At 66.6% G+C, this 57,671-nt stretch carries 47 protein-coding genes and 2 pseudogenes (1 of these 49 running past the window's edge); 30 read left to right on the plus strand and 19 right to left on the minus strand.

Annotation, left to right across the window (positions count from 1 at the left end; all coding sequences use genetic code 11):
• The 5 genes and pseudogenes from KUG39_RS07705 to KUG39_RS07725 form a co-directional block, all read left to right on the plus strand.
• Positions 1-223 (plus strand): annotated as a pseudogene (locus KUG39_RS07705) (photosystem II q(b) protein); the annotation flags it as partial.
• 153 nt (positions 224-376) lie between these two features.
• Complete coding sequence (locus KUG39_RS07710; RefSeq protein WP_216914112.1) at positions 377-1,390, plus strand: metal ABC transporter substrate-binding protein; 1,014 nt, start codon at positions 377-379, stop codon at positions 1,388-1,390.
• 4 nt (positions 1,391-1,394) lie between these two features.
• Positions 1,395-2,192 (plus strand): metal ABC transporter ATP-binding protein, encoded by a 798-nt coding sequence (locus tag KUG39_RS07715; RefSeq protein WP_216914114.1) that lies wholly within the window; start codon positions 1,395-1,397, stop codon positions 2,190-2,192.
• Positions 2,189-3,061 carry a metal ABC transporter permease gene (locus KUG39_RS07720; RefSeq protein WP_216914116.1) on the plus strand — a complete coding sequence of 291 codons (873 nt, stop codon included), beginning with the start codon at positions 2,189-2,191 and terminating at the stop codon, positions 3,059-3,061. Before KUG39_RS07715 ends, KUG39_RS07720 begins: the two co-directional genes overlap by 4 nt.
• Entirely contained in the window at positions 3,058-4,248 is a 1,191-nt protein-coding gene (locus tag KUG39_RS07725; RefSeq protein WP_216914118.1) for a DUF4336 domain-containing protein, read from the plus strand. Before KUG39_RS07720 ends, KUG39_RS07725 begins: the two co-directional genes overlap by 4 nt.
• A 22-nt stretch (positions 4,249-4,270) precedes the next feature.
• Here KUG39_RS07725 and KUG39_RS07730 read toward each other — a convergent pair whose 3' ends face one another.
• On the minus strand, positions 4,271-4,630 hold the full coding sequence (locus KUG39_RS07730; protein WP_094585938.1) for a DUF760 domain-containing protein: 360 nt from the start codon (positions 4,628-4,630) through the stop codon (positions 4,271-4,273).
• A 49-nt stretch (positions 4,631-4,679) separates the two neighbouring features.
• Complete coding sequence (lepB, locus tag KUG39_RS07735; protein WP_286193022.1) at positions 4,680-5,294, minus strand: signal peptidase I; 615 nt, start codon at positions 5,292-5,294, stop codon at positions 4,680-4,682.
• Positions 5,295-5,348: 54 nt separating this feature from the next.
• Between lepB and menD the strand changes: the two genes are divergently transcribed.
• The 3 genes from menD to KUG39_RS07750 are packed head-to-tail and all read left to right on the plus strand — an operon-like array spanning position 5,349 to position 9,070.
• Positions 5,349-7,190: a 2-succinyl-5-enolpyruvyl-6-hydroxy-3-cyclohexene-1-carboxylic-acid synthase gene (menD, locus tag KUG39_RS07740; RefSeq protein WP_216914119.1), complete on the plus strand. Its 1,842-nt coding sequence runs from the start codon at positions 5,349-5,351 to the stop codon at positions 7,188-7,190.
• Entirely contained in the window at positions 7,187-8,041 is an 855-nt protein-coding gene (gene menB, locus KUG39_RS07745) for a 1,4-dihydroxy-2-naphthoyl-CoA synthase (protein WP_216914121.1), read from the plus strand. The genes menD and menB overlap by 4 nt, the downstream gene beginning before the upstream one ends.
• Before the next feature lie 60 nt (positions 8,042-8,101).
• Complete coding sequence (locus KUG39_RS07750) at positions 8,102-9,070, plus strand: sensor domain-containing diguanylate cyclase (RefSeq protein WP_216914123.1); 969 nt, start codon at positions 8,102-8,104, stop codon at positions 9,068-9,070.
• 15 nt (positions 9,071-9,085) lie between these two features.
• Here KUG39_RS07750 and KUG39_RS07755 read toward each other — a convergent pair whose 3' ends face one another.
• From KUG39_RS07755 to KUG39_RS07765, 4 genes and pseudogenes are all read right to left on the minus strand, one after another.
• Complete coding sequence (locus KUG39_RS07755) at positions 9,086-10,897, minus strand: ATP-binding protein (protein WP_216914125.1); 1,812 nt, start codon at positions 10,895-10,897, stop codon at positions 9,086-9,088.
• 100 nt (positions 10,898-10,997) lie between these two features.
• A complete protein-coding gene (locus tag KUG39_RS07760; RefSeq protein ID WP_216914127.1) occupies positions 10,998-12,302 on the minus strand; it encodes an ATP-binding protein in 1,305 nt (434 codons plus the stop codon).
• 36 nt (positions 12,303-12,338) lie between these two features.
• A pseudogene (locus KUG39_RS17590) lies at positions 12,339-12,614 on the minus strand (PAS domain-containing protein); the annotation flags it as partial.
• A 7-nt stretch (positions 12,615-12,621) separates the two neighbouring features.
• Positions 12,622-13,002 (minus strand): PAS domain S-box protein, encoded by a 381-nt coding sequence (locus tag KUG39_RS07765; protein WP_502988642.1) that lies wholly within the window; start codon positions 13,000-13,002, stop codon positions 12,622-12,624.
• A 147-nt stretch (positions 13,003-13,149) separates the two neighbouring features.
• Here KUG39_RS07765 and KUG39_RS07770 point away from each other — a divergent pair, with 147 nt between their 5' ends.
• Positions 13,150-13,512, plus strand: a complete 363-nt coding sequence (locus tag KUG39_RS07770; RefSeq protein WP_216914129.1) for an STAS domain-containing protein — start codon at positions 13,150-13,152, stop codon at positions 13,510-13,512.
• A gap of 5 nt (positions 13,513-13,517) precedes the next feature.
• Here KUG39_RS07770 and KUG39_RS07775 read toward each other — a convergent pair whose 3' ends face one another.
• From KUG39_RS07775 to KUG39_RS07795, 5 genes are all read right to left on the minus strand, one after another.
• Complete coding sequence (locus KUG39_RS07775; protein ID WP_216914131.1) at positions 13,518-14,690, minus strand: PP2C family protein-serine/threonine phosphatase; 1,173 nt, start codon at positions 14,688-14,690, stop codon at positions 13,518-13,520.
• Positions 14,691-14,700: 10 nt separating this feature from the next.
• The gene (locus KUG39_RS07780) at positions 14,701-17,232 is read right to left on the minus strand and encodes an ATP-binding protein (RefSeq protein ID WP_216914133.1); all 2,532 of its coding nucleotides are present in this window, start codon (positions 17,230-17,232) and stop codon (positions 14,701-14,703) included.
• A gap of 16 nt (positions 17,233-17,248) precedes the next feature.
• Complete coding sequence (locus KUG39_RS07785) at positions 17,249-17,842, minus strand: heme NO-binding domain-containing protein (RefSeq protein ID WP_190609282.1); 594 nt, start codon at positions 17,840-17,842, stop codon at positions 17,249-17,251.
• A gap of 53 nt (positions 17,843-17,895) precedes the next feature.
• The gene (locus tag KUG39_RS07790; RefSeq protein ID WP_233133977.1) at positions 17,896-18,957 is read right to left on the minus strand and encodes a polysaccharide pyruvyl transferase family protein; all 1,062 of its coding nucleotides are present in this window, start codon (positions 18,955-18,957) and stop codon (positions 17,896-17,898) included.
• Positions 18,958-19,235: 278 nt separating this feature from the next.
• Positions 19,236-20,126 (minus strand): glycosyltransferase family 8 protein, encoded by an 891-nt coding sequence (locus KUG39_RS07795; RefSeq protein ID WP_216914135.1) that lies wholly within the window; start codon positions 20,124-20,126, stop codon positions 19,236-19,238.
• Between the two features lie 543 nt (positions 20,127-20,669).
• Between KUG39_RS07795 and KUG39_RS07800 the strand changes: the two genes are divergently transcribed.
• The 11 genes from KUG39_RS07800 to KUG39_RS07850 all read left to right on the plus strand — a co-directional run bounded on the left by KUG39_RS07800 (position 20,670) and on the right by KUG39_RS07850 (position 31,665).
• On the plus strand, positions 20,670-21,944 hold the full coding sequence (locus KUG39_RS07800) for a polysaccharide biosynthesis/export family protein (protein ID WP_286193024.1): 1,275 nt from the start codon (positions 20,670-20,672) through the stop codon (positions 21,942-21,944).
• A gap of 6 nt (positions 21,945-21,950) precedes the next feature.
• Positions 21,951-23,462 (plus strand): GumC family protein, encoded by a 1,512-nt coding sequence (locus tag KUG39_RS07805; protein WP_216914137.1) that lies wholly within the window; start codon positions 21,951-21,953, stop codon positions 23,460-23,462.
• A 76-nt stretch (positions 23,463-23,538) separates the two neighbouring features.
• Positions 23,539-24,807: an O-antigen ligase domain-containing protein gene (locus KUG39_RS07810; RefSeq protein ID WP_353617639.1), complete on the plus strand. Its 1,269-nt coding sequence runs from the start codon at positions 23,539-23,541 to the stop codon at positions 24,805-24,807.
• A gap of 80 nt (positions 24,808-24,887) precedes the next feature.
• Complete coding sequence (locus KUG39_RS07815) at positions 24,888-26,168, plus strand: lipopolysaccharide biosynthesis protein (RefSeq protein WP_094585950.1); 1,281 nt, start codon at positions 24,888-24,890, stop codon at positions 26,166-26,168.
• Positions 26,169-26,305: 137 nt separating this feature from the next.
• Entirely contained in the window at positions 26,306-27,151 is an 846-nt protein-coding gene (locus tag KUG39_RS07820; RefSeq protein ID WP_216914141.1) for a glycosyltransferase, read from the plus strand.
• 83 nt (positions 27,152-27,234) lie between these two features.
• Positions 27,235-28,170 carry a glycosyltransferase family 2 protein gene (locus tag KUG39_RS07825; protein ID WP_353617353.1) on the plus strand — a complete coding sequence of 312 codons (936 nt, stop codon included), beginning with the start codon at positions 27,235-27,237 and terminating at the stop codon, positions 28,168-28,170.
• A gap of 40 nt (positions 28,171-28,210) precedes the next feature.
• Complete coding sequence (locus KUG39_RS07830; protein ID WP_216914145.1) at positions 28,211-29,242, plus strand: glycosyltransferase family 2 protein; 1,032 nt, start codon at positions 28,211-28,213, stop codon at positions 29,240-29,242.
• The gene (gene pssD, locus KUG39_RS07835) at positions 29,239-29,694 is read left to right on the plus strand and encodes a PssD/Cps14F family polysaccharide biosynthesis glycosyltransferase (protein ID WP_216914147.1); all 456 of its coding nucleotides are present in this window, start codon (positions 29,239-29,241) and stop codon (positions 29,692-29,694) included. The genes KUG39_RS07830 and pssD overlap by 4 nt, the downstream gene beginning before the upstream one ends.
• A complete protein-coding gene (locus KUG39_RS07840) occupies positions 29,691-30,170 on the plus strand; it encodes a glycosyltransferase (protein ID WP_216914149.1) in 480 nt (159 codons plus the stop codon). Before pssD ends, KUG39_RS07840 begins: the two co-directional genes overlap by 4 nt.
• Before the next feature lie 38 nt (positions 30,171-30,208).
• A complete protein-coding gene (locus KUG39_RS07845) occupies positions 30,209-31,168 on the plus strand; it encodes a sugar transferase (protein WP_353617127.1) in 960 nt (319 codons plus the stop codon).
• A complete protein-coding gene (locus tag KUG39_RS07850) occupies positions 31,165-31,665 on the plus strand; it encodes an ATP-binding protein (protein WP_216914151.1) in 501 nt (166 codons plus the stop codon). Before KUG39_RS07845 ends, KUG39_RS07850 begins: the two co-directional genes overlap by 4 nt.
• Here the strand turns inward: KUG39_RS07850 and KUG39_RS07855 are convergent.
• Positions 31,631-32,056: a hypothetical protein gene (locus KUG39_RS07855; protein ID WP_216914153.1), complete on the minus strand. Its 426-nt coding sequence runs from the start codon at positions 32,054-32,056 to the stop codon at positions 31,631-31,633. The genes KUG39_RS07850 and KUG39_RS07855 overlap by 35 nt on opposite strands.
• A gap of 210 nt (positions 32,057-32,266) precedes the next feature.
• Between KUG39_RS07855 and KUG39_RS07860 the strand changes: the two genes are divergently transcribed.
• The 6 genes from KUG39_RS07860 (at position 32,267) to KUG39_RS07885 (ending at position 38,106) form a co-directional block, all read left to right on the plus strand.
• Positions 32,267-32,854: a L,D-transpeptidase gene (locus tag KUG39_RS07860; RefSeq protein WP_353617354.1), complete on the plus strand. Its 588-nt coding sequence runs from the start codon at positions 32,267-32,269 to the stop codon at positions 32,852-32,854.
• A 74-nt stretch (positions 32,855-32,928) separates the two neighbouring features.
• Complete coding sequence (gene glgA / locus KUG39_RS07865) at positions 32,929-34,473, plus strand: glycogen synthase GlgA (protein ID WP_216914155.1); 1,545 nt, start codon at positions 32,929-32,931, stop codon at positions 34,471-34,473.
• A gap of 24 nt (positions 34,474-34,497) precedes the next feature.
• A complete protein-coding gene (locus KUG39_RS07870) occupies positions 34,498-35,187 on the plus strand; it encodes a hypothetical protein (protein ID WP_216914157.1) in 690 nt (229 codons plus the stop codon).
• Complete coding sequence (locus tag KUG39_RS07875) at positions 35,187-36,608, plus strand: UDP-N-acetylmuramoyl-tripeptide--D-alanyl-D-alanine ligase (RefSeq protein WP_216914159.1); 1,422 nt, start codon at positions 35,187-35,189, stop codon at positions 36,606-36,608. The genes KUG39_RS07870 and KUG39_RS07875 overlap by 1 nt, the downstream gene beginning before the upstream one ends.
• A gap of 77 nt (positions 36,609-36,685) precedes the next feature.
• Positions 36,686-37,051, plus strand: a complete 366-nt coding sequence (locus KUG39_RS07880) for a YbjQ family protein (protein ID WP_094586033.1) — start codon at positions 36,686-36,688, stop codon at positions 37,049-37,051.
• A gap of 71 nt (positions 37,052-37,122) precedes the next feature.
• On the plus strand, positions 37,123-38,106 hold the full coding sequence (locus KUG39_RS07885; protein ID WP_216914161.1) for an META domain-containing protein: 984 nt from the start codon (positions 37,123-37,125) through the stop codon (positions 38,104-38,106).
• Positions 38,107-38,128: 22 nt separating this feature from the next.
• Here KUG39_RS07885 and pyrC read toward each other — a convergent pair whose 3' ends face one another.
• The 5 genes from pyrC to def all read right to left on the minus strand — a co-directional run bounded on the left by pyrC (position 38,129) and on the right by def (position 50,304).
• Positions 38,129-39,190 carry a dihydroorotase gene (gene pyrC, locus KUG39_RS07890; protein WP_216914163.1) on the minus strand — a complete coding sequence of 354 codons (1,062 nt, stop codon included), beginning with the start codon at positions 39,188-39,190 and terminating at the stop codon, positions 38,129-38,131.
• A gap of 38 nt (positions 39,191-39,228) precedes the next feature.
• The gene (locus KUG39_RS07895; RefSeq protein WP_094586035.1) at positions 39,229-39,774 is read right to left on the minus strand and encodes a YqhA family protein; all 546 of its coding nucleotides are present in this window, start codon (positions 39,772-39,774) and stop codon (positions 39,229-39,231) included.
• Positions 39,775-39,854: 80 nt separating this feature from the next.
• Entirely contained in the window at positions 39,855-41,444 is a 1,590-nt protein-coding gene (locus tag KUG39_RS07900; protein WP_216914165.1) for an NCS2 family permease, read from the minus strand.
• A gap of 58 nt (positions 41,445-41,502) precedes the next feature.
• On the minus strand, positions 41,503-49,626 hold the full coding sequence (locus tag KUG39_RS07905) for a choice-of-anchor L domain-containing protein (protein WP_216914167.1): 8,124 nt from the start codon (positions 49,624-49,626) through the stop codon (positions 41,503-41,505).
• Positions 49,627-49,773: 147 nt separating this feature from the next.
• A complete protein-coding gene (def, locus tag KUG39_RS07910; RefSeq protein WP_216914169.1) occupies positions 49,774-50,304 on the minus strand; it encodes a peptide deformylase in 531 nt (176 codons plus the stop codon).
• A gap of 85 nt (positions 50,305-50,389) precedes the next feature.
• Here def and KUG39_RS07915 point away from each other — a divergent pair, with 85 nt between their 5' ends.
• Genes KUG39_RS07915 through KUG39_RS07925 form a run of 3 tightly spaced genes read left to right on the plus strand, consistent with a single transcriptional unit; the run spans position 50,390 to position 52,956 of the window.
• The gene (locus KUG39_RS07915; protein ID WP_216914171.1) at positions 50,390-51,262 is read left to right on the plus strand and encodes a formyl transferase; all 873 of its coding nucleotides are present in this window, start codon (positions 50,390-50,392) and stop codon (positions 51,260-51,262) included.
• A complete protein-coding gene (locus KUG39_RS07920) occupies positions 51,259-52,266 on the plus strand; it encodes a polysaccharide deacetylase family protein (RefSeq protein ID WP_216914173.1) in 1,008 nt (335 codons plus the stop codon). Before KUG39_RS07915 ends, KUG39_RS07920 begins: the two co-directional genes overlap by 4 nt.
• A 24-nt stretch (positions 52,267-52,290) precedes the next feature.
• A complete protein-coding gene (locus tag KUG39_RS07925) occupies positions 52,291-52,956 on the plus strand; it encodes a DedA family protein (protein WP_216914175.1) in 666 nt (221 codons plus the stop codon).
• Here the strand turns inward: KUG39_RS07925 and KUG39_RS07930 are convergent.
• Both KUG39_RS07930 and KUG39_RS07935 read right to left on the minus strand, forming a co-directional pair.
• Complete coding sequence (locus KUG39_RS07930) at positions 52,953-54,773, minus strand: SLC13 family permease (RefSeq protein WP_190609262.1); 1,821 nt, start codon at positions 54,771-54,773, stop codon at positions 52,953-52,955. The two genes, KUG39_RS07925 and KUG39_RS07930, sit on opposite strands and share 4 nt — an antisense overlap.
• 8 nt (positions 54,774-54,781) lie before the next feature.
• Entirely contained in the window at positions 54,782-56,662 is a 1,881-nt protein-coding gene (locus KUG39_RS07935; RefSeq protein WP_216914177.1) for an APC family permease, read from the minus strand.
• 106 nt (positions 56,663-56,768) lie between these two features.
• On the opposite strand from KUG39_RS07935, the gene KUG39_RS07940 reads away from it, so the two are divergent.
• On the plus strand, positions 56,769-57,671 hold the 5' portion of the coding sequence (locus KUG39_RS07940) for a cation:proton antiporter (RefSeq protein WP_216914179.1). It continues 309 nt past the right edge of the window; the window shows 903 of its 1,212 coding nt (coding positions 1-903); the start codon lies at positions 56,769-56,771; its stop codon lies off the right edge, out of view.

Raw genomic sequence — 57,671 nt, forward strand, 5'->3', positions numbered from 1 at the left:
CGCCCTGGGCGTGAGCACGATGGCCTTCAACCTGAACGGCTTCAACTTCAACCAGTCCATCCTTGATGGCCAGGGCCGGGTGATCAACACCTGGGCCGACGTGCTCAACCGTGCCGGCCTCGGCATGGAAGTGATGCACGAGCGCAACGCCCACAACTTCCCCCTCGATCTGGCCACCGTGCAGTCCGTTCCCGTGGCCCTGCAGGCCCCGGCGATCGGCTGATCCCCTCGACAGCCGCGCTCCGATCCACCCCCCAGCCCCCTCTGTCCCCTGCGGACGCCGAGGGGGCTTTTCCTTGGCGGCCATCCGGCCGTGGCTGGGCCGCGGCGGCGGCCAGAATGTTCACTCCAAGCTTTCTGTTCGCCAGCGGCCGCCATGCCCCAGCACCGCCGTGACGGCCAGGGCCACCCCGAAGGCCCCCGGTTCCGCCTGAAGCAGGCCCTGGTGGCCGCCGCCCTGGTGGTTCCGCTGCTGGCCGGCGGCTGCGCCCCCGGGCCCGAGGCCGGCGGCAAGGCCCCCGGCACCGGAGACACCGCCGGGGCCAGCGGCAGCGCAGGGGCGAAGGACGGGCGCCCCCTGGTGCTCACCACCTTCACGATCCTGGCGGACATGGCCCGCCAGGTGGCCGGCGAGCGGGTGCGGGTGGAATCGATCACCCGGCTGGGGGCCGAGATCCACGGCTACGAGCCCACCCCCAGCGATCTCAAGCGGGCCTCGGGGGCCCAGATGGTGCTGGAGAACGGCTTCGGGCTGGAACGCTGGGCCCAGCGCTTCTACGCCGGCCTCCCCGAGGTGCCCCACGTGACCCTCACCGAGGGCATCACGCCCCTGCCGATCGCCGGCGACGCCTACCAGGGCAAGCCCAACCCCCACGCCTGGATGTCCCCCCGGCTGGCCAAGGTCTATGTGGAGAACATCCGCCGCGCCCTGACCCGCCTCGACCCCGCCGGGGCCGCCACCTTCCAGCGCAATGCCAAGCGCTACAGCGCCGAGCTGGACGCCCTCGACCGGGACCTGCGGACCTCCCTGGCCCGGATCCCCCCCGGCCAGCGGGTGCTGGCCACCTGTGAGGGGGCCTTCTCCTACCTCGCCCGCGACTACGGCCTCACCGAGGCCTACCTGTGGCCTGTCAACGCCGAATCCCAGGTCACCCCCCAGCGCATGGCCCGCCTGATCGCCCTGGTGAAGGAGCGCCGGGTGCCGGCGGTGTTCTGCGAGAGCACGGTCAGCGCCGAGCCCCAGAAGCAGGTGGCGAAGCAGTCGGGGGCCCGCTTCGGCGGCGTGTTCCACGTGGATTCGCTCTCCCTGCCGGACGGCCCGGCCCCCAATCTTCTGGAGCTGCAGCGTCATAACGTGGAGACCCTGCAAGCGGGTCTGGCGGGGAGCTGAACCGATGCCCTCTCGCCCCACCCCCTTCGCCGGCAGCGAGCGCATCGCCGTCCGCAACCTCTGCGTCGATTACCACGGGGTGGTGGCCGTCCATGACGCCTCCCTGCATCTCGATGCCGGCACCATCTGCGCCCTGGTGGGGATGAACGGGGCCGGCAAATCCACCCTGTTCAAGGCCCTGATGGGCTTTGTGCGCCCCTCGGCCGGCAGCATCGCCATCAACGGCCAGCCCCTGCGGCAGGCACGCCGGGCCCGGGCGGTGGCCTACGTCCCCCAGACCGAGAGCGTCGACTGGAACTTCCCGGTCAACGTCCATGAGGTGGTGATGATGGGCCGCTACGGCAGCATGAATCTGCTGCGCATCCCCCGCCCGATCGACCGGGAGGCGGTGAAGGAGGCGCTGGAGCGGGTGGACCTGTGGCCGCTGCGCCACCGCCAGATCGGCGCCCTCTCCGGTGGCCAGCGCAAACGGGCCTTCCTGGCACGAGCCCTGGCCCAGGGCGCCTCGGTGATGCTGCTGGATGAGCCCTTCAACGGCGTCGACATCCGCACCGAGAAGCTGATGATCAAGCTGTTCGAGCAGTTCCGGCGCGAGGGGCGCACCCTGATGATCTCCACCCACGACCTGGCCCACGTCACCAGCTTCTGCGACCAGGTGGTGCTGATCAACAAGACCGTGCTCGCCTACGGCGAAACCTCCTCGGTGTTCACCAGCGAGAACCTGGCCCTCACCTTCGGCGGCCTGCGGCTGGAGGGCGACCCGACCGCGGCCGTCGAGCCCGAGCCGCCGCAGGCGCCATGACGGCCGTGCTCACCTGGCTGATCGAACCGCTCCAGCAGGAGTTCATGGTGCGGGCCTTGCTGGTCAGCATGCTCGTCTCCTGTGTCTGCGGCCTGCTCTCCTGCTACATGACGCTCAAGGGCTGGGCCCTGATGGGGGATGCGGTGTCCCATGCGGTGATGCCGGGCGTGGTGATCGCCTACGCCCTGAACCTGCCCTTCGCGGTGGGGGCCTTCGTCTTCGGGGTCGGCTCGGTGGCCCTGATCGGCTACATCAAGCAGATGACCCGGATCAAGGAGGACACGGTGATCGGGCTGGTGTTCACCGGCTTCTTCGCCCTCGGCCTGACGCTGATCTCCAAGGTGCGAAGCAGCATCGACCTCTCCCACATCCTGTTCGGCAACGTGCTGGGCATCAGCTCCTCCGACATCCTCCAGACGGTGGTGATCAGCGTGCTGGTGCTCTCGGTGCTGCTGGTGCTGCGCAAGGACTTTCTGCTGTTCTGCTTCGATCCCACCCACGCCCGCTCCATCGGCCTTCACACCGGCGTGCTGCACTACCTGCTGCTGTCGATGCTGTCCCTGGCGGCCGTGGCGGGCCTGCAGACGGTGGGCATCATCCTCGTGGTGGCGATGCTGGTCACACCGGGGGCCACCGCCTACCTGCTCACCGACCGCTTCGACCGCATGGTGTGGCTCTCGATCCTCTCGGCGGTGATTTCCAGCGTGGCCGGCATCTACTGGAGCTACTGGATGGATGCCTCCACCGCTGGCTGCATCGTGCTGGTGCAGACGCTGCTGTTCCTGCTGTGCTTCCTGCTGGCGCCGCGCCATGGCCTGCTGGCCCAGCGGCGCCGCTCGCCGCGGGCCTCCCGCTTCCCATCCGCGTGAGCGCGTCCGTCAGCGGCGCCGCCCCGGTCTCGCCCGCGGACCAGCGCTGGCCCTGGTGGCCGCTGCTGCCCCTCTACCCCTACGGCCGCCGCCGCACCCTGGTGCGGGAGCTGGTGGCCGGACGGCTCTGGAGCTTCGAGCAGCTGCAGGGGGTCTGGTACGTGGCGGTGCCGATCCGCATGCTGGTGCTGCGGGTGCGGGAGGGGCTGCTGCTCTATGCCCCGGTGGCCCCCACCGCCGAGGTGCGCTCCCATCTGCGGGACCTGGAGGAGCGCCACGGCCCGGTGTGCACCATCGTGCTGCCCACCGCTTCAGGGCTGGAGCACAAGCTGCCGGTGCCGGCCATGGCCCGGGCTTTCCCCCAAGCCCAGGTATGGGTCACGCCGCGGCAGTGGAGTTTCCCCCTGGCGCTGCCGCCCGCCTGGCTGGGGTTCCCCGCCGCCCGCACCCGGGTGCTGCTCAGCGACGGGGTACCCCACGGCGACCAGCTCGACTGGTTGCCCCTGGGCCCCCTGGACCTGGGGCTGGGCACCTTCCTGGAGATCGCCTGCTTCGATCGGGCCAGCGGCAGCCTGCTGCTCACCGATGCCCTGGTGGCGATTCCGCCGGAGCCGCCGGCGGTGTTCGATCTCGATCCCACACCGCTGCTGTTCCATGCCCGCGAGCGGGGGGATGAGCCGCTGCAGGACGATCCCGAGCGACGCCGCCGGGGCTGGTGGCGGCTGGTGCTGTTCGCCACCTACCTGCGCCCCAGGCCCCTGGAGGTGCCGCCCCTGGGCGAGGTGCTGCGCCGCTGTCTGGCACCGGGGTGCCGCGACGCCCGGGCCCACTTCGGCTTCTATCCCTTCCGCTGGCTGCCCGGCTGGCAGACCGACTTCCAGGCCCTGGCGCCGGGGGGCCGCAGCACCCTGCAGGTGGCGGCTGTGCTGGAGCGGCTGGTGTTCCCGCGCCAGCGGGCCGCCCTGGTGGCCTGGATCCGGCTTCTGGCGGGCCTGGAGGACCTGCGCTGGGTGGTTCCGGCCCACCATGACGCCCCCGTGGCCAGTTCGCCCCAGGAGCTGGCGGCCCTGGCCGATCGGATCGAAGCGGACGACTGGGCCCCCGATCAGGGAGCCTGGGAAACCCTGGCCGGCATCGACAACACCCTGGTGCGGCTGGGGCTGGTGCCGGGGGAAGGGGAGCGCTGAGGCCTGGAGGGGGCGCTGAGGGCTAGAGCTCGAGTTCGCCGGGGTCTGCGTCGAGGCCCCCCTCGAAGCCACCGCTGCCGAGCATGGCCGACTCCAGCTCCATGCGCTGCTCCATCTGGCGCAGGAAGTAACCGGTCATCATCGCCGAGGCCAGCAGGCCCGCGAGGTTGTCGCGGCTGGCCTGGATCTTCACCTCGAACTGCTCACCGGGAAGCATGCCCAGCAGGCCCTGGACGTTGTGGCGGATGATGTCCTGGATGTCGCCGGTGGCCGAGCGCGCCACCCTCTGGAGCACATCAGGGGACTGTTCCTGCAGGTACTGAATCAGCGAATTGTCGCTGATCGCCTCGTTGTCGGCGGTCAGGAACTCCGGGTTGAACATGTGCCCTCCGGTGTGCGCTGTAACACGACGTGCACCCTAACGCAGTCTTTCAAGCGGCTTCCCCAGCGTCGGGAGTGGAGAACCCAACCGGACCGAACCGGGCCAGGGGCCAGTAGCGCCAGATGGCGGTGCCGATCAGGTCGCTCTCCGGCAGGGGGCCCCAGAGGTGGGAATCCAGGCTGGCATTGCGATTATCCCCCAGCACCAGCACCTGCCCAGGCGGAACCACGAAGGGCTCCAGGGCGTAGTCCATCGGCTCCCGGGCCCAGTCCGGCTCGGCGGGGATGCCGTTGCGCCAGAGGCGGCCCCCCTTCACCTCCACCCGATCGCCGGCCACCGCCACCACCCGCTTGATCAGGGCCGCGCCGGGGTCGTAGCCCGCCTGCTGCAGGGCGGCCGGCGGATGGAAGACGACGATGCGGCCCGTCCGCACCCCCGAGCCGAAGCGGGGGCTCAGCTTCTCCACCAGGACCCGGTCCTGGAGCTGCAGGGTGGGCAGCATCGAGCCCGACGGGATCCAGCGGGGCTCCACCACCGTCCAGCGCAGCAGCAGGGCCACCAGCACCCACAGCAGCAGCCGGAACAGCTGCTGCAGCAGGCCCCTTGCCGCACCCTGGGGGGCGGAAGGCGGCGTGGGCGGGGCGATGGCAGGGCCGCTGCCCATGGGGAAACCGTCCGTGAGGATGATTCCCCCATCCTGAACACCGGAGCGTCCCCCTTGGCCGGGTCCGCCACATCACTGGCCAATGTGCAGGCGGCTGTGGCGCTCCTCAACGCGCTGCGCCGGGGCGGCCTGGCCCACGGGGTGCTCTGCCCCGGCAGCCGTTCGGCCCCCCTGGCGGTGGCGGCCGCCCTGCTGGAGCCCGGGGGCCTGCAACTGCACACCGCCATCGACGAGCGTTCCGCCGCCTTCTTCGCCCTCGGCCTGGGCCGGGCCAGCGGCCAGCCAGCGGCCGTGATCACGACCTCGGGCAGCGCCGTGGCCAACCTGCTGCCCGCCGCCGTGGAGGCCGACTTCGGCTCGATCCCCCTGCTGCTGCTCACGGCCGACCGACCGGCGCGGCTCAAGGGCTGCGGCGCCAACCAGAGCGTCAACCAGGAGGTGTTCCTGGTGGGCAGCTGCCGCTGGCTGGGCGAGGGCGACCCGGAGGGGCTGGCCGCCATGGCCCCCCCGGAACTGGACGCCCTGGCCCGCCAGGCGCTGGCCGCCGCCCGGGGCGATGGGGCCGGCCGCTGCGCCGGCCCGGTGCACCTCAACCTGCCCTTCGACGAACCCCTGCATGCGGACGGCACGGATCTGACCCGGCTGGCCGCCGCACTGGCCGAAGCGCTGCCGCCGCCCCCGTCCCAGGCCGCTGGCGCCGCAGCCGCTGCGGGCGAGTCGGCGTCCCCCGTACATCAGGACGCCGCGGGCACGGGCCTGGACCCGGACCGCCCCGGTGTCGTGGTGGCCGGCCCCTGGCGCGGGGCCCCGGCGGCCTGGCCGGCCCACGTGGAGGCCCTGCGGCGCTGGCAGCGGCGCAGCGGCTGGCCGGTGCTGGCCGATGCCCTCTCGGGCCTGCGGGGCCTGCCGGATCTGGAGACGGTGACGGCCTACGACCTGATCCTCTCGGAGGGCGCCGGCGGCGAGGTGGCGACGCCAGCCGGTGAGCTGCAGGTGCTGCGCCTGGGCCCCCTGCCGGCCAGCCGGCGTCTGCAGCGCTGGCTGGCGGCCCAGGGGGGGGGCCAGGTGCTGGTGAGCGAAGGGGACGGACGCCGGCTCGATCCCCTCGGGGTGGTGCGGGGCCAGGCGAGCGCCGGGCTGGCGGCCTGGCTGGCGGGGCAGACGCCGCCGACCGGGGCGGGCGATCCAGCAGAAGCATCACTGGCGCTGGCAGGCCGCTGGCGGCGGGCGGAGGCGGCGGTGCAGGCCCAGCTGGAGCGCGAGCTGGCCGGGGAGCAGGGGGAGCCGGCCCTGGCCCGGCGGTTGAGCCGGCTGCTGCCGGCGGGGCTGCCGGTGCTGCTGGCCAACAGCAGTCCGGTGCGGGACTGGGAGAGCTTCGCCGACCCGGCCGCCCCGCCCCGGCCGATGCATGGCTTCCGGGGGGCCTCCGGCATCGACGGCACCCTCTCGAGCGCCTGCGGCCTGGCCGAAGCCCTCGGCGCCCTGGTGCTGGTGAGCGGCGATCTGGCCCTGCTGCACGATGCCAACGGCTGGCTATGGCGTCCGCAGCTGGGCGGGCGGCTCACCATCGTGCTGATCGACAACGGCGGAGGCGGCATCTTCGAGCAGCTGCCCATCCGCACCCAACCGGCGGCGGCGATGGATTTCGAGCGCCTGTTCGCCATGCCCCAGCCGGTGGACCCGCTGGCGCTGGCGGCGGTGCACGGGGTCCCCGGCCGGCGGCTGGAGTGCCTGGATGCCCTGGAGGACGCCCTGGCCTGGGCCCTGGCCCAGCCTTTGGCCCTGCTGGTGCTGACCACCGACCGACGCCGGGATGCGGCCCTGCGGCAGCGGCTGCGCACAATGGCCGCAGATCTGGCCGACCCCCTGGCCACCGGGCCGATCCCCTCCCCATGACCCCCGTTCCCCCCGCCCCGCCGCACTGGACCAGCGCCGGCACCTACAGCGACATCCGCTTCGAGACCAGCGGCGACGGGATCGCCCGGATCAGCATCAACCGGCCCGAGAAGCGCAACGCCTTCCGCCCCCTCACCGTGCAGGAGCTCTGCGATGCCTTCAACCGGGTGCGGGACGACCCCTCCATCGGTGTGGTGCTGTTCACCGGCGAGGGGCCGGCCGCCGACGGCGTCTGGGCCTTCTGCGCCGGAGGCGACCAGAGCGTGCGCGGCGACGGCGGCTACCTCGACGATTCGGGCCTGCCGCGGCTCAACGTGCTCGATCTGCAGCGGATCATCCGCAGCCTGCCCAAGGTGGTGATCGCCCTGGTGGCCGGCTACGCCATCGGCGGCGGCCAGGTGCTGCATCTGCTCTGCGATCTGAGTCTGGCGGCCGAGAACGCCGTCTTCGGCCAGACCGGGCCGCGGGTGGGCAGCTTCGACGGCGGCTTCGGCGCCGGCTACCTGGCCCGGGTGGTGGGCCAGCGCAAGGCCCGGGAGATCTGGTTCCTCTGCCGGCGCTACGACGCCCACGAGGCCCTGGCCATGGGGCTGGTGAACGCGGTGGTGCCCCTGGAGGAGCTGGAGCGCCAGGGGGTGGCCTGGGCGCGGGAGGTGCTGCAGCACAGCCCCACGGCGATCCGCTGCCTGAAGGCGGCCTTCAACGCCGAGACCGACGGGCTGGCGGGGATCCAGGAGCTGGCGGGCCAGGCCACCCACCTCTTCTATCGGACCAGCGAAGGGCAGGAGGGACGCAATGCCTTCCTGGAGAAACGGGACCCGGACTTTTCCGAGTCGCCCTGGCTGCCCTGAGGGCCCTGGCTGCCCTGATGGGGCCCCGGTCCATACTGCCTTCCCTGACAGCGACGACCGGTGTCCTCCTATCCGATCCCGGACAACGAAGCCGAACGGCAGGCGGCGCTGGACGACCAGTACATCCTCGACACGGAGCCCGGGGAGGATTTCAACCGCATCACCCGCCTGGCCAGCCAGATGCTGGGGGTTCCGATCGCCCTGATCTCCCTGGTGGATCGCCAGCGGCAGTGGTTTCTCTCCCGGGTGGGCCTGGAGCCGAGTGAAACGCCGCGGGAGCTGGCCTTCTGTGCGCACACCATCTGCTCCGATGACGTCATGGTCGTCAGTGATGCGACCGCCGATGATCGCTTCAGGGACAATCCCCTCGTGACGGGGGACCCCCATATCCGCTTCTATGCGGGCGTCCCGCTGCAAACCCGCTCAGGCTTCAATGTGGGGACCCTGTGCGTGATCAGCCCCCAACCGAGGCAGCTTGCCGGCACGGAGCAACAGCTGCTGCAGGATCTGGCCGGCATGGTGACGCAGTATCTGGAATCGCGGCGCAACAGCTATCTCTGTCCGCTTACGGGGCTCCAGAACCGACGCCCCTTCCAGGAGGCGGGGCAGAGGGAGTGCCAGCGGGCTCGCCAGAGCGACGATGCGCTCACCCTGCTGATCTTCGGACTCGATGATTTCCCTGGCTTCTGCGCCCGGTTCGGAGCTCCGCAGGGGGATCGGCTGCTCCAGGAGATGGCCGCCCGGCTGCTGAACCAGGTGGGGGAGAGCGCCCTTCTGGGCCGGGTGACCGCCGACGAATTCGCCATGCTGCGCCCAGGCCTCGACGGCCAGGAGGGCGTGGCCCTGGCGGAGCAGATCCGGGCCGCCCTGGCCCTCGATGCCTGGCTGGTGGAGGGCGTCCGCCATCCGCTGGCCATCAGCTGCGGTGTCGCCTCGCTGGGCGATGACGACAGCGGCTTCAAAGACCTCTTCCGGCGGGCCGAGGCTGCCCTGAGCCAGGCCAGGTTGTCGGGAACGACGCCGGCCTAGGGCGGGCCTCCCCGATCAGCGGGCCTGGACGGCCGCATAGGCCCTTGAGAGGGCGCCCTGCAGCGTCTCCACCCGGATCGGCTTGCCGATGAAGTCATCCATGCCACTGGCCAGCGCCTGGGCGCGGTCGCTCTCGCGGATGTTGGCGGTGACCGCCACGATCCAGGGGCGGGCCCCACGGTCGCCCTGCTCCCGGATCCGTCGCGTGGCGTCGAATCCATCGAGTTTCGGCATTCGCAGATCCATCAGGATGATGTCCGGGTCGAGGCTGCGCTGCTGCTCCAGGGCCTCCTCCCCATCGCAGGCCACACTGACGCCGTAGCCGAGCCGTTGCAGCATCAGCTCGCAGACGCGGGCGTTGACGCGATTGTCCTCGGCCAGGAGGATCCGCAGCGGATGGCTGTCGGCGAAGCTCGCCTCTGCCGGCTCCGGCTCCGCGGGAACCGTCACCGGCAGGCTGACCGTGAACAGGCAACCCTGGCCCGGTTCGCTCTCCACCTCAATCACGCCCCCCATGGCGACCACCAGGTGGTGGCAGATGGCCAGGCCCAGGCCGGTGCCGCCATGGGGACGGGTGCTGGAGCCATCCGCCTGGGTGAAGGGCTGGAAGAGCGTCTCCCGGGAGGAGAGGCTGATCCCGGGCCCGGTATCCCGGACACGGAAGAGAACGGGCCGCCGGCCATCGGGCTGGAGGTCCTCCACGCCGACGGCCACGGCCACCTGGCCGTGCAGCGTGAACCTGACCGCATTGCCCACCAGATTCACGAGGATCTGCCGCAGGTGCAGGGGATCGGAGGTCACGACATCGGGAACGTCGGCATCGAAGCTGAGCGTGATGGCCAGCCCCTTCGACTGGGCCTGCTGGCGGAACAGGTGCACGACCTCCTCCACCAGGGAGCGGAGCCGGCAAGGGGCTGCATCGATCACCAGCGCACCACTGTCGATGGCGGAGAAATCGAGCAGCTGGTTGAGCAGGAGCAGCAGCGACTCGCCGGAGTTGCGAACCGTCTGCAGGCACTCTTTCTGGTGGGGTGTGAGGCCGGTGCTCAGCAGGATGTCGGTGAGTCCGATCACACCATTGAGCGGCGTGCGCAGCTCGTGGCCCATGGTGGCCAGGAAGGTGCTCTTGGCCAGGTTGGCCTGCTCCGATTCCTGGGCCGCACGGCGGGCCAGATCGCGGGCCTCCAGGCTCACCTCCAGGGCCCGCTCCGAGGAGCGCAGCGAACGCCAGTGAAGCAAACCCGCCAGGGCGGACAGGAGGGCACTGCCGGTGAGCGAAAGGGCCAGGCTGAGGCGCAGGGGGAACAGCTGCTGGTTGAGGGTGGCCATCGACAGATCGACACCCACCAGACCCACTGTCCTGCCGGCCCCGTCACGGAAGGGAGCGAAGCTGCTCAGGAACGTGCCCCACTGATCGGTGTAGGGAACGGCACTCACCTTGGCCTTGCCGTAGCGGGCGGCCGCACGGGCGGCCGGGGGAGCATCGCCGTACCGCTCTCCGATCACCAAGGGGCTCACATCGTCCCCCTGATTCTTGATGTAGAAGGTGCTGTCGAGAACGAAGCGGAGATCCTGTGGTTGCCCCCTGAGGGTGTAGGCGTAAAAGACATCCGGCACCGACCGCCTGAGGCGGAGCAGGGGCCCGGTGGCCTGGCGATAGGCAGCGCTGCCGATCTGATCCGGGCGGGTGATCCGCTCATGCAGATCGCCATCCATCTCCGACGCCGTGACCACGGCCAGATCCCGTAATCGCTCCTGAATGTTCGCCTGGAGGCTGCCTTCGGCGGCCCGGTAGGTGACGACCAGGGCCGTGCTGGAGATGGCCATGATTCCCAGGCTCAGCAGGCAGGAATCGCGGACCATTCGGCGCCTTGGCGCGGGAATGCCCTCCGGTAGCGTCACGCCCAAGGCCTCCACACTCTCCACCCTACGGCTTCGCAACCCGGCGCCACGCCTGGAAGCGCTCCAGGGCGGCACAGAGATCCACGAAACGCAGGGGCTTGGAGAGGAAGTCGTTCATTCCTGCGGCTTCACACTCCTGCCGATGGGAGCTGAAGGAATAGGCCGTCAAGGCGATGATGTACACATCCGCATAACCCTCGCTGCGTAGTTGTCGGGCCGCTGAGATGCCGTCCAGACGGGGCATCTCCACATCCATGACCAGCAGATCGAAGGGCTCACTTCGGAGGCACTGGAGTGTGGCCTCGCCATCGCCCACCAGCTGGGCCGACAGATTCAGCCGGGCCAGCATCAACTCCAGCACGCGCTGGTTGACGCGATTGTCATCAGCCACCAGGATCCTCAGCCCAGGATCAAAACCGTGAGGAGAGCCGCTCGGGACAGGCTTCTGCTGGCTCTTTGAGGCCACCGCGAAGGGCAGGCGAACGGAAAAACAGCTGCCCTTGCCGAGGCTGGATTCCACCGAGATCTCACCGCCCATCAGTTGGCAGAGCCGGGAACAGATGGCCAGGCCGAGCCCGGCACTCTGGCGGGTCTGCTCCGGATCGGCGTGCCCGACGAACTCCTCGAAGATGAACGGCAGGGCGGCGGCGGAAATGCCGATGCCGGTGTCGGAGACACGCAACAACAGGCCGACCGCATCCGCCGCCGTCCGGGTCGCCTCGACGACAAGCCGGATCTCCCCATGGTTGGTGTATTTGCAGGCATTTCCCAGCAGGTTGAAGAGGATCTGACGCAGCTTGAGATCATCACCGATCAACCATTGAGGCACTTCCGTCGACAGGCTGAGCCGCAGATCAAGCTGCCGAATGGAAGCCTGATGCTGAAAAAGGTTCAGCACGTCATCGAGCAGATGATGGAGATCAAAGGTTCTGGGGTTCAACGCCAGACGACCGGTCTCGATCTGGGAGATATCGAGAATGTCGTTGACCAGATTCAACAGATAGTCGCCGCTCTCATGGATGGTCTGGATCATCTCCCTGTGGCGTCCCTCCATCGGGCTGGCCAGCAGCAGGTCGCTCATCCCGATCACGGCGTTGAGCGGGGTACGGATCTCATGGCTCATCGTGGCCAGAAACCGTGTCTTCGACTGACTGGCCGCGAGGGCTTCATCCCGGGCCTGGCGCAGCTCAAGGGTTCGCTGGGCCACCTGCTGCTCCAGCTGATCGCGCGCGTCAATCAGCCTGTCCTGGGCCTGGACGATCGCACTCTGATCCCGGAACGTGAAGACAAGCGAGGGCTTGCTCGGGACGTTGACGGTGGCCCACGACACCTCGATGACCCGCCTGGGTGGGGCGCTGGTGAGCTCCCAGGTGGTGGTGCCCTCGGGAGCCTGCGTCCAGAAGGGCTGGCCGGCCTGGGGCTCGGCCGTGGCCTGGGGTTGGCTGTCGGGAAGGATCCCGCTCAGGGAGCGGCCCAGGCACTGCAGGCGTGGGAGACCCACGAAGCGATCGAAGGAGGCATTGGTCCACTCGACGATTCCATCGAGATCGGTGAAGGCGAGAGCTTCTTCGACCGCCCCGAGAGCCGCCTCCAGCCGGCCGAGGGTGGTGCGCAATTGGGCGACGAGCTCCAGATCGGCCATCCCGGACTCAGCTCAGCGGGCGCAGGGTCGCCGCAAAGACCCAGCCATCCCCGCGCCGTTCGGCGACGATGAAGTGCTCTGAATTGATGGCGCGCTGGTCCTTGCAGATCGTCATCAACTCCAGGGGATGGTTGAGGATCTGGGATTCACCAACGATCTGAAAGCGTGAGAATCCCAGGTGGTGGGCGTCGCGGAAAGAGTCGGGAAGAATCATGGAGAGGGACTGTCCCTCCAGATCCTGCAAGGTCCATCCATAGGTGGATTCAAACAGGTCGTTGATCTCCACGATGCACCCGTCACGGTCGGCGGCAACGAAGGGCAGGGACTTCTGGCGGAGCTCTTCAATCGTGACCATGGCCTGCGCCGCACACATCACCGGGTGATTCACAAACCTTAGCGCCGCATCCCGGAAGCCGCTCCGGCTCGATCAGGACCTGGACATGGCCACCCCCAGGCTGGACAAACCAGGAAGCCAGCCAGCCGCAACACGCCCCGGGCCGGGCCGTCCGATGACGGAAGCCCCAATCCTGCGGGAATGGTAAGATCAAGGAGATTCGAGATTCCATGTGTGGATGATCTCTCCATCCTGAACCCTTCAGGTTTGCTTGATGCCCAGAGTGGCGCCGAACTGCGATCATCCATCGGCTCTCTTCTGAACGAAACGACAGGAGACATCCTGATTGACTTTCAGGGCATCGACTTCATGGACAGCAGTGGCTTCGGAGCCCTGGTTTCTGTGCTCAAACGGGTCAGGGAGCACGGAAAGCAGCTGTATCTGTGCAGTCTCACCAGCCAGGTGCGGATCGTCCTGGAGCTCACCGGCACCGAGAAGGTCTTCACCATCTTCCCGGATCGGGAGGCCTGCGTCTCGGCCCTGTCACAGAAGCCGATCGCCTGACGTTCTCAGGAAAGAATCGCTCGGATCGCCGAATAATCATCGGTGAACGGGGCGTTGGCCGTGATGTCGTGGATCTGGGAGAGCAGCCGCTCGAGCCCATCGTCGTCCGACAGCAGCCCCCGGCACTGCTCCGCCAGCTGCATGAATTCCGGCAGGGTTCCCATCACCCCATCGGGCCTCGGGACTTCGTAGAGCCCATCGCTGTAGACGAGCAGACAGCCCCCATCTCCAACTTCCAGACTCTCGTTGGCATAGGTGGACTCCTCGAACAGACCCACCGCCATGCCCTGGCCCCTGAGCCACAGGCTGGGAAAAGCGCCAGTGCGGCTCCAGAGCAGGGCAGGGGGGTGACCGGCGCTGGCGTAGCGCAGGGTCCTGCTGGAGAGCTGATACACCCCGTACCAGATGGTGAGGTAGCGGCCCTGATGGCGCTCCATCTGGAAACCGCTGTTGAGGGACTGCAGCACCGCGGCCGGATCCCGCAGATCGACGGGCAGGGAGCGCGAGCGCAGCTGGTTGTGGACGGAAATGGAGGGGAACGCCGCCGCCAGCCCGTGGCCGGAGGCATCGGCGAGATACAGGACGAAATGATCCGCATCCAGCCAGAAGAAGTCGAAGGAATCCCCACCCAGCTCATGGGAGGGCTCGAAGCGTGCCTCCACCCTGACGGCACCGGTCATGGCCTCGGGAAACAGGGAGCGCACGTAACTGGCCGCCTCTTCCAGCTCCTGATCGAGCCGGGCCTTCTGCTGCCGCAGCTCCTCGGCCAGATCCTTGAGGCGCTCGTTGGCCTGGTGCAGGCGGATGCCGGAACGGACCCGCGCCAGCAGCTCCTCGGGGTCCACCGGCTTGCTGAGGAAGTCATCGGCGCCGCAGTCAAGCCCGAGGACGCGGTCCTCCACCCGGGAACGGGACGTGAGCAGGATGAAATGGGCCGACTGCAGGGAAGGGTCGGCCTTGCAGGCCCGGCAGACCTCCAGGCCATCCATGCCGTCCATCAGCCAGTCGCAGAGGATCAGCGTGGGCGGACAGAGGCGTGCCTGCTCGAGGGCGGCTTCGCCGGAGTCCACCATCACGACCCGGTAGCCCTTGGCGCTCAGCCGGGCCTGGAGCAGCCGGGAATGGATGCGGTCGTCATCGACGAGCAGGATCGTGGTCAGGGCACCGCTGCTGTCCATCGGGGGAGGATCAGGGGGCCGTGGGGCGTCGCTGCCGCAACGCCTCGGTGACCCGGCCAGCCTCGACGAGCAGCTGGTCGATTCTGAGCTGGGGCCACGCCTCCGGATCGGAACGCAGGGACTCCTCGACCGCTCCGCACAGGCCGGCCAGGCCAAGCGCGCCAAGGCTGGCACTGGGGGAGCGCAGGGAGTGGGCGGCAGCGATCATGGCCGGCGGGTCGTGGTACTGGTGGGCCATCACGACGGCCGACACCAGGCTTGTCGCGTCTTCGAGATACAGATCGATGAGTTCCTGGAGCAGCGGCTCGGCCCCATCACCGAGTGACTGCTCCAGCTCCCCCCAGGCGCCGGCGTCGATCGGGTCATCCCCGGCCGCCCCTGGCGGGGCTTCAGGTTGGTCGGGGGGGGTGTAGTGCTCCAAGGCGTAGGTGAGCTGGGCTGGCACGATCGGCTTGGCCAGGAAGTCGTCCATGCCGGCCTCGAAGCAGGCCTGACGATCCTCCGGACGGCCATGGGCTGTCATCGCGATGATCCAGGGTTGCACAAACGGAGCCGGCAGCCGCCGGATGGCCCTGGTGGTGGCATAGCCGTCCAGCTCCGGCATCTGCACATCCATGAAGACGACGTCAAAGGGGGTTGCCTGCAGGGCCGCGAGGGCCTCCGGGCCGGAAGCCACGGCATCGGCCCGGTAACCAAGGCGCTGCAGTAACAGCAGGGCCAGCTGCCGGTTCACGGGGACGTCATCGACGACGAGCAACCGCAGCGGCAGCCGATCGGCGAGCCGATGGGGGCCACCTTCCGGGGCGGGTTGGTGGGATGGCGTTGGGGGAACGGACAGCCGCCGCTCCGCTGGGCTCTGCAGTTGCTGCAGCAGGGCCCGGCGAAGCTGGCCGAGTCGCACGGGCTTGGTGAGCAGCACGGGCGGGGTCTCTGGGAGAGACGCCAGCTCCGTGACCTTGCACCGGTCGGCCAGGACGATCCAGGGACGCATCCGCAGCAGGGGATCCTGCAGGAAGGACGGAGGCGATGGGTCCCCGTCGCAGGCGAGCAGACGCCCATCGATCACCACGGCAGCATGGCCGGCATCAGCGATCACGGCGGGGGCGACCCGCATGGGGATCTGACAGAGATCGGGAGCGATCACCGACAGGCCCATCCAGCCCAGCTGCTTCTGGAGAAGGGCACGGAGGGCGGGATTGGCGATCAGCAGCAGAACCGAAGCCGCGTGCGGGGCTGGAATCGGCAGGAGCTCCGGGGTGATGCTCGCTGTGGAGGTCGGGTCGAGCGTCAACAGCACGGTGAAGGTGAACACACTGCCGACCCCTTCCTCGCTGGCCAGGCCGATCGCTCCCCCCATCAACTCGCACAGACGGCGGGTGATCGCCAGCCCAAGGCCCGTGCCGCCGTAGCGCCGGGCCGTGGAGGGATCGGCCTGGCGAAAGGGTTCGAACAACTGGGGAATAAGGTCGGGCGACACGCCGATGCCGGTGTCACGGATCTGACAGGTGAACAGGCAGGGGGTTGGCTCGCCGGCCACAGCCGCCTGGGGCTCCGCCGTCAGGGTGACGACGATCTCACCCTGGGAGGTGAATTTGACGGCATTGCTCAGGAGATTCCAGAGGATCTGGCGGAGGCGGGTGAGATCACCGATGACGGCCGTGGGCAAGCTGGGGTCGATGTCCAGGATCAGTTCCACCTCCCTGTCCTGCAGACGCGACACACTCAGGTCCAGGGCCTCTTCGATGCAGATGCGCAGGTCGAAGCGCTGCTCATCCAGCTGCATGGCACCGGATTCGATCTTCGAGAAATCAAGGATGTCGTTGATGATCGTGAGCAGGGAATCGGTGCTGCTGTTGATGATCTCGACATATTCCCGATCCACGGCGTCAAGCTGCGAGTCCTGAAGCAGCCCTGCCATGCCGATGATGGCGTTCATCGGCGTTCTGATCTCATGGCTCATCGTGGCCAGGAACGTGTCCTTGGCGGCATTGGCGGCTTCAGCGGCCTGCCGGGCGGCTTCCAGCTCCGTATTGAGGGCTGAGAGGCGCTGTGTTGACTCCCGCAACTCCGCCCGCTGCGTCGTCAGAATGTCGTTGAGCTGCTGGCTTTCCGTGAGCGCCACATTCCTGGCCTGGAGCAGGAACAGGAAGTCAACCAGGGAATCATGCAGGGGAAAATCATTGATCTTGAGCCCGAGGGACTTCAAGTCCTCCAGTTGCAGCAAGCAGGGGGTACCGACGAACAGCAGCTGCTCCGTCTGATCAAGACAACAGATCTGGCCCTTCAGCTGCAACGGAATCCGGTCGGACTTGAGGATCACATGCCGATCGGTACACTCACTCAGACTGGGGAAATCCATCGGCACATCCGGCCTCATCAGCTGGAAGTGATCGTCGAGGGACTGCCCCAACAGATCCGGTTCAGGAAGGATGCGACGAAGGACGGAGCCAGCCGAACGGATGGTCAGGGCACGGTCAACGACGAGATGAAAGGGGAACAGGGGATCAAACAGATGGTCTGGCAACGGCACGGACGTCACCATCAGAAACGACACGTCGTCATTCGTGCCTCATGCCGCCTTCGGGAAGCACAGGGTCTGTTGGCGAAGCAAGGCGAACCTGGAAGAGGTCTGTGGCATCACCCTGGTCACGGGAGGCGATCTGGTCGACCGCCAGAGGTGTGCGGAAACGCTTGCCGAGGCCATGCAGCAGGCCAGTCACCATGGGGGCCAGGCCTCTCCGCTTGGAGCGGTACTCCAGTTGCATGGATGCGTCGGCGTGGTGCTCGCAACGGAAGGAGGGCGGTTGCAGCTCAGGGAAGGCCAGGGCGGCCCGGGCGTGGAGATTGTCGAGGTGATCCAGGAATTCCGGCAGGGTTTCACCCGTGCTCTCTAGAAGCTGCTCATAACCTTCCGTGGCGGTGTAGGTGATCCAGTACTCACCAAATGCCTGCATGATCTGATCACCCGAGAGGCCAAGTTCCTCGGTGGCCGCCGCCACCAGTCGATGGGTCACGTCGTCGGGATAGGCCTGGTAGGTGGAGAAGAAATCCAGATCCAGGAGATCAGCCGGCTCCTTGATGCGCTGCCAGATGTCCTCCCCATGGTGGGTGGTGACCATCTGCTGGATGGCCCGGTTGACCAGCCCGTACATCGTTGAACAGCCAAATGAAGTGAATCTAGCCCGGTGGGGCTGGCGGTATCTCTTCAGGTGTTGCCAGGTAACTGATCAAGGCACCACTGGAAATCGCGGCGAACCTGCTCGCGGACAGGCTCGTGGGCGAACAGGCGCCCACGGGTGGCAAGGATGGCCGGCAAGGTCGACGGGGGATCGAGGCTGGCCAGGTCACAACCGGGCAGATCAAGCCGCCGGCAGAGGTCCCTGCCCTTGTTGGAGTAGTGGAGATGGTACGGAACCCGTCCAGCAGCCAGTGACAGAACCGCGGTGTGAAAGCGCACGGCGATCACGATGTCCACCAGGGAAAACAGGGCCATGGCAAGCTGCCAACTCGGCACTTCCGGCTGTTCGACAAACGGATTGAGGACGGCTGTGCCGGGGGCTCGGGCCTGGATGGCGGCGGCCACCTCAAGGTCATTGTCAGAGCCGTAGGCACCGGATTGGATCAGGATGACGGGCCTGAGTCCAGCAGCGTAGAGTTCAACACTGAGCTGGGCCATCCTGGCGACGAAAGCATCATTGTCGTGGCCGTACATGCTGTCAAAACCACGCACAGAGAGCACGGCGGCCTGGGCAGGATCAATCGCCAGACGTTCAAGAGATTGCCGCGCCGCTGTCTCCGCAAGGGGAGAACTCTCCAGGACGAAGGCGATGTCGAAAGACAACCTGGCGGGCACCCCAGCAGCACAGAGCCGCTGGTGACTTTCCGCATCCCTCACACAGACAGCCGCCAGACGCTTGAAGTAGCGCTGCAGCAGGAAGAAGCTGAGGCCGTGGCAGGAGCGAGGAATCGACTGGCCGAACAGAAACGTGTGCCGGGCGCTATGCCTCAGTTCGGCGAGGTTCATGAGGAACGCCTTGGTGACGAACCATTCACGAGAATTGTTGAAGATATCGCCGCCAACGCTGATGTAGGCCTCACAATTCCTGGGCCGCTCAGGCAGGAAAGTGACGCCCAGGGTGGGATCAGGCCGCTCATCCTGAACGCAGCCCACCAGATCCACACCGGGCAGGAGCTTTCGAAACGCGCTGTAGATGGCTGCATCCCCCAGATTCAGGGTGCTGTAGGCGTTGATCAGGCCAATGCGCACGGGAGATTACAGAAGAAAGAGACAGTTCTGGTAACGCTGCGTGAACGGCTGGCGCGTTGTGCATGCTTCCAGAGCGCTTCCAGAATGCTTCCAGAGTGAAGCGATAGCATGAAAGCCTGTGCCATCGTATCAGCACAGCACAGAGCCGGATCCTCACAGACCGCCCTGCAAGGGATGGCTGGACAGGCGAAAGGATAGGGAAGGCTACAGATCCGAGCGAATGGGAGAATCCTGGCCGCCAGTATCGTGGCGGTGAGGAGCACAGGCACACGGCAGACTCATTGAGAACGCAAGAGTCGCCGCAGCTTGCCCTTCACCATCTCCAAGGTTGGAATGGAACGGACAAACTTACGATAGGCGGCACCGATACCCATGAGCTTCACCGGACGTTGGCCAGAGAATGCGGTCCGATCCAGGAGAGCAAACCATCGGTCCTGGAAGTTCGCGGAGTAATCAGCATGCCAGGGCTTGACTTTTCCTAGGAAATGGATGATTCCATCTGAAAAGCCGATATCCGCCTTGCCTTTCGACGTGTTCCACTTCGGATCAAGAACCAACCAGTCATCCGCCAGAACGATATTGAGGGCGTCTTGATCCATCTGATCAAGCAAGTCGTAGTTGTCTTGGGCAATTGTCAAAGCCTTCAATTGAATATGACGTTCTCGCCAGGCGTCCAGATCCATGACAATAACCCCTGAGTTAAAGTATTGCTGAGGATTATCCAGCTTCAGCTTTTCGCGAAGGCGCTGTTGCTGCTGCGGGGTGTCGATACCACCGTCAATCACACATGCACTCGATTTCCCTTGCAGATCGAGCAGCTGCAAGCCATTCAGATCCGAGCAGACGATAAGATCCGTATCCAAGTAGATACAGCGGGACACATCAGCCAAATACTCGGGAATGAAGAAGCGTGCATATGGGGATTTGCTCTTGACGAGCAGCGTGCTTCGAAGGTTATCGACCTGCCCAAGGTCGAAGTCTATAAACTTGATGGTGCCAAGGTTGGCAGTTTGCCAGGAGGCAAAGAGCTTCTGCTTATCTTCAGGGGATAGATCAACGCTGATGACATAAACGTTGAGGGTGGTACTGCAGGCTTCCAACGCGGACCGGACAGTAACTGCAGCACCCCAAAGATAATTCGCGGTGGCAACAATCACAATATTGACCATTGTGCCTCAAGCGTCCTTCACGCTGAAGTTTAGCTCAGGGCCATGAATCAGCAGCGTTGCCCTGGCCAATTGGCCGTATGGCCCGACATGACATCAGGGATTGCTGAACAGTGTCTTTTGGGGTGTTGCCCGTTCCCGGCCCCGTTCAGTTAAGCAATGGCGTCCCGTAGAGATGATCCTGTCGGCATGCCAGCGACGGGGAGAGATCGGACATCCGGAAGCTGTGGAGGTCGCTCGCAAGCTGAAGCGGACTAGGGCGAAGCCGAGCAAAGCGCGGGCAACCTGGACCCATCACGCGGATGGATCCGCGTGCAGCCACCGAGGCCTGCTGTTGCAGACGGTGGCGGACCGATCCCCAATCCAGGATGAGGGGAAACAGTGCCACGAACCAGGGGGTGCCGAACCAGCTGCTCAGGTGGAAGTCCAGGCCTCCCTGGTACAAAACTCTCAGGTGGTAGGTTTCTGATCACTGCTGATGCAGCCTGATGGGCCTGGATGACGAACTGATGCTTGCGCTCATCGGATCAGGCTGAACATCCCAGCATGAAGCCGCGTCCCGAAATCCTGCAGATCAAGGCCGTTGACCGACAGCGCCGCCAAGGGATGGGCGGATGCACATTCAGGAGACCCTGCCTGCTTGGGATGGGAATCAACAAGCGATGGAATGGAAGCCTTTCAATCCTGCGCAGCGAACAACCCACTGGCTCACCGACTAGGGATACGCTAAGGTTGATTCGACAAGCCAATCGGGGAAACTGTTCCGAATCGACACAGATGTCGAAGTTCCTATGCTGGCTGCTTGGGCTGGCCTGCTGTATTGGCACAGTCGGTACAGCTCAGGCTTTACCGATCTCACCCGGTGATCGAGTCAAGGTGACCATTCCTGAGGGTGAAGAATTCAGTGGAATCTTTGAAATCAATCTGAACGGAGAACTTGAGCTTCCCTATCTCAAGGGAATCTCAGCCGTCGGCCTGGAACCTGAACAGCTGCAGAAGCGTGTCTCTCAAGCCCTTGTGCAACAGGGCTTCTTTCAACCATCCTTCCTCAGGGTCAGCCTGAGCGTCGTCCAGTGGGCACCGGTTCCCGTCTTCGTGATCGGATCCGCTTTTCAGCCTGGTCGCGTGTTGATCAACGAGTTGAGTGATGTCGAACAGACGCAGACTCCTGTTCAACTCTCTGGGCAGGCCCCGCTCAACCGTATGCTCACCACGGCTCTGCGTCGTGCTGGAGGCGTGACTCCCACCGCCGATGTCACCGCCGTGGAGTTGAAACGAGGATCACGAAGGCAAGTGTTAGACCTCTCCGGTGCCTTCACGGGGGTACCATTTAAGGACATCCCGCTGATTGCCGGTGATCAAGTGATTGTTCCAGACACGGGTAGCGTGAACCCACTGATCGTTCGCCCGTCGCACATCACTCCCGCTGAGGTTGAAATCAATATCTCCAATCTTACTGTTCCTGCGGCGGGGAACTCTGTTGCCGGTATTGGCTCTCAGGCCAGGAACTTTCCCTATGGCTCACGCCTGTCCCATGCCGTCATCTCGGCGAACTGTGCAGGTGGAACCATGGTCACCAATGCGCGACGCAAAGCCATCCTGGTGCGAACAGAAAGAGCCTCGGGCAAGACGACGGTCTACGAACGGGGAGTAGAAGATCTTCTTCGTGCCTCGACGGACAACGCCAACAACCCCTACCTCATGGCGGACGATGGTGTGGCCTGTTATGACTCCAAGATGACAAACTTCCAGGCCGTACTTAGTATCTTTACCCAGTTCCTGAATCCCGCCGTTTTGATTTATGATCGAAGCATTCCCTAAGTTAGAGTGAAAGAAGCTCCACCCATCATCAGACGCCTGAAGCCGAAGGTGCAGGCCGTGCAAGAACCCTTGGGCAAGGCGACCCGGCTGTTTGCTGAGCAGTTTCGAAACATCCCGGGGTTGAAGGCTCCGGATCCGAAGGGTTGGTGGAAAAAGCTGAGTCGCACGGACAAGCTTCGCTGGAGTCGTTATCTTTTCGTTTCCACATGTACGAATGGCCTGATCTGGGGATCCAGCATTCTTTATCTCTTGCTGGCGAAGCCCGTCTACACCAGTTCATGGGCTTTGATTTTACCTGGAAGCGCTAACGCTGTGAATCTAAGCCTGCCTGAGATTGGTCAAGCTACGGCATCAAATGAATCTCTTGGCTTGGCAACATTTGATCCCCGAGCCAACTATGAATTCATCTTCGTTAGCGAGCAGGTATTGGCAAGGGCTGCCAAGCTTGCCAATATTCCAAAAGCGGACTTCGCCAAGCCGCGCATTAAGAATATTGATAATACAACGCTGATGCAGATTGATACCACCGGTCCATCGCCTGAAGATGCTCGCAAGCGTGCCAATGCATTGCATGACGCCATGGTAGAGCGTCTCAATGAGCTGCGTGTCAGCGAGATCGAACAACGGCAAGGTCCAGCACAGAAGATTCTTCTGGAAACGCAGCAGAAGCTTGAGAATGCCCAAAAGCAAGTGTCTGCATACAAGCGCCAGTCGGGCCTCACATCGACAGAACAGGTGGAGATTCTGTCGGCTAATATTGAACAACTACGCAAGCAAAGGGCCGAACTTGCTGCTCAGCAATCGCAGGCTGAAAGTCGACTGCAGAAATTGAGTCGTAGCCTGGGGCTGTCTCCATCCGAGGCCACAGATGCGTTCAAGTTGCAGGTGGATCAGATCTTCCAGCAGAACTTAAAAGACTACAGCGAGGCCACATCTATACTCAAGGTTCAACAATCGAAGTTCGGCCGAAATAATCCTCGAATTCTCAAAGAGATCAAGCGGCAAGAGGCGGCAATGCAAGCCTTGAATCAGCGTGCCACTCTCTTGCTTGGTCGGCCTGTATCCGCCCAGACACTCTCACGACTTGCCTTGACGGGTGCAAGTTCGGGGCGCGAGTCTCTCTTTCAGAATCTGGTGAATTACCAATCAGATGCGAGTGGCGCCGCATCACAAGTTCGTAAGCTTGATCAACAGATCAGCTCTTTGGAGAACCGGCTTAGGCTGATGTCCCAGAGGCAGTCGTCGTTGGAGAATCTGAAGCGAAACGAGCAGATCGCAGAAGCCGTGTTTGCCTCCACACTGGCCAAACTGGATCTTGGTCAGGCGAACATCTTTGCAGCGTTCCCGTTGATTCAGATTGCTGTGGAGCCATCGCTGCCGGAAAAGGCGACGTCACCAAAACGGTCATTGGTTCTTGCTGGCTCAGCCTTTGGTTCCATTCTGACGACGACCGGTCTCTGGATTCTTTGGATCCGCAAGCCCTGGATCAAGCGGCTCGGCCGTTGGGTTTCAACCTAGCCAGGAGACTTCTTTGGGACTCAAGACGCTTCTTTCCAAGGCCTTTCATTCTGAGGATGATCTTCAGCCGAGAAACGTGCCAGAGCGTCTTCTGTGGTGGTCGATTATCTGCACGTACCCCATCTGGCTGGTCGGTGGGCTGTATGTGGTGGGATCTGTTCTGTGCTGGCTACTTCTGGGTTGTCTGCTGATCAAGATCCTGGCCCGCATGGATCACCCAGAGGAGAATGAAGAGATTTCGATTTCTCCAGTGATCTGGCTTTGGATTATCGGAATGATCGTCATGGAAGTTGCCTTGATTGCAGGCCATGTGAATTTCAACCTCGGTACGGGGGCGATCATCAAGTCCACCATTGGCTGGGCCAAGGGCTGGGCAGCCTTGGCCCTATACCCGCTAGCCGGAGCCCTGCCGATTCGCAGCAGCATCATCACCCGTGCTATTTGCATCGTCGGGCTGCATACGCTGCTCATCATGCCTTTTCTGATGCTGACCCCCAATTTGGGGCTTCCAGAGGTCCTCTACGTCTCGCCACTGAGGGCCGTCGGTGGTCCGGGGAATGAGTTCTTTGATGTTCCTCTCTACGAAATTGATGGCAGCACAGGTGATCTTCGCTGGCGTCTCTTTGCACCGTGGGGGCCAGCCCTTGGGTTTGTGGGCAACATCAACTTCATGATTTGCCTCCTGGAAAAGGACAAGAAATGGAAACTGCTCGGGATCGCTGGTTCGATCGTCATGTGCTTTGTCTGCAAGTCACGTCTGGCCCAGCTCTGCATCATCCTGATCCCGTCCGTGACGTTCGTGGTTTCCAGACTCCGCAAACCGGTCATGCTGATATCACTAGGGGTGGTCTCCTATCTGGGCGGGATCTTCGCCACGACCATTCTGACCGCCATCAATGACTACTGGGAAGGTTTCAAAGGGGCTCGGGCTGGCTCGACCCGTGTTCGCTTTGCGTTGAAGCGAATTGCCTTCCACCGCTGGGAGACTGAGGCTCCGATCTGGGGGCATGGTGTTGTGGAAGGCGGCCCCCATCTGGTGGAGTACATGGCCATCGGCTCCCATCACACCTGGGCCGGGGTTCTTTTCGTGAAGGGCATCGTGGGATTCTTCGCTATTGCGGTGCCGATGCTGGCAACGGGTGTGGATCTGCTGCGCCGCGCGGCCAGTCCCCACTATCAACTTGGCTCTGCGGGCCTGGGAATCATCATTCTCCTCTTCATGTACACGTTTGGTGAGAATCTTGAAATCCTCGTCTATCTTTTCTGGCCGGGTATGGTGATCATGGGAATGGCTCTGCAGGAGAAGAAAAGCACTCCCCAGCCAGAGCTTCAGCCCGTGTTGTGATGCCGACCAAAACGAACTGCAGTCAGATGCCCGGATGCCATGATGAGCCAATAGAAGCTCCAGCGTGGGGTTGACCGTTCATGCGCCTGCTCAGCAACCTGAAACGGTTCATCCCGAAGGATCGATTCATCCGCAACATCGGCTGGATGGGTGTGGGGGAGGTGGGCATCCGAGTCTCGCGACTCGTGGCCACGGTTCTGCTGGCCAGGCTGCTGAGCCCCAGGGACTATGGCCTGGCGGCCATCGTTCTGACCTCCGGCGAACTTGTAAAAGTCTTCACACGCAACGGCATCGGCGACAAGATCGTGCAGGCCGATGCGGATGAGGTCAGCGAGATCTGTCAGACGGCATGGAGTCTGAACTGGCTGATCGGATTCAGCCTGTTTCTTATCCAAGTCATTGGTTCGACTGTCATTGCCAAGGTCTACAACGACAACGCGCTGATCGTGCCGATCATCGTGGTGAGTTTCAGCTATCTGATCTATCCACTCTCCATGGTCCAGTCGGCCCTGGTGCGTCGCAAGAATCGGCTGAAGTTCTACAGCATGACCAACCTCGCAGCCGTCGCCAGCGAAAACCTGATGACGGGGATCTTTGCGCTGCTGGGGATGGGCATGTGGGCGATTGTGCTTCCCAGGTTGCTGGTGGCTCCCGTCTGGGTCGCGATGATGCTGCGCTTCGAGCCATGGCGACCGGCGATGACGTTCACGCTCAAGCGCTGGAAGTCCGTGCTGCAGTTCGGCAGTCGCATCCTTGGGGTGGAGATGCTCAACACCTTCCGGGAGAATGTGGACTATCTCCTGATCGGCCGCTTCATCGGTGTCAAGGCGCTTGGGGTGTACTACTTCGCCTTCAACGCCGGACTCGGTCTCAGCCTGAGCGTGATCAATGCCTTGTCGGTCTCGCTCTACTCCGACTTCTGTGACGTCCGCAGTCAACCCGCCGTACTCAAGGAGCGTTTCCGTAAGAACCTGCTCACCATCACCAAGGTGATCGTGCCCGTGGTTGCTTTGCAGTGCAGCCTTGCCCCGCTGTATGTGCCGATCGTCTTCGGCCGGCAATGGGTGTCTGAGGGTGCGGTGCCGATTCTCATGCTGATCTGCCTGTCGGCCCTGTCCAGGCCTTTCGCCAACGCCTCGGCGATGCTGTTCCGCGCCGTGGGCTTGCCCCAGGTGGATCTGCTCTGGAACCTGGCCTTCACGGTGGCACTCACCGTGGCCATTCTGATCGGCACGACATGGGGATCCCTGGGCGTCGCCGCCGCCGTCGCAGCAGCCCATCTCACGCTGCAACCGATCTACCTGATGCTGGGGCAACGGCTGCTGCGAAGGATCCAGATCGCTCAGCCCGCTGGCCTGTGACTGGGGCCCCGCCCGAGGCGAGGTTATGGTGTTGGAAGCCTTCAAGCCTCGCGACTCCCGCCACCGGTCCGGAGCACGTCCATGGCGCTCCGGCTGCCATCAGAACCAAGCCTGACGTCCGTCCGCCCGATCCGCTCGTGAAGATCTACGCCATTTGCCTGATCAAGAATGAGGGCGATGTCATTGCAGATTGTCTGCATCATGCACTGACGTTCTGCGATCGGATCTTTGTTCTTGATAACGGCAGCACGGATGGTACCTGGGAAACCGTCAATAACCTTGCAGGGCAGTATCCAGCGATCGTGATTGAGGAACAACTCCTTATTCCATTCCGTGATGGTATGCGCTCCATCGTCTACAACAAATACAACCACGAACTGACGGATCAGGATTGGTGGCTGCGGCTGGATGGGGATGAATTCCTTGAAGGGAACCCCAGAGAGGTGCTGGCCAAGGCGAATCGTGAAAGGGCCGACTTCGTGACGGCCTGGAATCTTCAGTTCTATTTCACGGATACGGATTACAAGAACTGGGCGGCCGAGCAGCTGGAACCCAGCCGACCCATCACCGAACGGCGCCGCTACTACTCCGCCAACTGGCGGGAGTACCGCTTCTTCCGCAACCAGCCCCATCAACCCTGGAACGAAGCAGTGGCCCCACAGTGGCCCGATGGACTCACCAAAGCCTGTTCGCAGCGCCTCTACAACCGCCACTACCCCTACCGCACGCCCGACCAGATCAAGGAGAAGCTCCAGGCCCGTTTCGGCCACGAACAGTTTCGCCATATCAACTCCATCGACTGGACATCCAAGGTGCTGCCTGCGCGCCAGCTGAACCACTTCCAGGAGGGTCAGCCACCGACCATCAACCAGTTCGATTACTACGCCAAACGCCTGCGAATGATCCGGATCACCCTGATGGGGCGTTTCAGGGCCATCCTGCGTCGACTTCTGGGCGGCCACCGCTCCAGCCATACCTCGTAGGGGGTTCGATGGCGCAGACCGATGAACCCGAAACGTCTGCGGCCGGTGCGGCCCCAGCAGGACAGCACACGCCGGCCATTTCCGTGGTGGTTCCGATCTACAACGCGGCGCCGCACATCGAGCAAACCCTGCGCTCCGTGCAGAACCAGAGCCTGAGCAACTGGGAACTGATCGCCGTTGATGACGGCTCCACCGACGACAGCTGCGCCATCGTGTCCCGCCTGTTCGGGGACGATCCCCGGGTGCACCTGGTGAGCCAGCCCAACGCGGGCGTCTCGATGGCCCGCAATCGCGGGGTGGCGCGCAGCCGTGCGCCCCTGATCGCCTTCCTCGATGCCGATGACCTCTGGCATCCCGACAAACTGCGCCTGCATGTGGCGTACCACGCCGACCATCCTGATGTCGGCGTGAGTTTCGCCCGCGTCGCGTTCCTGTCCCCTGAGGGGGCGCCCACGGGCCTGCTGGCGGCCCTGCCCCGGGAATCGCATCGGCCGGTGGACTTTCTCTGTGAGAACCCCACCAACACCACCTCCAACTGGGTGCTGCGGCGGCAGGTGTTCGACGCGGTGGGTGGATTCGTCACCGACATGAGTTATTCGGAGGATCTGGAATGGCTGCTGCGGGTGGCCTGCGATGGCCGCTGGCAGATCGCCGGCTTGCCCCAGGTGCTCACCTACTACCGCACCTCGACCGGCGGACTCTCCTCGAGCCTGCAGCGCATGGAGCGGGGCTGGCTGCGGCTGATCACCGAAGCCCGTCGCTATGCGCCGGAGCTGGTGGCGCGCCACTTCGCCACGGCCCAGGCCATCCACCTGCGCTACCTGGCCCGGCGCTCCCTGCGGCTGGGAGGGGCGCCCGCCATCGGCACCGATTTCATGCTGCGCTCCCTGCGCTCCGACTGGCGGATCCTGCTGCAGGAGCCGCGCCGTACCGTGCTCACGGCCCTGGCCATCTTCGCCCGGCAGCTGCTGGCCCCCTTCCACCGCCCCAGTGGCCCCCGCGACGGGGCACGGCCATGATGGCTCTCGCCAACGCCCCGCTGCCTGTGAGGCCACTTCCATGAGCCGATCCCCCCTGGTCTCGGTGGTGATGCCGCTCTACAACTCCGCCGCCACGGTGAGGGAAAGCCTGGAATCCGTTCTCAGCCAGACCTACCCCAACATGGAGATCCTGGTGGTGAACGACGGCTCCACCGATGACGGGGTGGCGATCTGCCAGGGGTACCAGGACGGGCGCATTCGGGTGGTGCATCAGCAGAACCGGGGCCTGGCCGGAGCGCGCAACACCGGCATCCGGCAGGCCAAGGGGGAGTTCCTGGGATTTCTGGACAGCGATGATCTGTGGCTGCCCACCAAGGTGGAGCGCCATGTGGCCCATCTGCAGGCGCGGCCGGAGGTGGGTGTCAGCTTTTCCCGCTCCGGATTCATCGATGAGGACTCCAGGCCGATCGGGATCTACCAGATGCCGAGGCTGCAGGACATCACGCCGGAGATCGTCTTCTGCCGCAATCCGATCGGCAATGGCTCCGCGGTCGTCATCCGCCGCGAGGTCTTCGCTGCCATTCGCTTCACCGCCAATCTCTATGGCACCGAGGAAGACTTCTTCTTCGACGACAGCTTCCGTCAGTCCGAAGACATCGAGTGCTGGTTGCGGATCGCCCTCCAGACCCACTGGCGCATCGAGGGGATCCCCGAGGCCCTGACGCTTTACCGCATCAGCGACGGCGGACTCTCGGCCAACCTGATGAACCAGTACGCCACCTGGGAGCGGGTTCTGCTCAAGACCGAAACCACCAACCCCGATTTCATCGCCCAGTGGGGCTCCAGGGCCCGGGCCTATCAGCTGCGTTACCTGGCGCGCCGGGCCACCCGCCAGCGGGATGGCGCCCTGGCCGTGCGCCTGCTGCACCAATCCCTGGCCACCGACTGGAGGGTGCTGCTGGAGGAACCACGGCGCACCCTGATCACCCTGGTGGCGGCCTATCTGCTGCTGGTGTTGCCGGAGGGTCCCTATCGCTGGCTGGAGGGCCGGATGCTGCGCTCCACCGGCGCCAGCCAGAAGCGGCGCATGCAGGGGGAACTGGGACGATGAAGATCCTGCTGGTCTGCTCTTCGGGGGGGCATTTCAAGGCCCTGCAGCAACTGGTCGACTTCTGGGGGCGCCATCCCCATCTCTGGATCACCTTCCGCACGCCGACCACCGAAACGGCGCTGGCCGGGGAGCCGGTGCAATGGGCCCACAGCCCCACCAACCGCAACCTGCCCAATCTGCTGCGCAACCTGGGGCTGGCACTGCAGGTGATCCGCAGCCAGCGGCCGGACGTGATCGTTTCGACCGGTGCCGGCGTGGCCGTCCCCTTTCTTCTGCTCGGTAAGCTGTTCGGATGCAAGACCGTGTTCATCGAGTCCGTGACCCGCATCGAGACCCTGAGCCTCTCGGCGCGGCTCGTTCGACCGTTTCTTGACATCCTCTACGTGCACTGGCCCCAGCTGCAGCGTCGCTATCCCCGCGCCGAACTTGTCCAGGACAAGGGGACACCATGATCCTGGTGAGCGTGGGAACGGAACAGTTCCCGTTCAACCGGCTGATGCAGTGGATGGAGCTGCTGATCCAGCAGGAGCTCATCGATGAGGAGATCGTTGTTCAGTACGGCACCTGTACCTTTCTCCCCAGCGGCACCACCGTGTACCGGTTGCTGAAGGAGGACTCCTTTCGGGCCCTGGTGGAAAAGGCTCGGATCGTGATTGCCCATTGCGGGGAAGGAACGGTCCTGTTGCTCGATGAACTGGAGCAGCCCTTCATTCTGGTGCCCCGCAGCGTCCGCTACCAGGAACATGTCGACGATCACCAGGTGGAACTCGCCCTTGCCCTGAAACAGTTGGGTGTGCCGATCGCCTGGAGTCCAGGGGATCTCGTGCGCTTTCTCGGTGCCCCGTTCAAGACCTCGATCAGCGACGTGACCGACAGCTCCGCCCAGTCCCTCTGCCGGAGTCTCCACTCCCATTTTCCCGAGCCATGAACGGCGGCCCGTCTTCCCAGGATTCGTTCGTCAGGACCGTGCGCAACGGTGTCCTGATCCTGCAGCTGCCGCCCCGGCTCACCGTGGCCGAAGCCGTGGCGTTCCGCTCCGGTTTCGGGGGCTGGCTGGCGGAGGTGCAGGACCTGCGGCAGGTGATCCTGGATTTCGGGCGCACGGCCATCATCGACAGCAGCGGCATCGGTGCCCTGGTGGGCGCCATCAAGGCGGCCCAGGAGCGCGCGGTTCCCCTGGCGGCCTGGAGCCTGAACCGTCAGGTGTTCCTGGCCCTGCAGATGACGGGACTGGAGAAGGTCCTGCCGGTCACGGCCCATTCCGAGGGGCTGTTGCCCCAGCTGTCCCATACGGAGGACCAGCGGCCACCGCTCACCCACCCCTCGGTGCGCTCCGCCGTCAAGCGAGGCATGGATGTCTGCGGCGCCCTGGTGGGGCTGGGGGTCACGGCGGTGCTGTTCCTGCCCATCGCCCTGGCCATCCGTCTCGACAGCCCGGGGCCGATCCTCTTCCGGCAGGTGCGCTGCGGCTGGATGGGCCGCCATTTCCGGATCTGGAAGTTCCGCTCGATGGTCACCGATGCCGAACGGCTGAAGGACAGTGTGGTGAACCAGGCCCAGGGGGCCTTCTTCAAGAATGACAATGACCCCAGGATCACCCGCGTGGGCCGGATCCTGCGCAAGACCAGCCTGGATGAACTGCCCCAGTTCTGGAACGTGCTGATCGGCGACATGAGCCTGATCGGCACACGGCCCGCCACCCCGGACGAAGTGCGCCGCTACGCCATCCCCAGCTGGCAGCGGTTCGATGTGCGGCCTGGTCTGAGTGGCGAATGGCAGGTGAGCGGCCGCTCTTCGATCCGGGATTTCGAAGATGTGATCCGGCTGGATCTGCGCTACCAGCAGAACTGGAGCCTGGGTTACGACCTCAAGCTGATCGTCCGCACCTTTCTTGTGCTGTTCAGCAAGAACTCAGGGGCGGCATGAACCTGCCCCAGGCCTCAGAATCCGATCGGCCCCTCAGCCAGCTCGCCGTCAACAGTGATCTCGATGAGATCGAGACGGTGCTCCGCTGGTTCGAGCAGCTGGGTGATCCCGCCGTGCCGTCGGAGCTCTGGATGCAGGCCCAGCTGGCCCTTGTCGAGGGGTTCACCAACGCGGTCCGCCATGCCCACGCCGATCTGGACCCGCCGCCGCCGGTCCAGATGTCGGTGCAGGTGAGCAGCCAGCGGTTCTGCGTGCAGATCCTCGACCAGGGAGCCCCCTTCGACTTCGAGGCCGCCCTGGCGAGCGTGGAGAAGGCGATGGAAGCCACAGGTCACGATCCCCTCGCCAGGGAGGCCCACTGGGGCCTGGTGATGTTGCTGAAGCTGCGCAGCACCTATGGATGGACGATCAGCCACCGGCGGATCGACGCAGCGACCAACTGTCTGTCCCTGTGCCACCCCCTCAGCGCGGATGGGGGGGCAGGAAGGTCATCGTGAAGTACTCGGGATGGCAACGGGCTGGCTGAAAGATCGACCAGCGCGTCCACAGATGCAGGTAGTGGTTCGTCCCGTTCGGCCCCCGTCCCCAGCCATGGGCGACGGACTGGCCCCAGACGATGCTGTTCGCTTCCAGGGCCTTTCTTCGCTCCGGAGGGAGTGAGCTCAGATCTCCCCGGTAGAGGATTCTCCGGCCCCGGTAGAAGAAGGCGGCTTCGGTGTCCGAGTCCTTGTGGTGCTCATCGACCAGGAACCACACCTTCTTGCTCTTCTGGAGCAGCCAGAAGCTGCGCGAACAGCGGGGAGGGACGGTGTCGTTCTTGTAGCTGTAGAGAAGGCCGTGGTGATGGTCCGGAGCCCCAAGGGCTGGGGTGACGATCTCCAGACCCATGAACAGAAGGGCAGACGTACGGACGGCGAATCGGTGCAACCGTGGCGATGCAACCGATCGCCGCAATCGAGGCTGCAATCGGGCTCACCGTTGGACTTGGTGGAAGAATTTTAGACCGGGGCCAGGCCTGTCCTGTTCATGGGGCTCAGCCAGTGGCTGCCTTCGGCTCGCTAACCTCAGACGAGAAGTCTGATCCGGGCTGACCGCACCGTGAACCGCCAAGCCACCCTGCCCCTGGCTCTGGCCCTGTTCAGCTGTCTGGCCGGATCGTGGGTGGAGCCCGCCCTGGCCGCCGCCCCAGGCACCGAGCCGACGGCGATCGGCCCCGATCCTGCAGCGACGACGGTGGAGCCCGCCTTCCCCCCGCTGCAGCTGGTCCTGGACCGCCGCAGGCGGCTGCTGAAGGTGATGGAGGGGGACCGGGAACGGCGCCGCTTCCGGGTCGGGGTGGGCATGCCCGGCTGGGAGACGCCGGTGGGTTCGTTCAGCGTGATCGAGAAGACCGCCTACCCGATCTGGGAACATCCCGCCAAGGGCGTGCGCATTCCCCCCGGCCCCACCAATCCCCTCGGTTCCCGCTGGATCGGCTTCCATCGCGACTGCAAGGGCCGGCGCGGCTTCAACGGCCAGGAGCACCTGGAGGTGAAGGGGTGCGTGACCTCCGGGTTCCACGGCACACCGAATCGCGACAGTGTCGGCGGTGCCGTCTCCCATGGCTGTGTGCGGCTGTTCGACGAGGACGTCAGGGAGCTGTTCGAGATGGTGCAGGTCGGCACACCGGTGACGGTGCTGCCCTGAGCCCGCTGTCGCCGGCAGCCGGAGCGCTCCGTGGCAGCCCGTAGAGTTCCAGGCGCACCAGCGATCGAGCACGGATGAGGGTTCTGTTTGCCGCTGCGGAGTGCGCTCCGATGATCAAGGTGGGAGGCATGGGCGACGTGGTCGGCTCCCTGCCACCGGCCCTGGCGGCATTGGGGCACGACGTCCGGATCATCATGCCGGGCTACGGAAAACTGTGGAGTCGGCTGGAGATTCCGGCCGAACCGATGTGGCGTGGCCACGCGATGGGCACCGATTTCGCCATCTACGAAACCCGCCACCCCACCAGCGGTCTGACCATCTATCTGGTGGGCCATCCGGTGTTCGATCCCGAGCGCATCTATGGCGGTGAAGATGAGGACTGGCGCTTCACCTTCTTTGCCAACGCCACTGCCGAATTCGCCTGGAACGGCGGCTGGAAGCCCCAGGTTCTCCATTGCCACGACTGGCACACGGGAATGATCCCGGTGTGGATGCATCAGGACCCGGAGATCAGCACGGTGTTCACCATCCACAACCTCCGCTACCAGGGCCCCTGGCGCTGGAAGCTGGACCGCATGACCTGGTGCCCCTGGTACATGCAGGGCGACCACACCATGGCGGCGGCCCTGCTCTATGCCGACCGGGTGAATGCGGTCTCGCCCACCTATGCGATGGAGATTCGCACGCCCGAGTACGGCGAGAGGATCGACGGACTGCTCAACTTCATCAGCGGCAAGCTGCGCGGCATCCTCAACGGCATCGACACCGAGGACTGGAATCCCGCCACCGACACCACCCTGCCGGCCCCCTTCTCCGCTGACGACCTCAGCGGCCGCAGCGCCAGCAAGCGGCTGCTGCAGGAACGGATGGGCCTCAACGTCAACCCCCGCTCCTACCTGATGGGGATGGTGAGCCGGCTGGTGGACCAGAAGGGCGTCGACCTGCTGCTGCAGGTCGCCGACCGGGTGCTGGCCTACAGCGACAGCCAGTTCGTGGTGCTGGGCACCGGTGATCGGGGCTACGAGTCGGGCCTGTGGCAGATGGCGGCCCGCCACCCCGGCCGCTTCTCCGTGTTCCTCACCTACGACGACGCCCTGTCGCGGCTGATCTATGCCGGCAGCGACGCCTTCCTGATGCCGAGCCGCTTCGAGCCCTGCGGCATCAGCCAGATGCTGGCGATGCGCTACGGCTCGATCCCGGTGGTGCGCCGTGTCGGCGGCCTGGTGGACACCGTCCCCCCCAACGACCCCACCGCCGGCACCGGCACCGGCTACGGCTTCGATCGCTACGAGGCGATCGACTTCTACACGACGATCGTGCGCTCCTGGGAGGCCTATCGCAACGAGCCCAGCTGGCAGGAGCTGCAGCGGCGGGCCATGACCACCGACTTCAGCTGGAACCGCTCCGCCCTGGAGTACGACGCCATGTACCGGGAGGTCTGCGGGGTCAAGGAGCCCACCCCCGACGCGGCCCAGGTGGAGCGCTTCTCCCAGGGTCAGGGGGCGGATCCGAGCCTGCTGCACGACGACTCCCGGCCGGAGGGCTCCCCCAAGGAGCCGCCGCCGCCCCAGCGTCCCCGCAACCCCCTGGCCCTGCTGCGCCGCCGCAACGACTCCTGAGCCAGCTCCCCGTGTCCGGCGTCCATGGCTGATCCGGTTCCACCACCCTCCGATCTGCCGGCGCCCTACGCGAGCCCCTGGGGCCGGCTCGCCCAGGCGCTGCTGGCCGTGCTGGCTTCCCTGAGCCTGAAGCTGCGCGAACTCTGGCGCCGCAATGGCGAGGGGGACCTGTCGGTGCCGGGGTTCTGGCCGCAGGGGCTGGCCCCGGTGTTCTGGCCCCTGCTGCTGGCGGCCTTGCTGGCCCTGCTCCTGGCCCTGGCGGGTCAGGCCCGGCGCGGGCTGAACCACCGGGCTGCCCCGGCCAGCGGTGCCGCGGCTCCCGTCGTGGCTCCAGCTCCCCCAGTCCCCGTCCCCACGGCGCCCGTCCCCGCACCAACGGCGATCGCCGCGCCGGAGCCCGTGGCCGAGCCCGAGCCGCCGCCCGCCCTGGAGCTCGACCCCCTCCTGGCCCTGCTGGCGGAGGACGACCCGGAGCACCTGATCGCCTCGGCCCATCCGGAGCCCGCCGAAGGTCGCCTGGTGCTGACGATGGCGCCGGCCTACGCCGGTCTCGCCCCGGCAAGCCGGGGCCGCTGGGCGGAGCGCTGGCAGGAGCGCGCCCGGGGGCTGGGCTACGAGCGGCTGGAGCTGGTGGACGGCCAGCGGCGGCTGCTCGCCCGCGGCGCCCTGGTGGGGTCGGGCATGATCCTGCTCGACCCCGGAACTTCAGGTTGATGCTGCTGCCGTTCGAGCCGTTGCTCCAGCTCTTCGGCGAGCCCCTGGTGGCCCCGGGCAGCGCCGGCCCCGAGCCCATCCGTCGGGTCAGCACCGACAGCCGCGGCGATCTGACCGGCGCCCTGTTCGTGCCGCTGGTGGGGGAGCGCTTCGATGGCCACCGCTTCGTGGCCGATGCCTTCGCCGCCGGTGCGGCGGCGGCGCTGGTGCAGCGGGACCGGCTGGATGGGACGGTGCTGGCGGAGCTGGTGTCCGGCAGCGGCCGGCCGATCTGGCCCGTGGACGACACCCTGGAGGCCTACCAGCAGCTGGCCCGTCTCTGGCGGCGGCAGCTGGGGCTGCCGGTGGTGGCGGTGACCGGTTCGGCGGGCAAGACGACGACACGGGAGCTGATCCGGGCCGCCCTGACCCCGCTTGGGCCGGTGGTGGCCAGCAGCGGCAACGAGAACAACGACGTGGGGGCGCCGCTCACGATCCTGAAGGCGGACGGGGGCACGGCGGCCCTGGTGGTGGAGATGGGCATGCGGGGACTGGGGGAGATCGACCGTCTGACCCGCTGCACCGAGCCGGACGTGGCGGTGATCACCAACATCGGCACCGCCCACATCGGCCGCCTCGGCAGCCGGGAGGCGATCGGCCAGGCCAAATGCGAAATCACCGCCGGACTCCGGCCGGAAGGGGTGCTGGTGATTCCCGCCGGGGATCCGCTGCTGGAGCAGTCCCTGGCGCGAGTCTGGCGGGGCCGGGTCGTGCGCGTCGCCCTGGAGGACGAGGCGGCGGCCTTCCCGGCGGGGGTGCCGGCGCCGGGGCTGGTGGGCCGGCTGGAGGGGTCTCGGCTGAGCCTCCTGGACGGCCCGAGCCTGGCCCTGCCGCTGGAGGGGCGCCACAACGCCCGCAACCTGCTGCTGGCGGTGGCCGTCGCCCGGGAACTGGGCGTGCCGGCGACGGCCCTCGGCGAGCTGGCGGTGGAGCTGCCGGGCGGTCGCGCCCGACGCCTGCAGCTGGGGGGCGTGGAGCTGCTCGATGAGACCTACAACGCCTCGCCGGAGGCGGTTCTCGCCGCCCTGGAGCTGCTGGGAGCCCCGGATGGAGCCTGCGAAGGCCGCCGCTATGCGGTGCTGGGCACGATGCTCGAGCTGGGGGAGCGCAGCCTGGAGCTGCACCGCCAGGTGGCGGGACGGGCCCGGGCGCTGGGTCTCGACGGACTGGTGATCGTGGCCGCCGAGGCCGAGGCGCAGGCGATGCTCGCCGCCGCCGCCGGCTTGCCGCGGCTGGCGCGGGCGGCCACGCCCGAGGAGGCGGCCGCCGTGCTGCTCGACTGGCTCGAGCCGGGGGATCGGGTGCTGCTCAAGGCCAGCCGCGGGGTGGCCCTGGAGCGGGCGATTCCCGTCCTGGAGGCGGCCCTCGCCCCGGCCGCCTGAAGTACGCCGCCCGAAGCACGCCGCTTGATACGCGTTGCCGCCCCCAGCAGGATGGGGCGTCCGCCGACCGCTTCCCGATGGTGAAACCCGTGTTCGTGACCACCACCTTCACGATCGAGGGCTACACAATCACCGCCTACCGGGGCCTGGTGCGCGGCATCGTCGTGCGCTCCCCCACCCTGGTGCAGGGCTTCCTGGGTGGGCTCAAGCAGATCGTGGGCGGCCGGATCGGCGCCTACACCGAGATGTGCGAGCAGGCCCGGGAGCAGGCCTATGAGCAGATGATCCAGCACGCCCGGGCCCTGGGTGCCAATGCCATCGTCGGCACCCGCTACGACGGCTCGGAGGTGCAGGGCGGCACCGCCGCCGCCACCGAGGTGCTCTGCTACGGCACCGCGGTGGTGGTGGAGCCCCGGCCCAGCAGCAGCGGCAGCAGCGCGTAGAGAAGCAGCAGGCAGCGGCACGCCATTCCGGCGTCCGTGTCCGATTGTGGAGAGCCCGCCGGAGACGCCCGATGCCTTTCCCAGCCAGCTCGATCCGGCTCCTGGCGACCTGGAGCGGCGGTGCCATGGCCACGGCCTCGCTACTGACGGGGGCGTCGCTGCCCCTTCACGCAGCCCCCCAGAACCCGCCGCTGCAGGGCACCATCTGGCAGCTGGTGGGGATCCAGTCGATGGATGACGCCCAGGGCCTGAAGCGTCCGGCGAACCCCTCCCGCTACACCCTCTCGCTCCAGGCCGATGGCCGGGCGGTCCTGCAGCTCGACTGCAACCGCGCCACGGGCAGCTGGCAGGTGGAGCCCAGCACTGACCCAGGCAACGGCGGCTTCCGCTTCGGGCCCCTGGCCAGTACCAAGGCCCTGTGCCCGGCGCCCAGCCTGGGGGAACCCCTGGCCCGCCAGCTTCCCTATGTAAGGGGCTACCTGCTGCGGGACGGCCGGCTCAACCTGAGCCTGCTGGCCGATGGCGGCATCCTCATCTGGGAACCCCGCGCCGCCGCCGGGCCCGGCTACAGCAACCGGCCCGATCCGGCACTGGAGACGGCGATCCTGGCGGCCTCCCCCGACCTGCGCCGCCCCCTGGGAAGCGCCGCCGGGGGCATGGGGCGGATCAGCTACGTGCACGGCCGCACCGACCTCGATGGGGATGGCCGTCAGGACGTGCTCGTCTACCTGATGGGTCCCTACGTGTGCGGCACCGGTGGCTGCACGCTCCAGGTGTTCCGCCAGGAAGCCCGGGGCTACCGCCTCATCAGCAGCTTCCCCACCAGCCGGCTGCCGGTCATCGTCCCGGAGGCGCGCCGCAACCGCTGGCGCGATCTCTGGCGGCTGCAGTCCGGCGGCGGCGCACCTGCCACCTGGGTGCGCGAGGTGTTCGACGGCCGGGGCTACCGCAGCAAGGAGCGCATCCCGGCGGCCGGCCGACAACCGGCGGGCACCGCCGTGCTGAGCGGCGTTCCCTCCCTGGCGGACGGGGCGCCGTTGGCGCCGCGCCCCTGATCCATCCCAGCTGGGCTGGCGCTCAGTCGTCGTCGGCCAGCCGCCACTGCAGCACCTGGCCGGCATGGAAGGGCACCAGGGTGGTGGCGTCCCCGTCGGCGGCGTTGCCGTGCAGGCGCGGCGGCACCGTGTGGGGCTCCCGCACCAGGGTGATGTGGCCCTCGTTCAGGGGCAGCCCGTAGAAGGCGGGCCCATGCAGGCTGGCGAAGGCCTCGAGGCGATCCAGGGCCCCCTCCTGCTCGAACACCGCCGCGTAGCTCTCCAGGGCGAAGGGGGCGTTGTAGATGCCGGCGCAGCCACAGGCGCTTTCCTTGGCCGAGCGGGGGTGGGGAGCCGAATCGGTGCCCAGGAAGAAGCAGGGTTCCCCGGAGGTGGCCGCCTCGCGCAGGGCCAGCCGATGGCGTTCACGCTTGGCCACCGGCAGACAGTAGAAGTCCGGCCGCAGCCCGCCCTGGAACATGGCGTTGCGGTTGATGTGCAGGTGATGGGGGGTGATGGTGGCGGCCAGGTTGGCGCCCCCCTGGCGCACGAAGGCGACGGACTCGGCGGTGGTGATGTGCTCCAGCACCACCTTCAGGCCCGGATGGCGCTGCAGCAGCGGCGCCAGGTGGCGCTCGATGAACACGGCTTCGCGATCGAAGATGTCGATCTCGGCGTCGGTCACCTCGCCGTGGATGAGCAGGGGCATGCCGATCCGCTCCATCGTGGCCAGCACCGCCTCGATCCGGGCCAGGTCGGTCACCCCGGCAGCGGCGTTGGTGGTGGCATGGGCCGGGTAGAGCTTGCAGGCGGTGAACACCCCCTCGCGGTGGCCGCGCTCGATCTCGAGCGGATCGATCGTGTCGGTGAGGTAGGCGGTGAGCAGGGGAGTGAAGCCGCTGCCATCCGGCAGGGCCGCCCGGATCCGGGCGCCGTAGGCCTCGGCGGCCGCCACCGTGGAGATCGGCGGGCTGAGGTTGGGCATCACGATCGCCCGGGCGAAGGTGCGGGCCGTGGCCGGGGCCACCGCCTGCAGCAGGGCACCGTCCCGCAGGTGCACGTGCCAGTCGTCGGGTCGCCGCAGCCTCATGCGGGAACTCACCATGGAGAGGACCTGAGGAACCGGTTCATGTCATCCAGTCTCTAGAACAGCCGCTTGCCGCCGCTGCCCGTGACCAGATAACCGCTCAGGGACAGCAGCAGGACACTCAGGCAGAAGAACGCCAGGGACGGGCCGTCAAGGATCGGCAGGGTCAGCATCGCCTTGAAGGCCGACACGATCAGGGCCACCACCAGCACCTTGACCAGCTTCTCCTTGAGTTGGTCGAGGTCGCGGATGTCGAGCAGGCCACCACCCCCCTGGTCACGTTCCCGGGCCGCCTCGATCGGAGAGATCAGCAGTTCGTAGACCCCATAGCCGAAGATCAGCAGGGCGATACCGATCAGATAGAGATCGATCCCGGTCACGATCGCCCCCAGCAGTTCGGCCACGAAGGTCTTCTTGGTGTGGGCCACATCTCCCAGGCTGACCAGCGCCTTGCCGATCTCGAGCGTGCCGAGCACGAAAGCGACGACCGTGCTGACCAGGCTCATGACCACCGGCAGGATGGCGATCAGCCGCAGGCGCCACAGAATCCGCTCGAAGCGATGCTCAAACCGCTTGAAGCGGCCATTGGGCACGGAAGCCATGCGGCGCTGATGCAATCGGCCAACCCTAGGCAGCGTTTCGGCTGCCCACATCCATCCGTCACGGCGATGCCACCACCGGTTCAGCGCTGCGGGCGCCCCAGCAGAAACACCACCGCCATCGCCAGATAGCCCAGGGCCCAGGGGGTGCCGCTGCCCCAGCCGGGGTCCAGCACCGTGTCGGCCAGGGTGAAGCTCCAGGCATGGATCAGCCCCAGCCAGGAGGCGACCGCCGCCACCAGGGCGCAGAGGGCGGCGGCACGGAACCGCTGCTCGATCACATAGACGAGCATCGCCGCCAGCAGCATCGCCGCCAGGATCTGGCCCTGCTCCAGGGCGAAGGCACCGGCGGCCCACACATCCGCCTGCTGCAGGGGCAGCAGCAGCTGGGGACCGAAGGGGTTGGCCGGCGTGCCGCTGCCCCCGGCCCGTAGGCCCGCCTTCAGCATCAGGGACCCCCAGCCCGCCAGGCCGGGCAGCAGGCCGAGGGCCACCGCGGGGGCGTGGGCCGGTGGCGTGGCCTGGAAGGCCTGGGCCGCCATCACCAGAGCGATGTAGAGCACGATCGCCATGCCGGCCTCGATCGGCACCAGCTGGCCCACCACCCCGAACAGCCCCAGCAGGCAGCCCAGGCCCATCACCAGGCCGTTCAGCCAGGAGTAGCCGATGCGGGCGCCCATGCCCTTCCAGCCGGGGTGGCCGATGTAGATGGTGGTGGGGAAGCAGGAGCCGAGTGCTGCCGCCGCGATCGTGCCGATGCCGTTGATCAGCAGGGAGCTCTTCACCGGGTAGGCGTCGCCGGCCGCCTCGGCGCTCTCCAGGTTCTGCAGGGAACCCAGCAGGTTGAACAGACCCATGGGCACCGTCACCCCCAGCGAGGGGACCAGGGCTTCGCGACCCTCCCAGAGGGCACCGAGCCTGGGCACGGGCAGGTGGAGTCCCACCTGGGCGATGTTGGCCTGCCAGGTGGGCCCATCCAGCCGCAGCAGGCCCGTGGCCGCGGCCAGCACGATGCCCACCAGCACCGCCAGCACGCCGCCCGGCAGGGGCAGCCGGGCCTGGCCGAAGTAGGCCAGCAGGATCACCGCCAGCACGGCCAGCCCCACCACCGGGACGGCGTAGGTGCGCAGCAGGAACCCCAGCCCGATGTAGCCGAGGGCGATGCCGGCCAGGGTGGAGAGCAGGGCCGCCCGGGGCAGCCAGCGGCGCAGGGGGGCCACCAGGAAGGCGCCCCCCGCCTCGATCAGGCCCGAGCCCAGGCAGGCCAGCAGGCCGGCGCGCCAGGAGAGCAGGGAAGCGGCCTGGGGATCCAGACCCTGGCCGGTGGCCGCCAGCTTCACCGGCAGCATCACCAAGAAGACATACGCGAACAGGCTGACCGTGTTGATGCCGTAGGGAAGGGCGGTGCGGTCGTCACGGCCCTCGCGCCGCCCCAGCCGGTGGGCCTGGACGGCGTACGCCACGTTGCCCACCACCAGGCTGATGCCGGTGGCCGGCAGAATCGTGCCGAAGATCAGCTCATCGGGATACCCCAGCACGCCGCGACACAGGCCCACGATCAGCAGGATCTGGATGAGGTTGTCGAGGCCGAGCCCCAGGAAGCCGTCGAGGTCCCCGCGCACCCACCAGCGGGGGGACGGCGGCGGGACAGGTGCGGATGGAAGGCCTGTCATCGCGAAACGGGGCGGTCGGCCGATCATGGAACCTGAGCCAGCGCCGATCAATGCGCCCTCAGACCAGCACGATCGCCCCCGGATTGGCCCTGAGCGCGGCCAGCGACACGTTCTCCAGAGTGATGGCCTCGTCCTGGTTGATTCTGAGGATGGTGTTGTTGCCGGACTGGCTGACGAGGCCGCTCGTCAGATAGGCCGGCACAGCGGTGAACGACACGAGGAGGTTGGATGCGATCGCCAGCTTGTCGGCCCCGTCGCCAGCGACCTTGAAATCGGTGATCCGGTCGTGGCCGAACCCTGCCGCGAAAATGAACCGGTCCTCCCCTGCCCCGCCGGTCAGCAGATCGTCGCCGAGGCCGCCCGCCAGCGAGTCGGCACCATCGCCACCCCGGAGGGTGTCGGCGCCGCCCAGCCCGGACAGCACGTCATTTCCCCCGCCGCCCTGCAGGAGATCGGCGGTGTCGTTGCCCGCAAGGGTCTCTCCAGCAAAGCCCTGCACGAAGAACACCGCATCGTTGTAGTCGGCATCGCCGGGTTCGCCGTAGCCGCCGCCGGGGAGCCTTCTGGCAGCGATGTCCTCCCAGGCGAGCAGCCCCGTAGGGCCATCCGCCGTGTCCCCGGTGACCGTAGCCGGGATCTGGCCCGGACCCGTGGTGGCGGAGGCATAGTCCACAGCGCCGGCGTTTTTGCCGGTCTCGGTGAACAGGGCCCTGGCGCCAACGCCGCCGAGCACGATGGGCTGGCCGTCGCGACCGATGGCGAGCGTGCCGTCGGAGCGCACCTGGGCGACCCCCCAGCTTCCATCGCGGCGCTGAATGACGCGCACCGGCTGGTTCGGGGATGTGGCGGTGGTGGGCCGGATGCCGCCGCCTCCCGGCACGAGGAAGTAGTGGATGTTGGCGACGTCGGCGGTTTCCACGCTGAAGCTGCGCACGGTGCCGGGTTTGATGTTGGCGGCTTTGCCGGTGGTTTCCACCGAGCCGTACAGAAGGCCCCCCTTACCTGTGGTGGCGTCGTACCAGCCGAAGCTGTTGCGCAGGTTGGCCGATTCGGAGCGAAACTCCACCGCGAGTCGGGTGGTTTCCGCCCCATCGGTGACCTGCACCCTGTAGGCCTGGTCGTCGGAAAGGGCCGGGTCGCCACTGTCGGTGGCGCGGACGGTCACCTCGTAGACATTATCCTTGCCCTGATCGGTGGGTTTCTCGAAATCCGGCGCGGTTCGGAACACCAGCACGCCGCTTGTGGGATCGACGCTGAACAGGGCGGCGTCGGCACCGCCGGCGATGCCGTAGGTGAGGGTCTGGCCAGCGTCGGGATCGTCGGCCCGTACGGTCGCCACGGCGCGGGTGTTCTCCGCCACCCGGATCAGCTCCGGCGGCGTGGCAATCACCGGGGGACGGTTCGTGGCCGACAAGATGTCGAGCACATCGGGGGCGATCGGTTGCCCGTCGAAGGCTGGGTCGCTGCTGGTGACCACGTACGTGACGATGCCATCAAGGTCTGGATCGGCTCCGGCCGGTGCCTGGATCGTCAGGGTCCTGCTCCGGGTGGTGTCACCGGGTTGGAAGGTCACGGTCACCGGCGCGCCGACCCCCAGTCCGAGGTCGAGGTTGGCGGAGGGGTCGATCGTGACGGTGACCGGCGCGTTGAGCGAAGCCGTCGCTGGATCGATCGCCACCGTCAGCGTCACCGGGTTGCCACCGGCAACGATCGTGCCGTCGCCGGCCGTGGTCACCGACACGGTCGAGGCGGCGAAGGTGCGGAACGAGCCGTCCTTGATCAACAGGCCGCTGTCGAGGAAGCCATCGCGGTCGTCCTTCACCTCGATGCTGAGGATGTTCTCCACGCCCTGCTGCAGGGCGCCGCCGATGGTGAGCGTGCGGGTGTAGGCGTCGGCCCGGATCCGATTGGCGAGCGGTCCGGTGCCGGGGCTGTTGTCGATCAGGTCGCCGGCATCGGAATAGACGAGGTTCTTGATGGTGAGGGCCGCGTCATTGGAGAGGGTCCCGATCTCGATGCCGTTGAGCTGGATGGAGAAAAGGTCGGTGAGGCGGGTGCCGTCGAACTCGGGCAGTTCCTCGCTGAAAAGCACGACATCGAGGGCGAAGTTGGTATCCCCCGCCTTGGGCGTGAAGCGGTAGGTGAGCCGGGTGGTGTCGTCTTCGGTGCCCGGCGTGCCCAGGTCGGTGGAGAGGTCGCCGGTGGGCTCCACGTTGTCGGGCGACACGTTGATGCTGCCGATCACGGTTTCGCCGGTGGCACCCTCTTCACCGATGTAGAGGTAGAGAGGGCCTTCGGTCTTGACCGGACCGGTGAGATCGAAGCTGATCGACCCCCCATCGCCGAGGGTGAGGCTGCCGACATCCGGGCCGAAGGAGAAGCGATCGAGGGTGGACAGGGAGTTGTCGACCAGCACCCCATTGGCTGCGCCATCAAGGCTCTCGCCATAGGGAAAGGCCGAGATGGTGGGAGGCCGCTGGGTGCCGGGCCGGAAGGTGATGCTGGCGTTGTTGAAGTCGAAGGCGCTGAGCGGTTGCAGCGTTGAGAACAGGTTGAGGTTGGTGCCACTGGTGACGCTCGGCAGGAAGATCCTGCTCAGGGCGACCGCATCGAGGTCGAAGCCCGAGGCCGTTCCGCCGGCGCCGCCGCTTCTGGTGTTGGCATCGGCGATCGTGAAGGATTTCAGATCGATGCCCAGATTGGACAGATCGGCGCGGAAGATGTCACTGCCGTTGTCACTGTCGCCGACACGGCCGATCTTCTCGAAGACGATCGGTATGGAGGTGATGTTGGTGCCGGCGCTGCTGACCGTATTGCTGCCAGGTAGATCCTCCACTCGGCCGGTGGAGAGGATGAGTCCTTTGCCCAGGCCGAAGGGATCTCCCTCGAAGGTGCCGACGGCTTCGGCAGCACCCTCCACCGTGAGGCTGGAGCCACCGCCTCCGGTCGCTCCATCGAGGATCGCCTTAAGGGTCGCGAGGTCGCCCGTCTCGGTCACCCAGTCATCGGCTACGGCGGCGAAAGGGGTAACGGCGGTGCCTGCCAGGGGGGCATCCAGAGTGAGGGGCGCCGCTAAGGCGAGGGGCGCCGCTAAGGCGAGGGGTGCCGGGGTAGCCAGGGCCGCCGGGGTTCCGATCTCCCCGCCGTAGCGGAAGTAGGAAGCGTTGCGATCAAGCCCGGTGACGTTGCTAACCACGGCAACGAGATCGAGGAAACCAGCGATCGTCCTGTTGGCGAAGATGGAGGTGGAGCCATTGCTGTTGCTGAGCAGATAGTTCGAAGCCTGTCCCGTCAGCTGGATGACGTCCCCTTCATTGGGATTGAAATCCTCGATCCTGGCATGGTTAGGCGTGCTAGGTATATTTGAGAAAATCGAGAAGTAAGTCGAGCCACTGCTGGTGCCGATGACGAAGCGGTCAGCACCGGCTCCACCAGTCAGAGCATCGATCGAGTCGTAATCGATGGGGCTGATGTCGTTGCCTAACCGCTGGATGCTGTTGCCAACAAGGATGTCGTCGCCGTCTCCGCCGACCAAGAAGTCGTCACCCGAATAGCCGTAGATCAGGTCGTTGCCGGCTCCGCCCAACAGGATGTCATCCCCGCGAGCAGTGGGCAAGCCGAGCCAGTTCAGGCTGGAATCCACCGGCACAAAGGTTCCTGTGATGACATCGTTCCCGGAAGATCCGGTCACATTCAGACGTTCGATTCCCTTGAAGTTTGTTGCCGTGAGTTGTGGCGCTCCTTCTGAGTCTGGACCAAATGCGGTGTAATAGCCAATACTAGTCTGTATGTCAGTATATCTGAAAGCTTCGTTGAACTCGCCGATGGAGACCAGCCTACGCATCGAGAGGCCACTGTCCTCTACCAGCGTCTGCCCGTACACCGAGGATCCTGGGCGTAGAGAGGAATAGTCGAGGACGAGCACGTCACCCGTCGACTGAAAGAAGCTCTGCTCGTCAGTTAAATAGATCTTCCCATCAGCGACCCCGATGCTTCCCTGATAGTCGGCGCCACCATTGATCGTGTCGAAACCAACCCCTGAAGAGATGTAGTCGTTGCCGTTGCCCGCATCGAAAGTGTTATTGAAATCACCGGACTGCAGGATCAGATCGTCACCCGAGCCGGTTCTCACCTCACGCAGATACTCGAAGCCCTTGGCCGACGCGCCGTTGGCCATCGCGATGTTGAGGCTGCTGCCGCCGGCCACGACGACACCGGTCGTCAAGCCGGTGAGTGTGATCGCGAGCGTGTCGAACCCCGATCCGCCATCGAGACGGAAAGCGGCCGGGGGGGTGGTGAAGCTGGGTTGGCGGTTCGGGGTTGTTCCGTAGACGACAACATCGTCACCGCTACCTGTCCGCACCTCGTCCGCGCCGATGCCGGCGACCACCACATCGTCGCCACCTCCTGTGTAGAAACGGTCGCCGAGAAGCGACTGGCCGCCATAGAGGGTGTCGGCCTTGCTGGTGCCGGCGACGAAGAGGCGTTCCACATCGGTGAACGTCACTCGGTCGAAGCCGGCGATCTGGCGGGAGATCAGCCCTGTCGTGCTGGAGAAGAAATCGAAACCGCCGCTGATGCCGGTGCCCACATCGGCACCGAAGCTGGCGTAATTGAGCCGCAGGATGTCGGTGCCGCCGCGACCATCGACCACTTCGTCGCCGAGGAGGCGGGAGATGTTGGGGTCGAAGAGGTTGTCGGCGCCGTTGCCGAGCAGACGGTCGGCAAAGCTGGAGCCGAGGATGTTCTCCACCCCTCCGTAGCTGTCGCCCTGGGCGGTGCCGCCGGATCCGATGGCGAGCAGGTCGACCGTCACGGCGCCACCGGAACGGTCGTAGACCACCCAGTCGATGCCGGTGCCACCGATCAGGACATCGCCGCCTTCGCCGCCTTCGAGCACGTCATTGCCTGCATCGCCGCTGATCACGTCGGCGCCGCCACGGCCCTCGATGCGGTTGTCGCCGAGATCGCCCGTGAGGCTGTCGCCGGCCTCGCTGCCGACCAGGGCCTCGAAGCTGCTGTAGCCGCGGCCGGACCCATTGACGTTGGCGATGGCCAGCACCACCTGATCGCTGCGGCCACCGGTCCCGGGGCCTGTCGTCCCGGTGCCGAGATCGACCGTCACCGGCCCGGCCACGTTCTGGTAACTCAGGGTGTCGTAGCCGTCTCCGCCATCCAGCAGGTCGCCGTCGTTACCGCCGAAGATGCGATCGTTGCCGTCACTGCCTGACACGGTGTCGGCACCGCCGCGGCCTTCGAGAAGGTCGTTGCCATCGGCGCCGTCGAGCCGGTTGTCGGAGCCGTTGCCGCGGATCACGTCGCCATAGATCGAGCCCTGGATTGCCTCGAGGTTGAAGAGCCGGTCGCCCTGGGCATCGGCGCCGACTTGGATGGAGCGCTGCAGATCCACGTCCACCTGGCCCCAGGAGGTGATGTAGGTGGTGCCGTCGCCTAAGCCATCCTGGCCGTTGATCGAGTCGCCGCCCTGGCTGCCGAAGAGGAGATCGTCGGCCTTGCCACCGATGAGCACATCGGCGCCTTTGCCCCCCTCGAGCACCACGGTGAAGCTGGCGCCCGTCGCCCGGATGTAGTCGTCGAAATCAGTTCCCGTGACCACCTCAATGGAATCGAACCTGTCGCCGTCCGCCTCGCCCCCCGATCCCGTGTAGGCCGAATCGGAGAGAGTGAGGAAGACGCCCACCCGCAGGTCGCGGTTCGCTTCCGCGTAGGTCACCGTGTCGATGCCGGCGCCGCCCTCCAGGGTGTCGGCCCCCTTGCCGCCGTCGAGGACGTCGTCGCCATCACCTCCCTTGAGGAGGTCGTTGCCCTCGGCGCCGGTGAGGTTGTCGTCCTCCCCGTCGCCGGCGAGCACATCGTTGCCGGCGCCGCCGGTGAGGGCATCCTCTCCGGCCCCGCCGGTGGCCACCACCGCAACGGTGACATCGGACTGGACGATCAGGGTGTCGTTGCCGGCGCCTAAATCGGCCTTGATCAACGTCGGCGGTGCCACGCGCTGGGTGACGCCGAAGGCGAAGACATCGAGGCCAGGAACGACCACGGTGGGCGGATCGCCGGCCGGATTGGACGCGTTGCCCACCCGGTTGCGGGCGCGGCCGATGACGTAGGCCTCATCGTCCGGATTGTCGGGATCGACCAGCAGGCGCAGCGTGCCGCCGGCATTGTCGGGGATCTGACGCAGCGGGGAGCGGCTCCCGACGTTCAGCACCGCTTCGGTGCCGACGACCGTGACAAGCCCGGGGGTCTCTGGAGGCAGCTGCACAGTCGCCGGCGGGCAGGTGAAAGCGTTGAAGTCGGCCAGCACCGTGGAGACGATCGGGATCCTTTTCTTGACCTTGAAGGGGCCGAAGCCGATCTCGATCTTGACGCCGATCTCCGCCGTGGCGCGCCCGCTGACATCGAAGGCACAGCCGAAGTCCTCTGCCAGAGGACGGAACAGCGCATTCTTGAAATAGGCATCCACATCGAAGCCGATGCTGCCGCCCACCGTGACGTTGGCACCGGCGAATCCGAGGCCGGCTCCCCCATCAATGTCCGTATCAAGATCACCCACCGGTTTGTAGGGGAAACGGCCCGTCTCGCCGGCGGAGAACGGCTGGGTGGTGAAATAGAAGCCCTTGGCGAAATCCCCTGTGGCCACACCGAAGGTGTCGTAGCCGATATCCAGATCGATCACGCCGTTGATGTTGCCCGAAAGCTCGAATCCCAGGGGACCGAGCACGTTGAAGAAGCCACCGGCCGTTGCCTTTACCTCCAGAGCTGGAACGTTGTATTCGATCAACTTGACGGGAGCGGTACCCAGCAGGATGTCGAGAATGCGGGCCGGATTCTCAAAGAGTTCAAAGGTCAGGCCGGGTTTCTCACCTGGCTTGGGCAGCCCTTCGATATCGAAGTCCTCGAGGAAGCCTTCGGCAAGATCGCTGAGGCCGGCAATATCGCCAAAGGCCGACTTCACGGCGGCGATGATCACATCCTTGTCGAACGCCGGTGTGCCGACCCCGTCGCTGATGGTGGCATCGCCGATGTTGATCAGCCCGCCGCTGCCCCCGCTCAGGTTGAACTGGCGCAGCTCATCGATGATGGCCAGACCCTGGTAGAAGCGGGTCAGCGGTTGCTTGAGATCGCCGTTGCCGAACACCGCCAGATCGCCGAGGGTGACTTTCCCGTCACCGCCGCCGGTGATGCCGCCCACCTTGTCGAACCGGTCGAGCAGGAACGGAAACTTGCGCACCAGGCTGTTGAGGCCAGGCACCGGTTCAAGGGCGATGTCGACGATGGTGCCCAGGGCCCCGTTGTTGAACACATCGCCCACTTCGCCGAGGGTGTCGCCGAAGATGTCGAGGTAGGAGCGCAGGTCGAGGGTGATGTCCTTCAGGGCCACGGTCGGGGTGCCGAAGGTGGAGCCGCTGACGGGGACATCCAGCACGATCCGCCCGGCGATGTCCGGCAGTACCCCGTCCAGCACGTCGCTGGTCGCGAACCTCAGGTCGAGTCCTGCCTCCGCCGTCAGGAAGGTGGTGGCCGCCACGGCACCAGCCCCATCGAGCGACAGGTCGAGGCTGAAATCGGCGGAGAATTCCGGAGTCGACGGGCTCGCGTCGTTAATCCTGACCTTGGCGATGCCGAGATTGGCGTTGAGATCAATCAGGGAGAGGGCGGCATCGACCGCCATGGTGAGTTCCGGTGTGCCGGTGTCCTTCAGCGCGAGGCTCCCGTCGGCGGCAATCGAAAGGGTGGCCGCCAGAGCCGCCTTGACCGTGGCCGAGGTCGCGACGTCGAGGTCGAGAAAGCCGCCGACCGCCTTGCCGATGTCGAGCGTGGCGGTGCCGGTGGTGATCGTTCGGTCGGTGGCCAGGACGATCTCCAGGGCGCCGGGTGTGGGCTGGCTGGCCGTGATGCCAGGCAGCCCCAGGGCATTGATCGCCTCGACGATGGCGGCGACCGGATCGGGCGGTGGACCCACATCGTCGGTCTTGTTGATCGCGTCGAGCAGCTGAGTCTCGATCAGGCTGAAGGGATCCAGGGTGTCGGCCGCACCGGGGAGAGCGGAGACCTTGTCGAGCAGCGGCAGGCTGCGGTTGGCAATCTCGCTGGAAATCCTTGATTGCAGGCCGTCGAAGAAGCCGGACAGCCGGCTAGAGGCCTGGGAGGCGGACAGGGCCATGGCTTAATATAAGTATAAGAGTTGACTGTTTTTCTATCGCGCGAAAGTAGCAGCAATTTCCCATATTTTCTGTCAAGCCGTTGACACGAGCTTCCGCATCGTCCGCCCTTTCGCCTAAACCCGTGTTGTCGTGGCTGATGTTGGCTGTCAGTGCCTGAGGAGTTTGTGGAATGAAGCGTCGGGGAATCCTCCTCCTTGCTGCGGAGGCATCCGATCCGGGAACAGCACCCCATCGAGGTGGTCGCACTCGTGCTGCACCACCCGGGCGTGGAAGCCCTCCACCTCCCGCTCGAACGCCTGCCCCTGGCCATCGAAGCCCCGGTAGCGCAGGCAGCGCCAGCGGGGCACCCGGGCCCGCCAGCCGGGAACGCTCAGGCAGCCCTCCCAGGCGTCATCGTCCTGCTCCTCGCCCAGGGGCGTGAGTACGGGATTGATCAGCACCGTTTCCGGGATGGGGGGAGCCTCCGGGTAGCGGGGGTTGTGGGTGATGCCGAAGATCACCACCCGCAGGGGCACACCGATCTGGGGGGCCGCCAGGCCGGCGCCATCGGCGGCGGCCATGGTGTCGCGCAGGTCGTCGAGCAGGGCCGACAGGGCGGGGTCGTCGAAGCGTTCCACCGGCGCACTCACCTGGCGCAGGCGGGGATCGCCGATGGTGAGCACGTCACGGACGGCCATGGGCACCTCAGGATCGGCCCCACTGTGCCGCCTTCCGGCCGTCCCGTCCGTACCATCCGCAGATGATGCTGCGATCGGCGGTTCCATGGCCGTGAGCTCCCTGCGGGTGGCGGTGCTCTGCTGCGACGGCCTCTACCAGCGCCACCTGGTGCGGCGGGCGGCCGAGGACTTCACCCTGGTGGGGGTGGTGCTGCAGGTGTCGCCGCCGGCCAGCCGCAGCACCCTCTCCCGCCTGGCCAAATACCGCCGCCCCCTGCGGCTGCTGCGCCAGCTGATCGCCCGGCTGCTGCTGCGGCCCCACGACCGCCGCGGCGCCGCCCTGCAGCGCCAGCTGTTCCACCGGGACGGCGCCCCGCCCGAGCTGCCGGACGGGGTGCCGGTGCTGGTCACCTCGGCCATCAACGAGCAGCGCACCGCCGACTTCCTGCGCCAGGTCGCCCCCGACATCGTCCTGGTGAACGGCACCCAGCTGCTGCGGGCGCCGGTGCTGGAGCTGATCCCCACCCTCCGCCACGGCATCATCAACCTGCACACCGGGCTGTCGCCCTATTCCCGCGGCGCCAACTGCAACCTCTACATGCTCATGGAGGGGCATCCGGAGCTGGTGGGCGTCACCGTGCACCACATCGACCCCGGCATCGACAGCGGCGACATCATCCTGTCGGCCCACGTGCCGATGCAGCCCGACGACAACGTCGAGACCATCGAGGTGCGCAGCTTCCAGGTGGGCATCGAGCTGCTGATCGAGGCGGCCCGCCGGCTCGAGGCCGGCACCGCGCCGCGGGTGCCCCAGTGGGAGAAGGGCAAGCTGTTCCTGCGGCGCACCGGCTACGTCTATGAGCCCTGGCAGCGGCTGATGGCCAACCGCCGCATCGCCCGGGGCCTGGTGCGCGACTACCTGGCCAACCAGGCGCGCCGCGACGGGGCCGTGCGGGTGGTGCGGGGGGATCAGCCATGAGCCGCCTGGGGCGGGCCGCCAACCGGGCGGCGGACCTGCTGTTCCTGCCGCCGTTGGATCGCCTCTGGCTGCGGCGTCTGCGGGGGAAGGTTCTGTGTCTGCTGTACCACCGGGTGGACGAGCCTGGCCGGGAGCCCTTCCTCGACCGCTTCGGGGTACCGCCGATTCCCCCCGAGGAGCTGGCCGCCGAGCTCGGTGTCCTGCAGCGCCGCGGCGCCCGCTTCCTCACCTACGCCGACCTGCGGGCCGGACGCTTCCCCACCGGCTCCGAGTTCGGGGTGATCGTCAGCTTCGATGACGGCCTGCGCTGCAACTACGAACAGGGGATGGACGTGCTCCAGGGCCTGGGCATCCCGGCCGTTTTCTTCCAGTCCACGGCGATGGACGCCGGCGGGGAGCTGGTCTGGGAGCACGCCCTCTACTGGTATGGCGCCCATCCCACCCTGGCGCCCCGGCTGGAGCAGCTGGCCCGCCAGCGGCTGGATCTGCCGGCCGACCTGGAGGGCGCGGCCCTGATCGCCCAGCTGCGGGATGGCAACCCCGTGGTGCGGGTGCGGGAGCTGCTGGCGGAGCTGGCGGAGCGCTGGGGCACGGCCGGCGAACTGGCGGCGGCGGCCGAGCGCCTGTATCCCACCGCCGCCCACCTGCGCCGGGCCCGGGAGGCCGGCCATGAGCTGGGCAGCCACGGCCATCACCATGTCCCGCGCTGCAACATCAGCCCGGAGGCATTCGAGGAGGAACTGAGCCGCTCGGCCGCCGAGCTCGAGCAGGTGCTGGGGGAGGCCCCCCGGGCCTTCTCCTACCCCTTCAACAGCCATCTGCCAGGCGACGCGGAAATCTGCGGCCGCCACTACCTCCAGGTGGCCACCGTCGACGCCGCCCTGGTCACCCCCGCCAGCCCGGCCCTGGACCTGCCCCGCTTCACCTGGCCGGGGCCCCACGCCAACCGGCTGCGCCGCCGCCGCTGGCTCAGCACCGGAACACTGGCCTGGCCGGGGAGATAGGGTCTGGATTCCTTCCACGTTGCGATGGCCTGGCCCCTGGCCGTGTTCGACGGGACCATCAGCCTCACCACGCTTCAGACCCTCCTGCAGGACTGGGGATACTGGGTGGTGTTCGGCGCCATGCTGCTGGAGAACGCCGGCGTGCCCCTGCCCGGCGAGACCGTCACCCTGCTGGCGGGCTACGCGGCCGGCAGCGGCCAGCTGCAGGTGCTCGGGGTGATGGGCGCGGCGGCCGGCGGGGCGATCCTGGGGGACAACCTCGGCTACTGGGTGGGGCGCCGGGCGGGCTGGGGGCTGCTGCTGCGGGTCGGTCGGCTGCTGGGCCGGACCCCGGAGCAGATGGAGGCCCTGCGCGAACGCTTCCTGCGCCACGCCGGCAAGTCGGTGCTGCTGGGCAGGTTCGTGGCGGTGCTGCGGGTGCTGGCCGGCCCCATCGCCGGCGCGGTGCGCATGCCCTACCGCCGCTTCCTGCTGTTCAACATGCTGGGGGCGGTGCTCTGGGCCTCGACGATGGTGGGCCTGGCCTGGCTCGGGGGGCGCTGGATCCCCTTCGATCAGATGGTGAAAGGGGTCGTTGAGTTCGGCCTCGGCGCCCTGGTGCTGCTGGTGATCGTGCTGGTGGTGCCGAAGCTGGTGGGCCGCTTCGAGGAGGCGGCCCTGGAGTCCGATGGCGGGGAGCCGCCCGCCTAGAGCCCGAAGTGCCGACAGATCAGCCAGGGCACCACCAGGGCCAGGGTGATCGTGAGCGGTGCTCCGTAGCGGGCCATGTCCAGGAAGCGGTAGCGACCGGGGCCGAACACCATCAGGTTGGTCTGGTAGCCGATCGGGGTGAGGAAGCTCTGGCTGGCGGCGAAGGTGATCGCGAAGATGAAGGCCATCGGCGGCAGCGCCAGCCCCTTGGCCAGTTCGGTGGCGATCGGGATCAGCAGCACCACGGTGGTGCCGTTGCTGAGGGCCTCGGTGAAGAGCTGTCCCAGCACGAACACCACCAGCAGCACCCCGTAGGCCGGCCAGCCCTTGAGGGAGTGCAGCAGGTCGGTGGCCAGGGCCTCCGCCAGGCCGGTCTTCTGCATCGCCACGCTGAAGCAGGAGAGGGAGCCCAGCAGCAGGATCACGTCCCAGCGGACGGAGCGCAGCAGCTCGCCGGAGCGCAGGCAGCCCGTGGCCACCATCGCCACCATGGCCAGCAGCACCGCGGCCATCAGCGGCAGCAGTTTGAACATCGGCAGCAGGATCATCAGGCCCGCGATCACCATGCCGACGAGCTTGCGATCGGTGGTGGGCAGGTCCTTTTCGAGCTCGTCGAGCAGCACCAGGTCGTTGTTGGCCTGCAGGCCGCGGATGGCATCCACCGGGGCCTGCAGCAGCAGCACATCACCGGCCTGGAGCACCACCCGGCCGAGCAGCTCCCGCAGCACCTGGTTGCCCCGCCGCACCGCCAGCAGGGTGGCGTTGTAGCGCTGGCGAAAGCGCATGTCCCGCACGCTGGCCCCTGCCAGGGTGGAGCCGTTGGGCAGCAGCACCTCCACCACCCGCTGGGGGGAGGTGGTCTCGCCGGCGAGCTCGCGCAGATCCTCCTCCTGCTCGCCGATCGGGGCGAGGGTGACGGTGTGCTCCTGCTGGAGACGCAGCAGGTTGTCCCGGTTGCAGCGCAGCAGCAACCGGTCGCCGGCCTGCAGGGGCAGGTCGGCCAGGGGGGCGCTGAAGCTGTCCTGGCCCCGGTGCAGCTCCAGCACGTCCACGTCGAAGCGCCGCTGCAGGCGGCTGTTGTGCAGCGACTGGCCGATCAGCTCGGACTGTTCCGGGATCAGCACGTCGGTGAGGTAGCCGTCGCGGGCGAGGCCGCCCAGCAGGTCCTCATCCCCCTGGCCGCGGTCGGGCAGCAGGCGGTCGGAGACCAGCACCATGTACAGCCCCCCCAGCAGCCACACGGGGATGCCGATGGCCGTGAAACTGAACAGTTCCAGGGAGCCGAAACCCAGCTGGCGGCTCACATCACTGGCCAGCAGGTTGGTGGAGGTGCCGAGCAGGGAGATGGTGCCGCCCAGCACGGTGGCGAACGACAGGGGCAACAGCACCTTCGATGGGGAGACGCCGCGGCGGTGGCACCAGCCCTCGATCACCGGCAGCAGGGTGGCCACGATCGGGGTGTTGGGGATGAAGCCGGAGATGGGGGCCACCACCCCCACCATCAGGGCGATCATCCGCTTCGGGCTGCGGACCGCATCGGAGCCGATCAGGGCCCGCAGCCGGTCGAGGCCGCCGCTGCGGAACAACCCGGCGGAGACGGCGAACAGGCCCATCAGGGTGATCAGGGCGGGGCTGCCGAAGCCCTGCACCGCCTCATCGGGCTTGAGCACCTTGAAACTGACCAGCAGGGCGGCCGCCAGCAGGCCGGTGACCTCCGGAGCCAGCCAGCCGGTGACGAACAGCACCATCGCCCCAGCGAACACCGCCAGGGTGATCAGGCCTTCCGGCGTGGCGGCGACCGTGAGGAACGCTTGCATGGGGCCGTTCAGAGGTAGAAGCCGACCGTAGTGACGACCCGGGTGCCGTGCTCGCGCAGGGCGCGCCGCAGGCGGATCGTCGACTGGTTGTGGAGCAGGTTCTCCCAGCGGTGCCGGGTGACGAACACCGGCAGCACCACCATGCAGAAGGCGTGGCGGTCCTTGTGGTGCTGCTGCTCGAAGCGCCCCACGAACCGGGTCACCGGGTCCACCAGGGAGCGGTAGGGGGAGGGCAGCACCTCCAGGGGCACATCCGGCAGCTGGCGGCTCCACTGGGCGCGGAAGGCCTCCCCCTGGTCACCGGCGAGATCGACGTGGACGGCCACCAGGTCGCTGGCGACGCTGCGGGCGAAGCAGAGGGCCTCGTAGCTGCCCCGATGCAGCTGGCCCACCAGCACCACCGTGGGGGTGCCGTCGCCGGGAGGCGGGGGATCCGGCAACGTCAGCCGCCCGTCGGAGACGATGCGCAGGCGCCTGGCCACATGGTCGTAGTGGGTGCGGATGCGGAGGTACATCAGCACCAGCAGGGGGATGGCGAGCACCACCACCCAGGCCCCCTGGGTGAACTTGCTGATCAGCAGCACCGCCCCCACCACGGCGGTGATCGTCGCCCCCACCCCGTTGACCAGGGCCCTGGTGCGCCAGCCCCGGTCCTGCAGCTTCCACCAGTGCATCACCATCCCGGCCTGGGACAGGGTGAAGCTGATGAACACCCCGACGGCATAGAGGGGGATGAGGCGGCTGACACTGCCTTCCACCAGCACCAGCAGCAGGCCGGCCAGGGCGCTCAGGGCCAGGATGCCGTTGCTGAACACCAGCCGGTCCCCGAGGGAGGAGAGCTGGCGGGGCAGGAAGCCGTCCTGGGCCAGGAAGGCGGCCAGCCGCGGAAAATCGGCATAGGCCGTGTTGGCGGCGAGCAGCAGGATCAGCAGCGTCGCGAACTGCAGCACGAACAGCAGCGGCCCATTCCCGAAGATCAGCTCGCCCAGCTGGTAGAGGAGCGTGGGTCCGTTGTCCTCCACCACCAGGCCGCTCTGGCTGGCCAGAGCGCTGATGCCGCTGAACATCACGGCCAGCATCAGCACCATCACCACCAGCACCCGGCGGGCGTTGCGCCACTCGGTGGGCCGGAAGGCGGCGACGCTGTCGCTGATCGCCTCGATGCCGGTGAGGGCGGCACAGCCGGAGCTGAAGGCCCGCATCAGCAGAAGGGGGCCGATGACCTGCAGCCCCTGGCTGCCCTGGTGGGCCGCCTCCAGCAGCCGCTGCTGCTCCGCCACCGGCAGGGGGGGGAGCTGGCCAAGCCCGGTCTTGATCGCCCCGGCCACCAGCAGGGTGACGACGGCGGCCATGAACAGATAGGTGGGCACGCTCAGGAACCGGGCGCTGGAGCTCACCCCGCGCAGGTTGGCGAGCATGACGAGCAACACCGCCAGCAGGCAGAGGGGCACCCGCTCGGGTGCCAGCGCCGGGACATAGGAGGTGAGGGCGGCGATGCCGGCGGCCACGCTCACCGCCACCGTGAGCACGTAGTCGATCGAGAGCGAAGCCCCGGCCACCAGGCCCGCCGTCTGCCCGAGGTTCTGCTGGGAGACCCGGTAGGAGCCTCCCCCGTGGGGGTAGGCCTTGATCGTCTGGCGGTAGCTGCTGGCCACCACCAGCATCAGACCCACGATCAGGGCCGTGATCGGCAGGGTGTAACCGAGGGCTGCCGCTCCGCCCATCCCCAGCACCAGCACAATCTCCTGGGTCGCGTAGGCCACCGAGGAGAGGGCGTCGGAGCTGAGGATCGCCAGGGCCTCGGCGTTGCTGTAGCGCTCCTCGTGGTGGGCGCTGGTGGGCAGGGGAGTGCCGATGAGCCGGCGCCGCAGGTTCTCGAGGCCGGCCATGCGTCGTCGACTCGCCCATGGGATGCCCTAGGACGCTAGGGGCCGTCGGGCAGCCCGTCCCAGGCCGTACCGAGCCGTCCGCCATCCGCCTGGGCCGATCCGTGCCATGGGACAACCCACGCTGCTGAGCACCCTCCTGATCCTGCTGCTGGGGGTGCTGCTGGCCCGCCTCTCGGAAGGCTGGATGGCGCGCCTGGCCGTGCCGGCGATCGTCATCGAACTCGTGCTGGGCTTCGTCCTCGGCAACACCGTGGTGCCGTTCGAGGCGATGGCACCCCTGAGCGGCCTGACGGAGCTGGGGGTGCTCACCCTGTTCTTCCAGGTGGGCCTGGAGGTGCGCGGCGATCTGCTCAGCTCCCGCCGGGCCGCGATCCTGCGCACGGTGGCGCTGAGCTTCTGCACACCCCTGCTGGCCTTCTGGCCCCTCAGGACCCTGTTCGACCTGTCCATCCCCACCACCCTGCTGTGCCTGGCGGTGCTGAGTGCCACCGGCACCGGTGTGACCCTGCGGCTCCTGTCCCAGCGCGGCGCCCTGCAGACCCCCTCCGGCCGGCTGCTGGTGGGGGTGTCGGTGCTGGATGACCTCCCGGCCATCGGCCTGCTGGCGATCGCCACCGCCAGCGCGGGCCTGCGCCTGGGAACGCAGGGGATCGGCTGGACCGGGCCGCTGCTGGGGGTGCTGCTGGCGGGGCTGAGCTGGCTGGCGGTGACCCACTGGGCACGCCGCCACAGCCGGCGGCCCACCAGCGCCCTGGCGATCCTGATGCTGCTGATCGGTTCGGCCTGGCTGGGGGAGGCCTGCGGCCTGACCAGCCTGCTGGGGGCCCTCTGGGGCGGGGTGCTGATGGCCCGGCTGGGGCCGGTGGAGGGGGAGGTGCAGCGGGTGCTGACCGTGCTCTCCGAGGTGTTCCTGCCCCTCTATTTCATCAGCGTGGGGATGCGCATCGACGCCGGCACCCTGCTGCAGCCGGCGGCCTGGAGCCTGGCGGCGGCCCTGATCGTGATGGCC

Origin of the sequence: Synechococcus sp. CCAP 1479/10, from assembly GCF_019038515.1 — a bacterium.
Taxonomy (GTDB): Bacteria; Cyanobacteriota; Cyanobacteriia; order PCC-6307; family Cyanobiaceae; genus Cyanobium.

What these genes read in the sequence shown, in the direction of transcription:
- KUG39_RS07830 (WP_216914145.1), top strand. Translation starts at nt 28,211, where the DNA reads ATGAGCCGATCCCCCCTGGTCTCGGTGGTGATGCCGCTCTACAACTCC.
- KUG39_RS07870 (WP_216914157.1), top strand. Translation starts at nt 34,498, where the DNA reads ATGGCTGATCCGGTTCCACCACCCTCCGATCTGCCGGCGCCCTACGCG.
- KUG39_RS07710 (WP_216914112.1), top strand. Translation starts at nt 377, where the DNA reads ATGCCCCAGCACCGCCGTGACGGCCAGGGCCACCCCGAAGGCCCCCGG.
- KUG39_RS07715 (WP_216914114.1), top strand. Translation starts at nt 1,395, where the DNA reads ATGCCCTCTCGCCCCACCCCCTTCGCCGGCAGCGAGCGCATCGCCGTC.
- KUG39_RS07880 (WP_094586033.1), top strand. Translation starts at nt 36,686, where the DNA reads ATGGTGAAACCCGTGTTCGTGACCACCACCTTCACGATCGAGGGCTAC.
- KUG39_RS07900 (WP_216914165.1), bottom strand. Translation starts at nt 41,444, where the DNA reads ATGACAGGCCTTCCATCCGCACCTGTCCCGCCGCCGTCCCCCCGCTGG.
- def (WP_216914169.1), bottom strand. Translation starts at nt 50,304, where the DNA reads ATGGCCGTCCGTGACGTGCTCACCATCGGCGATCCCCGCCTGCGCCAG.
- KUG39_RS07730 (WP_094585938.1), bottom strand. Translation starts at nt 4,630, where the DNA reads ATGTTCAACCCGGAGTTCCTGACCGCCGACAACGAGGCGATCAGCGAC.
- KUG39_RS07840 (WP_216914149.1), top strand. Translation starts at nt 29,691, where the DNA reads ATGATCCTGGTGAGCGTGGGAACGGAACAGTTCCCGTTCAACCGGCTG.
- KUG39_RS07920 (WP_216914173.1), top strand. Translation starts at nt 51,259, where the DNA reads ATGAGCCGCCTGGGGCGGGCCGCCAACCGGGCGGCGGACCTGCTGTTC.
- KUG39_RS07800 (WP_286193024.1), top strand. Translation starts at nt 20,670, where the DNA reads ATGAAGCCGCGTCCCGAAATCCTGCAGATCAAGGCCGTTGACCGACAG.
- KUG39_RS07935 (WP_216914177.1), bottom strand. Translation starts at nt 56,662, where the DNA reads ATGGCCGGCCTCGAGAACCTGCGGCGCCGGCTCATCGGCACTCCCCTG.
- pyrC (WP_216914163.1), bottom strand. Translation starts at nt 39,190, where the DNA reads ATGGTGAGTTCCCGCATGAGGCTGCGGCGACCCGACGACTGGCACGTG.
- KUG39_RS07855 (WP_216914153.1), bottom strand. Translation starts at nt 32,056, where the DNA reads ATGGGTCTGGAGATCGTCACCCCAGCCCTTGGGGCTCCGGACCATCAC.
- KUG39_RS07875 (WP_216914159.1), top strand. Translation starts at nt 35,187, where the DNA reads ATGCTGCTGCCGTTCGAGCCGTTGCTCCAGCTCTTCGGCGAGCCCCTG.
- menB (WP_216914121.1), top strand. Translation starts at nt 7,187, where the DNA reads ATGACCCCCGTTCCCCCCGCCCCGCCGCACTGGACCAGCGCCGGCACC.
- KUG39_RS07885 (WP_216914161.1), top strand. Translation starts at nt 37,123, where the DNA reads ATGCCTTTCCCAGCCAGCTCGATCCGGCTCCTGGCGACCTGGAGCGGC.
- KUG39_RS07915 (WP_216914171.1), top strand. Translation starts at nt 50,390, where the DNA reads ATGGCCGTGAGCTCCCTGCGGGTGGCGGTGCTCTGCTGCGACGGCCTC.
- KUG39_RS07785 (WP_190609282.1), bottom strand. Translation starts at nt 17,842, where the DNA reads ATGTACGGGCTGGTCAACCGGGCCATCCAGCAGATGGTCACCACCCAC.
- KUG39_RS07895 (WP_094586035.1), bottom strand. Translation starts at nt 39,774, where the DNA reads ATGGCTTCCGTGCCCAATGGCCGCTTCAAGCGGTTTGAGCATCGCTTC.
- KUG39_RS07925 (WP_216914175.1), top strand. Translation starts at nt 52,291, where the DNA reads ATGGCCTGGCCCCTGGCCGTGTTCGACGGGACCATCAGCCTCACCACG.
- KUG39_RS07905 (WP_216914167.1), bottom strand. Translation starts at nt 49,626, where the DNA reads ATGGCCCTGTCCGCCTCCCAGGCCTCTAGCCGGCTGTCCGGCTTCTTC.
- KUG39_RS07770 (WP_216914129.1), top strand. Translation starts at nt 13,150, where the DNA reads ATGGTAAGATCAAGGAGATTCGAGATTCCATGTGTGGATGATCTCTCC.
- KUG39_RS07775 (WP_216914131.1), bottom strand. Translation starts at nt 14,690, where the DNA reads ATGGACAGCAGCGGTGCCCTGACCACGATCCTGCTCGTCGATGACGAC.
- KUG39_RS07795 (WP_216914135.1), bottom strand. Translation starts at nt 20,126, where the DNA reads ATGGTCAATATTGTGATTGTTGCCACCGCGAATTATCTTTGGGGTGCT.
- KUG39_RS07755 (WP_216914125.1), bottom strand. Translation starts at nt 10,897, where the DNA reads ATGGCCATCTCCAGCACGGCCCTGGTCGTCACCTACCGGGCCGCCGAA.
- KUG39_RS07850 (WP_216914151.1), top strand. Translation starts at nt 31,165, where the DNA reads ATGAACCTGCCCCAGGCCTCAGAATCCGATCGGCCCCTCAGCCAGCTC.
- KUG39_RS07930 (WP_190609262.1), bottom strand. Translation starts at nt 54,773, where the DNA reads ATGCAAGCGTTCCTCACGGTCGCCGCCACGCCGGAAGGCCTGATCACC.
- KUG39_RS07815 (WP_094585950.1), top strand. Translation starts at nt 24,888, where the DNA reads ATGCGCCTGCTCAGCAACCTGAAACGGTTCATCCCGAAGGATCGATTC.
- KUG39_RS07780 (WP_216914133.1), bottom strand. Translation starts at nt 17,232, where the DNA reads ATGGTGACGTCCGTGCCGTTGCCAGACCATCTGTTTGATCCCCTGTTC.
- pssD (WP_216914147.1), top strand. Translation starts at nt 29,239, where the DNA reads ATGAAGATCCTGCTGGTCTGCTCTTCGGGGGGGCATTTCAAGGCCCTG.
- lepB (WP_286193022.1), bottom strand. Translation starts at nt 5,294, where the DNA reads ATGGGCAGCGGCCCTGCCATCGCCCCGCCCACGCCGCCTTCCGCCCCC.
- KUG39_RS07720 (WP_216914116.1), top strand. Translation starts at nt 2,189, where the DNA reads ATGACGGCCGTGCTCACCTGGCTGATCGAACCGCTCCAGCAGGAGTTC.
- glgA (WP_216914155.1), top strand. Translation starts at nt 32,929, where the DNA reads ATGAGGGTTCTGTTTGCCGCTGCGGAGTGCGCTCCGATGATCAAGGTG.